At 69.7% G+C, this 56,195-nt stretch carries 54 protein-coding genes and 5 tRNA genes (2 of these 59 cut by a window edge); 18 read left to right on the top strand and 41 right to left on the bottom strand.

What is annotated here, in order from left to right; all coding sequences use genetic code 11:
• Together FCI23_RS10280 and nsdA are read right to left on the bottom strand one after the other, a co-directional pair.
• A protein-coding gene (locus FCI23_RS10280; protein WP_136723171.1) for an ammonium transporter crosses the window boundary here: on the bottom strand, window positions 1-1,124 show its 5' portion. 208 nt of this gene lie to the left of the window's left edge; only the first 1,124 of its 1,332 coding nucleotides appear in the window; its start codon is at window positions 1,122-1,124; the stop codon falls past the left edge of the window.
• A gap of 341 nt (window positions 1,125-1,465) precedes the next feature.
• Complete coding sequence (gene nsdA, locus FCI23_RS10275) at window positions 1,466-2,935, bottom strand: transcriptional repressor NsdA (RefSeq protein WP_211265271.1); 1,470 nt, start codon at window positions 2,933-2,935, stop codon at window positions 1,466-1,468.
• Window positions 2,936-3,249: 314 nt separating this feature from the next.
• Between nsdA and FCI23_RS10270 the strand changes: the two genes are divergently transcribed.
• A complete protein-coding gene (locus tag FCI23_RS10270) occupies window positions 3,250-3,957 on the top strand; it encodes a bifunctional DNA primase/polymerase (RefSeq protein WP_136723169.1) in 708 nt (235 codons plus the stop codon).
• 72 nt (window positions 3,958-4,029) lie between these two features.
• On the opposite strand, the gene ftsY is transcribed toward FCI23_RS10270, so the two are convergent.
• The 5 genes from ftsY to FCI23_RS10245 form a co-directional block, all read right to left on the bottom strand.
• Window positions 4,030-5,235 (bottom strand): signal recognition particle-docking protein FtsY, encoded by a 1,206-nt coding sequence (gene ftsY, locus FCI23_RS10265; protein ID WP_136723168.1) that lies wholly within the window; start codon window positions 5,233-5,235, stop codon window positions 4,030-4,032.
• Between the two features lie 80 nt (window positions 5,236-5,315).
• Window positions 5,316-6,743, bottom strand: coding sequence for a sugar porter family MFS transporter (locus FCI23_RS10260; protein ID WP_136723167.1), 1,428 nt, complete (start codon window positions 6,741-6,743; stop codon window positions 5,316-5,318).
• Between the two features lie 227 nt (window positions 6,744-6,970).
• Complete coding sequence (locus tag FCI23_RS10255; RefSeq protein ID WP_136723166.1) at window positions 6,971-10,906, bottom strand: AAA family ATPase; 3,936 nt, start codon at window positions 10,904-10,906, stop codon at window positions 6,971-6,973.
• Window positions 10,907-11,077: 171 nt separating this feature from the next.
• A complete protein-coding gene (locus FCI23_RS10250) occupies window positions 11,078-11,281 on the bottom strand; it encodes a hypothetical protein (protein WP_136723165.1) in 204 nt (67 codons plus the stop codon).
• Window positions 11,282-11,644: 363 nt separating this feature from the next.
• On the bottom strand, window positions 11,645-11,926 hold the full coding sequence (locus FCI23_RS10245) for an acylphosphatase (RefSeq protein ID WP_136723164.1): 282 nt from the start codon (window positions 11,924-11,926) through the stop codon (window positions 11,645-11,647).
• A gap of 257 nt (window positions 11,927-12,183) precedes the next feature.
• Here FCI23_RS10245 and FCI23_RS10240 point away from each other — a divergent pair, with 257 nt between their 5' ends.
• Window positions 12,184-12,954, top strand: coding sequence for a CAP domain-containing protein (locus FCI23_RS10240; RefSeq protein WP_246143615.1), 771 nt, complete (start codon window positions 12,184-12,186; stop codon window positions 12,952-12,954).
• A 246-nt stretch (window positions 12,955-13,200) separates the two neighbouring features.
• Window positions 13,201-13,575, top strand: coding sequence for a winged helix-turn-helix transcriptional regulator (locus FCI23_RS10235; RefSeq protein WP_136723162.1), 375 nt, complete (start codon window positions 13,201-13,203; stop codon window positions 13,573-13,575).
• 14 nt (window positions 13,576-13,589) lie between these two features.
• On the opposite strand, the gene mutM is transcribed toward FCI23_RS10235, so the two are convergent.
• The 10 genes from mutM to FCI23_RS10185 all read right to left on the bottom strand — a co-directional run bounded on the left by mutM (window position 13,590) and on the right by FCI23_RS10185 (window position 23,986).
• Complete coding sequence (gene mutM, locus FCI23_RS10230) at window positions 13,590-14,456, bottom strand: bifunctional DNA-formamidopyrimidine glycosylase/DNA-(apurinic or apyrimidinic site) lyase (RefSeq protein ID WP_136723161.1); 867 nt, start codon at window positions 14,454-14,456, stop codon at window positions 13,590-13,592.
• An 81-nt stretch (window positions 14,457-14,537) separates the two neighbouring features.
• Window positions 14,538-15,323 carry a ribonuclease III gene (rnc, locus tag FCI23_RS10225; RefSeq protein ID WP_136723160.1) on the bottom strand — a complete coding sequence of 262 codons (786 nt, stop codon included), beginning with the start codon at window positions 15,321-15,323 and terminating at the stop codon, window positions 14,538-14,540.
• A 19-nt stretch (window positions 15,324-15,342) separates the two neighbouring features.
• Complete coding sequence (gene rpmF / locus FCI23_RS10220; RefSeq protein WP_073491177.1) at window positions 15,343-15,516, bottom strand: 50S ribosomal protein L32; 174 nt, start codon at window positions 15,514-15,516, stop codon at window positions 15,343-15,345.
• Between the two features lie 2 nt (window positions 15,517-15,518).
• Window positions 15,519-16,055 carry a YceD family protein gene (locus FCI23_RS10215; protein ID WP_246143614.1) on the bottom strand — a complete coding sequence of 179 codons (537 nt, stop codon included), beginning with the start codon at window positions 16,053-16,055 and terminating at the stop codon, window positions 15,519-15,521.
• Between the two features lie 210 nt (window positions 16,056-16,265).
• Window positions 16,266-17,324 (bottom strand): DivIVA domain-containing protein, encoded by a 1,059-nt coding sequence (locus tag FCI23_RS10210; protein WP_136723158.1) that lies wholly within the window; start codon window positions 17,322-17,324, stop codon window positions 16,266-16,268.
• Window positions 17,325-17,333: 9 nt separating this feature from the next.
• Entirely contained in the window at window positions 17,334-17,813 is a 480-nt protein-coding gene (gene coaD / locus FCI23_RS10205; protein WP_211265269.1) for a pantetheine-phosphate adenylyltransferase, read from the bottom strand.
• A gap of 26 nt (window positions 17,814-17,839) precedes the next feature.
• Window positions 17,840-18,421, bottom strand: a complete 582-nt coding sequence (gene rsmD / locus FCI23_RS10200; RefSeq protein WP_136723279.1) for a 16S rRNA (guanine(966)-N(2))-methyltransferase RsmD — start codon at window positions 18,419-18,421, stop codon at window positions 17,840-17,842.
• Between the two features lie 73 nt (window positions 18,422-18,494).
• On the bottom strand, window positions 18,495-19,013 hold the full coding sequence (locus FCI23_RS10195) for a hypothetical protein (protein WP_136723156.1): 519 nt from the start codon (window positions 19,011-19,013) through the stop codon (window positions 18,495-18,497).
• A gap of 76 nt (window positions 19,014-19,089) precedes the next feature.
• Window positions 19,090-22,320 carry a helicase-related protein gene (locus FCI23_RS10190; RefSeq protein WP_136723155.1) on the bottom strand — a complete coding sequence of 1,077 codons (3,231 nt, stop codon included), beginning with the start codon at window positions 22,318-22,320 and terminating at the stop codon, window positions 19,090-19,092.
• A gap of 37 nt (window positions 22,321-22,357) precedes the next feature.
• A complete protein-coding gene (locus FCI23_RS10185; protein WP_136723154.1) occupies window positions 22,358-23,986 on the bottom strand; it encodes a DAK2 domain-containing protein in 1,629 nt (542 codons plus the stop codon).
• A 379-nt stretch (window positions 23,987-24,365) separates the two neighbouring features.
• Here FCI23_RS10185 and rpmB point away from each other — a divergent pair, with 379 nt between their 5' ends.
• Window positions 24,366-24,551: a 50S ribosomal protein L28 gene (gene rpmB, locus FCI23_RS10180; protein ID WP_082598345.1), complete on the top strand. Its 186-nt coding sequence runs from the start codon at window positions 24,366-24,368 to the stop codon at window positions 24,549-24,551.
• A 142-nt stretch (window positions 24,552-24,693) separates the two neighbouring features.
• Here the strand turns inward: rpmB and thiD are convergent, their stop codons facing one another.
• Together thiD and FCI23_RS10170 are read right to left on the bottom strand one after the other, a co-directional pair.
• The gene (gene thiD, locus FCI23_RS10175) at window positions 24,694-25,491 is read right to left on the bottom strand and encodes a bifunctional hydroxymethylpyrimidine kinase/phosphomethylpyrimidine kinase (protein WP_136723153.1); all 798 of its coding nucleotides are present in this window, start codon (window positions 25,489-25,491) and stop codon (window positions 24,694-24,696) included.
• A 9-nt stretch (window positions 25,492-25,500) separates the two neighbouring features.
• On the bottom strand, window positions 25,501-26,463 hold the full coding sequence (locus tag FCI23_RS10170) for a thiamine-phosphate kinase (protein WP_136723152.1): 963 nt from the start codon (window positions 26,461-26,463) through the stop codon (window positions 25,501-25,503).
• A gap of 142 nt (window positions 26,464-26,605) precedes the next feature.
• Here FCI23_RS10170 and FCI23_RS10165 point away from each other — a divergent pair, with 142 nt between their 5' ends.
• Both FCI23_RS10165 and FCI23_RS10160 read left to right on the top strand, forming a co-directional pair.
• Entirely contained in the window at window positions 26,606-26,839 is a 234-nt protein-coding gene (locus FCI23_RS10165) for an Lrp/AsnC ligand binding domain-containing protein (protein ID WP_136723151.1), read from the top strand.
• Between the two features lie 53 nt (window positions 26,840-26,892).
• Complete coding sequence (locus FCI23_RS10160; protein WP_136723150.1) at window positions 26,893-27,363, top strand: DUF3515 domain-containing protein; 471 nt, start codon at window positions 26,893-26,895, stop codon at window positions 27,361-27,363.
• Between the two features lie 168 nt (window positions 27,364-27,531).
• On the opposite strand, the gene FCI23_RS10155 is transcribed toward FCI23_RS10160, so the two are convergent.
• Genes FCI23_RS10155 through FCI23_RS10145 form a run of 3 tightly spaced genes read right to left on the bottom strand, consistent with a single transcriptional unit; the run spans window position 27,532 to window position 30,416 of the window.
• Window positions 27,532-28,689 carry a D-alanine--D-alanine ligase family protein gene (locus FCI23_RS10155; RefSeq protein ID WP_136723149.1) on the bottom strand — a complete coding sequence of 386 codons (1,158 nt, stop codon included), beginning with the start codon at window positions 28,687-28,689 and terminating at the stop codon, window positions 27,532-27,534.
• 12 nt (window positions 28,690-28,701) lie between these two features.
• Window positions 28,702-29,703, bottom strand: a complete 1,002-nt coding sequence (locus FCI23_RS10150) for an NAD(P)H-dependent glycerol-3-phosphate dehydrogenase (RefSeq protein ID WP_136723148.1) — start codon at window positions 29,701-29,703, stop codon at window positions 28,702-28,704.
• Complete coding sequence (locus FCI23_RS10145) at window positions 29,700-30,416, bottom strand: lysophospholipid acyltransferase family protein (RefSeq protein WP_136723278.1); 717 nt, start codon at window positions 30,414-30,416, stop codon at window positions 29,700-29,702. The genes FCI23_RS10150 and FCI23_RS10145 overlap by 4 nt, the downstream gene beginning before the upstream one ends.
• Window positions 30,417-30,561: 145 nt before the next feature.
• Here FCI23_RS10145 and cofC point away from each other — a divergent pair, with 145 nt between their 5' ends.
• Complete coding sequence (cofC, locus tag FCI23_RS10140) at window positions 30,562-31,218, top strand: 2-phospho-L-lactate guanylyltransferase (protein ID WP_136723277.1); 657 nt, start codon at window positions 30,562-30,564, stop codon at window positions 31,216-31,218.
• A gap of 153 nt (window positions 31,219-31,371) precedes the next feature.
• Window positions 31,372-31,590 (top strand): hypothetical protein, encoded by a 219-nt coding sequence (locus tag FCI23_RS10135; RefSeq protein WP_136723147.1) that lies wholly within the window; start codon window positions 31,372-31,374, stop codon window positions 31,588-31,590.
• A gap of 87 nt (window positions 31,591-31,677) precedes the next feature.
• Here FCI23_RS10135 and FCI23_RS10130 read toward each other — a convergent pair whose 3' ends face one another.
• From FCI23_RS10130 to leuC, 4 genes are all read right to left on the bottom strand, one after another.
• Window positions 31,678-32,286, bottom strand: a complete 609-nt coding sequence (locus FCI23_RS10130; protein ID WP_136723146.1) for an HU family DNA-binding protein — start codon at window positions 32,284-32,286, stop codon at window positions 31,678-31,680.
• Between the two features lie 122 nt (window positions 32,287-32,408).
• A complete protein-coding gene (locus FCI23_RS10125; RefSeq protein ID WP_136723145.1) occupies window positions 32,409-32,642 on the bottom strand; it encodes an SCO5555 family protein in 234 nt (77 codons plus the stop codon).
• A 215-nt stretch (window positions 32,643-32,857) separates the two neighbouring features.
• The gene (gene leuD / locus FCI23_RS10120; RefSeq protein WP_136723144.1) at window positions 32,858-33,451 is read right to left on the bottom strand and encodes a 3-isopropylmalate dehydratase small subunit; all 594 of its coding nucleotides are present in this window, start codon (window positions 33,449-33,451) and stop codon (window positions 32,858-32,860) included.
• A gap of 5 nt (window positions 33,452-33,456) precedes the next feature.
• Window positions 33,457-34,869: a 3-isopropylmalate dehydratase large subunit gene (gene leuC / locus FCI23_RS10115; RefSeq protein ID WP_136723143.1), complete on the bottom strand. Its 1,413-nt coding sequence runs from the start codon at window positions 34,867-34,869 to the stop codon at window positions 33,457-33,459.
• 163 nt (window positions 34,870-35,032) lie between these two features.
• On the opposite strand from leuC, the gene ndgR reads away from it, so the two are divergent.
• On the top strand, window positions 35,033-35,749 hold the full coding sequence (gene ndgR, locus FCI23_RS10110) for an IclR family transcriptional regulator NdgR (RefSeq protein ID WP_136723142.1): 717 nt from the start codon (window positions 35,033-35,035) through the stop codon (window positions 35,747-35,749).
• A gap of 59 nt (window positions 35,750-35,808) precedes the next feature.
• Here the strand turns inward: ndgR and FCI23_RS10105 are convergent.
• The 9 genes from FCI23_RS10105 to FCI23_RS10065 form a co-directional block, all read right to left on the bottom strand.
• Window positions 35,809-35,881 (bottom strand) — tRNA-Glu (locus FCI23_RS10105).
• A 19-nt stretch (window positions 35,882-35,900) separates the two neighbouring features.
• Window positions 35,901-35,972 (bottom strand) — tRNA-Gln (locus tag FCI23_RS10100).
• Window positions 35,973-35,984: 12 nt separating this feature from the next.
• Window positions 35,985-36,057 (bottom strand) — tRNA-Glu (locus tag FCI23_RS10095).
• A gap of 26 nt (window positions 36,058-36,083) precedes the next feature.
• Window positions 36,084-36,156, bottom strand: a tRNA-Glu gene (locus FCI23_RS10090).
• 19 nt (window positions 36,157-36,175) lie between these two features.
• Window positions 36,176-36,247: transfer RNA gene (locus tag FCI23_RS10085), tRNA-Gln, on the bottom strand.
• A 91-nt stretch (window positions 36,248-36,338) separates the two neighbouring features.
• Window positions 36,339-37,064 (bottom strand): HAD family hydrolase, encoded by a 726-nt coding sequence (locus FCI23_RS10080; RefSeq protein ID WP_136723141.1) that lies wholly within the window; start codon window positions 37,062-37,064, stop codon window positions 36,339-36,341.
• A 38-nt stretch (window positions 37,065-37,102) separates the two neighbouring features.
• On the bottom strand, window positions 37,103-38,599 hold the full coding sequence (gene gltX / locus FCI23_RS10075; RefSeq protein WP_136723140.1) for a glutamate--tRNA ligase: 1,497 nt from the start codon (window positions 38,597-38,599) through the stop codon (window positions 37,103-37,105).
• Window positions 38,592-39,362 carry a fumarylacetoacetate hydrolase family protein gene (locus FCI23_RS10070; protein WP_136723139.1) on the bottom strand — a complete coding sequence of 257 codons (771 nt, stop codon included), beginning with the start codon at window positions 39,360-39,362 and terminating at the stop codon, window positions 38,592-38,594. The genes gltX and FCI23_RS10070 overlap by 8 nt, the downstream gene beginning before the upstream one ends.
• 89 nt (window positions 39,363-39,451) lie before the next feature.
• The gene (locus FCI23_RS10065; protein ID WP_136723138.1) at window positions 39,452-39,661 is read right to left on the bottom strand and encodes a hypothetical protein; all 210 of its coding nucleotides are present in this window, start codon (window positions 39,659-39,661) and stop codon (window positions 39,452-39,454) included.
• 761 nt (window positions 39,662-40,422) lie between these two features.
• Here FCI23_RS10065 and FCI23_RS10060 point away from each other — a divergent pair.
• From FCI23_RS10060 to FCI23_RS10025, 8 genes are all read left to right on the top strand, one after another.
• A complete protein-coding gene (locus FCI23_RS10060; RefSeq protein ID WP_322973816.1) occupies window positions 40,423-44,061 on the top strand; it encodes a sensor histidine kinase in 3,639 nt (1,212 codons plus the stop codon).
• 9 nt (window positions 44,062-44,070) lie between these two features.
• Window positions 44,071-44,484, top strand: a complete 414-nt coding sequence (locus tag FCI23_RS10055; protein ID WP_136723276.1) for a roadblock/LC7 domain-containing protein — start codon at window positions 44,071-44,073, stop codon at window positions 44,482-44,484.
• 123 nt (window positions 44,485-44,607) lie between these two features.
• On the top strand, window positions 44,608-45,015 hold the full coding sequence (locus tag FCI23_RS10050; protein ID WP_136723136.1) for a DUF742 domain-containing protein: 408 nt from the start codon (window positions 44,608-44,610) through the stop codon (window positions 45,013-45,015).
• Window positions 44,996-45,604 carry a GTP-binding protein gene (locus tag FCI23_RS10045; RefSeq protein ID WP_136723135.1) on the top strand — a complete coding sequence of 203 codons (609 nt, stop codon included), beginning with the start codon at window positions 44,996-44,998 and terminating at the stop codon, window positions 45,602-45,604. The genes FCI23_RS10050 and FCI23_RS10045 overlap by 20 nt, the downstream gene beginning before the upstream one ends.
• Before the next feature lie 428 nt (window positions 45,605-46,032).
• A complete protein-coding gene (locus FCI23_RS10040) occupies window positions 46,033-49,062 on the top strand; it encodes a sensor histidine kinase (RefSeq protein ID WP_246143613.1) in 3,030 nt (1,009 codons plus the stop codon).
• Window positions 49,063-49,071: 9 nt separating this feature from the next.
• Entirely contained in the window at window positions 49,072-49,485 is a 414-nt protein-coding gene (locus FCI23_RS10035) for a roadblock/LC7 domain-containing protein (RefSeq protein WP_136723274.1), read from the top strand.
• Window positions 49,486-49,556: 71 nt separating this feature from the next.
• Window positions 49,557-50,102: a DUF742 domain-containing protein gene (locus FCI23_RS10030; RefSeq protein WP_136723134.1), complete on the top strand. Its 546-nt coding sequence runs from the start codon at window positions 49,557-49,559 to the stop codon at window positions 50,100-50,102.
• Complete coding sequence (locus FCI23_RS10025; protein ID WP_136723133.1) at window positions 50,083-50,661, top strand: GTP-binding protein; 579 nt, start codon at window positions 50,083-50,085, stop codon at window positions 50,659-50,661. Before FCI23_RS10030 ends, FCI23_RS10025 begins: the two co-directional genes overlap by 20 nt.
• Window positions 50,662-50,837: 176 nt before the next feature.
• Here FCI23_RS10025 and FCI23_RS10020 read toward each other — a convergent pair whose 3' ends face one another.
• From FCI23_RS10020 to FCI23_RS10000, 5 genes are all read right to left on the bottom strand, one after another.
• The gene (locus tag FCI23_RS10020; protein WP_136723273.1) at window positions 50,838-51,056 is read right to left on the bottom strand and encodes an acyl-CoA carboxylase epsilon subunit; all 219 of its coding nucleotides are present in this window, start codon (window positions 51,054-51,056) and stop codon (window positions 50,838-50,840) included.
• 30 nt (window positions 51,057-51,086) lie between these two features.
• On the bottom strand, window positions 51,087-52,679 hold the full coding sequence (locus tag FCI23_RS10015) for an acyl-CoA carboxylase subunit beta (protein ID WP_136723132.1): 1,593 nt from the start codon (window positions 52,677-52,679) through the stop codon (window positions 51,087-51,089).
• Window positions 52,680-52,846: 167 nt separating this feature from the next.
• Window positions 52,847-53,722 (bottom strand): HpcH/HpaI aldolase/citrate lyase family protein, encoded by an 876-nt coding sequence (locus FCI23_RS10010; RefSeq protein WP_136723131.1) that lies wholly within the window; start codon window positions 53,720-53,722, stop codon window positions 52,847-52,849.
• 5 nt (window positions 53,723-53,727) lie between these two features.
• Window positions 53,728-54,789, bottom strand: coding sequence for an HpcH/HpaI aldolase/citrate lyase family protein (locus tag FCI23_RS10005; protein ID WP_136723130.1), 1,062 nt, complete (start codon window positions 54,787-54,789; stop codon window positions 53,728-53,730).
• A gap of 70 nt (window positions 54,790-54,859) precedes the next feature.
• Complete coding sequence (locus tag FCI23_RS10000) at window positions 54,860-55,354, bottom strand: GNAT family N-acetyltransferase (RefSeq protein ID WP_136723129.1); 495 nt, start codon at window positions 55,352-55,354, stop codon at window positions 54,860-54,862.
• A gap of 20 nt (window positions 55,355-55,374) precedes the next feature.
• On the opposite strand from FCI23_RS10000, the gene FCI23_RS09995 reads away from it, so the two are divergent.
• Window positions 55,375-55,659 (top strand): hypothetical protein, encoded by a 285-nt coding sequence (locus tag FCI23_RS09995; RefSeq protein WP_136723128.1) that lies wholly within the window; start codon window positions 55,375-55,377, stop codon window positions 55,657-55,659.
• Between the two features lie 172 nt (window positions 55,660-55,831).
• On the opposite strand, the gene cimA is transcribed toward FCI23_RS09995, so the two are convergent.
• A protein-coding gene (gene cimA, locus FCI23_RS09990; RefSeq protein WP_136723127.1) for a citramalate synthase crosses the window boundary here: on the bottom strand, window positions 55,832-56,195 show its end. The gene runs 1,235 nt beyond the window's last position; 364 of the gene's 1,599 nt are visible here — the last part of the coding sequence; its start codon lies off the right edge, out of view — the gene reads right to left on this strand; its stop codon occupies window positions 55,832-55,834.

Raw genomic sequence — 56,195 nt, 5'->3', positions numbered from 1 at the left:
AGGACCACACCGACACCGAGGAACTGCTTCCACAGCTGGGTGAAGCCGCCACCGTAGAAGACGCCCTTGGCGGTCTGGCCGACACCGCCGGTGGCCAGGAAGCCGATGAGCAGGGAGCCGATGATGCCGCCGACCATGTGGACTCCGACGACGTCCAGGGAGTCGTCGAAGCCGAACTTGTACTTCAGTCCGACCGCGGCGGCGCAGCCGACGCCGGCGACGGCGCCGACCGCGATGGCACCGAGCGGGCTGACCGAGCCACAGGACGGGGTGATGGCGACCAGACCGGCGACCGCGCCGGAGGCGGCGCCCAAGGTGGTGAAGGAGCCGTGCTTGATCTTCTCGTAGGCGAGCCAGCCGAGCATGGCGGCTGCGGTGGCGACCTGGGTGTTGGTGAACGCGACGGCGGCGACGCCGTCCGAGGCGAGCCAGGAACCGGCGTTGAATCCGAACCAGCCGAACCACAGCAGACCGGCGCCCAGCATGACCAGCGGCAGGCTGTGCGGACGGAACGGGTCCTTCTTGAAACCGACTCGCTTACGGATGACGAGGATCACGCCGAGCGCTGCCGCACCGGCGTTGATGTGGACCGCGGTACCACCGGCGAAGTCGATCACGCCGTGCGTGTACAGGAAGCCGTCCGAGCCCCAGACCATGTGCGCGACCGGGAAGTAGACGATCGTGACCCACAGCGCGATGAACAGCGACCAGGCGGTGAACTTCACCCGGTCCGCCAGGGCACCGCTTATCAGGGCGGGCGTGATGATCGCGAACATCAGCTGGAAGACCGCGAAAACGTAAATCGGGATGGTGTAGCCGGGCCACAGCTCCGCGATCCCGATGTTCCGCATGCCGAACCAGCTGAAGTCGCCGATGAACGCGCTGCCGGTGTGGAAGGCGAGCGTGAATCCGTAGAGGGTCCAGAGGATGGTCACAATGCCGATGGCGATGAAGCTCATCATCAGCATGTTCAGCACGCTCTTGACCCGGACCATGCCGCCGTAGAAGAAGGCCAGGCCAGGGGTCATTATCAGCACCAGCGCGGCGCTCAGCAGCATGAACGCCGTGCTTCCGCTGTCGAACTTGGGCGTGTCTGCGGCAAGCGTCAGGAAGCCTGCTGCCATCGGCGTCTCCTCGTCATCCGAACGGCCCGTGCGGGAATTGGGTTCGGTGGGCCGGTTTGCGCCATGAGAATGTCCCGGGCTGGTTTCCATGAAAGCCGCTCGGTGTTTCACCGGCGTGACGAAGAAGTCCGCCGTGTTACGTCAAGGTGAACCGCTGCGCTGGTGGCCCCTGCCGTGACTACTCTGTGACCCCCGGCGGCCTGGGCCCGCTGTATACGTGCAGAGCCGGTGAGAGTCCGCCGAAAAGAGACCGGCCGCGGCAGCCACCCGGTTGACCTGGCGTGAGGGAGCCGAGTCGGGCTGATCGGGATGGCGGCCGCGGCCGGCGTATACGGGGCGGGTCAGGCCGACTCGGCGACTTCGGGCAGGCAGGCAGCCAGCCGTTCGGTGAGTGCGGCGACCGCCGGGACCTCGCCGAAGTCACGCAACGCGGCGTCGGCGGTCTTACGGATACGGGTGTTGACCCGCTCGGAGCGAACCTGCTGGGCAACCTTTATCGCCTGTACGGCACTGCCCGCCGCCTGCTCCGGCTCCTTCTGGAGGAGGTGGACGGTGGCCATGCCGATGAGATTGAGGGCGTAGGCGCGCTGATGATCGGTGTCGCCCTCGAAGAGCTGGACGGCCTTCTCCATGACGGGGTGAGCGAGCGACGCGTAGGTGGGACTGCGGCCGGCCACATAGGCGAGGTCACGGTAGGAGTGGGCGTTCTCCGCGTGGAGCTCGGCCTCGTTGAAGAAACTGATCCAGTCCGGGTCCTCGGACGGGCGGGTCTCGGTGAAGGCGTCCTCGGCCGTCCGGACCGCGCGGTGGCACTTGTTGACCTGACCCATATTGGCGTAGGCGCGGGCCTCCATCGCGTACAGCATCGCCTGAGTGGTGACGGTCGCGGTGTCCCGGCTGCCGTACTGTGCGAGGTGGATGAGCTCCAGCGCGTCGTCAGGACGGTTCAGATGGATCATCTGGCGGCTCATGCTGGAGAGGATGAACGCACCCAGGGGCCGGTCCTCGGCCTCTTTGGCCGCGTGCAGCGCCAGGACCAGGTACTTCTGCGCGGTCGGTTGCAAACCGACGTCGTAGCTCATCCAGCCGGCCAGCGCCGCAAGTTCCCCGGTGACCCGGTACAGCCGGCGCGCCACCCGCTCGGGGTGGGACTCCTGAAGCAGGTCGGTGACCTCATGCAGCTGTCCTACGACGGCCTTGCGGCGCAGGCCACCGCCGCACTGGTTGTCCCACGAGCGGAACATCACGGCCGTGGACTCCAGGAGCGCCAGCTCCTCTTCGGAGACCTTGGACGGCCGGTTCCCGGAGTCCCGGGACGGCACTGCGGCCGCCCCGGCGTGGCCGGCCGGGCCGGCGGGCGGGGTTGGCACCAGCCACCGCTGCATCGGCTCGACAAGGGCCGGTCCGGCAGCCAGCGCCAACGAGGCTCCGAGGAAGCCGCGGCGGCCGAGCATCAGGTCACTGCGGGAGAACTCATTGATCAACTGGGCCGTCTGCGGTCCCGCCCAGGGGAGGTCGACACCCGAGGAGGCGGTCGGCTGGTGCAGGGAACGCAGCCCGAGGTCCTCCACCGGGACGACACAGCCGAACCGCTCCGAGAACAGCTCGGACAGGATCCGCGGGATCGGCTCGCGCGGCTGCTCGCCGTCGAGCCAACGGCGCACCCGGGAGGTGTCGGTGCTGACGTGCAGGGCGCCCATCTGACGGGCCCGCCGGTTGACCTGGCGGGCCAGCTCGCCCTTGGACCAGCCGCTGCGCACGAACCAGGAGTTCAACTGCGCGTTGGGCTGCTTGTCTTGTGTGCCGCCCACTGATACGCCCCCATCCCGAGTCGATCGTCCGGCTCCCAATACGGAAGGTGCCGTTCGACCGTTCAGCCGATCCCCCGAACCGCTCCCCGCTGGATGCCTCCGGCATACCCAACGACGGCCACGGTCCAAGGGCTTGTGCACACAAAGTAATCCTACGATCACGGGTTGCGCGAGCGTGGCTGCCGAATCGCCACCATTCGCCACCCCTTCGAGTTAACTCATCAGCCGCCGCACACGATTCACTTGACACATGCCGATCAGGGTCGGTCAGGTGCGGGCGTAACCATCGGCAACTACGACCCGTTGGGGGTGTCATGGGCTTCACGATCGGGAGTATGCGGGAAATGCGGCATGTCCGCCCCAGCGCGCGGCGCCGCACGCGCGCCTCGGCGTGCGCCACAACTGTCGCGGAGTACACCGGGTTGTGCGGCTGGACGGTCGCCCCGGGTGCGCGCGCCACACGCGGGGGCGCACAGTGCTCCTGCGGCGATCCGGGGTGCGAGGCGCCCGGCGCCCACCCGCTCGCCTTCGCCGAAGAGGTGCCCGCCGGCGCGACACTGGAGCAGGTCACCGCCGCCTGGGAGCAGGTGCCGGGCGCGGCCGTGCTGCTGCCGGTCGGCCGTACCTTCGACGTGATCGATGTGGCGGAACGTTCCGCTGGCCGTGCGCTGGCCCGTCTGGAGCGCATGGGCCTGCGGCTCGGCCCGGTCATCGCCACCCCGGCCGGTCGCGCCTGGTTCTTCGTCGCCCCCGGAGCCGCCGGCGAACTGCCCCACCTGCTCTACCGCATGGGCTGGGACGATGCCGCCCTCGACCTGCACTGCCTGGGCCCCGGCGATTTCGTCACCGCCCCGCCGTCCGATCTGGGCGGCCTCGGGCCGGCCCGCTGGCTCCGCCCGCCGGAGTTCGGCTCCGCGGCGCAGCCGCCCGAGGCCCGGCTGCTGCTCGGCACGCTCGCATACGCGTGCCACCGTGACCGCACACCGGGGCCGTGGCAGCCATCGCCCGCCGGCGGGGGCTGACGTCCTCAAGCGCCGGACGGGCTTGAGGGCAACGCACCGCAAGACCGCCCGGCCGCCCCGGAGAAGGCGAGCTCAGTCGCCGATCAGCGCGTCCACGAACGCGCCCGGCTCGAACGGCGCCAGGTCGTCAGCGCCCTCGCCCAGCCCGACCAATTTCACCGGCACGCCCAGTTCGCGCTGGACCGCGACGACGATGCCGCCCTTGGCGGTGCCGTCCAGCTTGGTCAGCACGATGCCGGTGATGTCGACCACCTCGGCGAAGACGCGGGCCTGCACCAGGCCGTTCTGCCCGGTGGTGGCGTCCAGGACCAGCAGCACCTCGTCCACCGGGCCGTGCTTCTCGATGACGCGCTTGACCTTGCCGAGCTCGTCCATCAGGCCGGTCTTGGTGTGCAGCCGGCCGGCGGTGTCGATGAGTACGACGTCGGCGCCCTCGGAGATACCTTCCTTCACCGCGTCGAAGGCGACCGATGCCGGGTCGCCGCCCTCGGGACCGCGTACCGTGCGCGCCCCGACCCGCTCGCCCCAGGTCTGCAGCTGGTCGGCGGCGGCGGCACGGAAGGTGTCCGCCGCTCCCAGCACCACGCTGCGGCCGTCGGCGACCAGGACGCGGGCGAGCTTGCCGGTGGTCGTGGTCTTGCCGGTGCCGTTCACGCCGACGACCAGTACTACGGCCGGGCGCTCCTCGTGGCTTTCGGTGTGAAGGGTGCGGTCGCTGTCGGTGCCGATGAGGGCGATCAGCTCCTCGCGCAGCAGCTGCCGGAGGTCGGCGGGGGTGCGGGTGCCGAGCACCTTCACCCGCTGGCGCAGCCGCTCCACCAGTTCTTGGGTGGGCGTGACGCCGACGTCCGCGGTGAGGAGGATGTCCTCGATCTCCTCCCAGGTCTCCTCGTCGAGGTGTTCCCGGGAGAGCAGGGACAGCAGTCCCTTGCCGAGCGTGTTCTGGGAGCGGGACAGCCGGGAGCGCAGCCGTACCAGACGGCCCTCGGTCGGCTCGGGGATCTCGAGCTCCGGCGCCTCCGGCAGCTCAAGCGCCTCCGGAGGCGTCCTGGGAAGCGCCTCGGGGAGTTCTACCTCTTCGATGGTCCGGCGGGGCTCGTCCCGCGGGACCTCCGCCTCGTCGCCGATATGAGGTTCGGCGGGGGGCTCGGTGACCGTCGGCGCGGCAGGCGGCGCGGGGGGCAGCCGCTTCTTGCGGCGGCTGCCCACCACCAGTCCGCCACCGACCGCGACGAACGCGACCAAAGCGATGATTACAGCGAGGATGACGGTTTCCATGGTTGCCCAGTATGCGCGACCTGAGGGATGGTCGTTCGTTGCCGGTGCGGGGTGTTCGCTCCTGCGGCTGACGGGCCGCGTCAGCCCATCTCCTCCAGCCGCTTGCCCTTGGTCTCCGGGACGAACTTGATGACGAAGGGAATGGAGAGCGCGGCGAAGGCCGTGTAGATCACGTACGTCGCCGACAGGTCCCAGTCGGAAAGGCTGGGGAAGCTCGCCGTGATCGCCCAGTTGGCGATCCACTGCGCGGACGCGGCCACTCCGAGCGCCGCCGCGCGGATCCGGTTCGGGAACATCTCGCCGAGCATGACCCAGACGACCACGCCCCACGAGAGGGCGAAGAAGAGGACGAAGGAGTGGGCCGCGATCAGCGCGACCACGCCCTCGGTGTTCGGCAGCTTGACGTTGCTGCCGGAGACCGCCCTGGCGGAGAAGGCCCAGGCCACCAGGGCGAGGGAGACGGCCATGCCGATGGAACCGATGAGAGCCAGCGGTTTGCGGCCGATCCGGTCGACGAAGACCATGGCGATGACGGTCCCGATGATGTTGATGATCGACGTGGTGAACGAGTAGAAGAAGGAGGCGCTCGGGTCGATACCGACCGACTGCCACAGCGTCGAGGAGTAGTAGAAGGCGACGTTGATGCCGACCAGCTGCTGGAAGACCGAGAGCCCGATGCCGACCCAGACCACCGGCAGCAGGCCGAAGCGGCCGCCGAGCAGGTCCCTGAAGGACGACTTGTGGTCACTGCGCATCGCGTCCTTGATCTCGGCGATACGGGCGTCGAGGTCGGTGTTCTCGGCCTCGACGTCGGCGAGGACCTTCCTGGCCTGATCGTTGCGGCCGACGGAGAGCAGGAAGCGAGGCGACTCGGGGATGGCGAAGGAGAGCAGTCCGTACAGCGCTGCGGGCACGACCATCACGCCGAGCATCCACTGCCAGGCCTCGATGCCGGCGATCTTGCCGCGCTGCTGGCCGCCTGCGACGTTGAGGATCCCCCAGTTGACCAGCTGGGAGACCGCGATGCCTATGACGATCGCGCCCTGCTGGAAGGAGCCGAGCCGGCCACGGTACGCGGGCGGGGCGACCTCGGCGATGTAGGCCGGGCCGATCACCGAGGCCATGCCGATGGCGATACCGCCGAGGACGCGCCACATCGCGAGATCCCAGAGCGCGAACGGCAGGGCGGAGCCGATCGCGCTGACGGAGAAGAGCGCGGCGGAGATCTGCATCACACGGATGCGGCCGATACGGTCGGCGATCCGGCCGGCGGTGGCGGCCCCGATGGCGCTGCCGAGCAGGGCGATGGCGACGACCTGGGCGAGGGCGGCGGAGCCGACGCCGTACCTGCTCCGGATCGCCTCCACGGCACCGTTGATCACGGAGCTGTCGTAGCCGAAGAGGAAGCCGCCCATGGCGGCGGCCGCGGTGATGAAGATGACATGGCCGAGGTGGTCCGGCTGGGCCTGGCGGCCTCCGGTACCGGTCTTCGATGCGGTGGTGGTCACGGTGTACTCCCTGGGCTCTGCATTGAACCCGCGTGAGGGGGCAGGAACATCGAGTGCCAGTCGATCCCATGATGGCCACCACTCGAACGCTAAAACAACAACGAAGAGCTTATGCCTTCAAATATCGAATCTAATCCCGCCAGAAGGTTGGACTGCTCACAGAGGTGATCAAGCAGCTGGCCACATTCAGTTCACAAGTTGAAGGGAAGTGGTTGCGGGGAAGCGAATCAGGCAGACCGCCGCTTGCCGTCCCTCAGCCGCTGGCTGATCACCTTGGACACGCCGTCGCCCTGCATCGACACGCCGTAGAGGGCATCGGCGACCTCCATCGTGCGCTTCTGATGGGTGATCACGATGAGCTGTGAACTCTCCTGGAGTTCCTCCATGATCCGGATCAGCCGCTGCAGGTTGGTGTCGTCCAGCGCCGCCTCGACCTCGTCCATGACGTAGAAGGGGCTGGGCCGCGCCTTGAAGATCGAGACCAGCAGCGCCACTGCGGTCAGCGACCGCTCGCCGCCCGAGAGGAGGGACAGCCGCTTGACCTTCTTGCCCGGGGGCCGGGCTTCGACATCGACTCCGGTGGTGAGCATGGAGTCGGGATCGGTGAGGATCAGCCGGCCCTCGCCGCCCGGGAAGAGCCGTGAGAAGACGCCCTCGAACTGCCGGGCGGTGTCGTGGTATGCCGCCGTGAAGACCTGCTCGACCCGCTCGTCGACCTCCTTCACGACCTGGAGCAGGTCCGCCCGGGTCTTCCGCAGGTCCTCCAGTTGCTCGGTGAGGAACTTGTGCCGCTCCTCCAGCGCCGCGAACTCCTCCAGAGCGAGCGGGTTGACCTTGCCCAGCTGCTGGTACGCCTTCTCCGCGGTCTTCAGGCGCTTCTCCTGCTCGGCCCGGCGGTAGGGGACCGGCAGGTTGCGCGGGTGCTCCGGGTCCTCCGGCAGCTCCTCCCCCTCGGCGGGCGGCGACGGCGGTACGAGCTGCCCGGGGCCGTACTCCGCGACCAGTCCGGCGGGCTCCATGCCGTGCTCCTCCAGCGCCTTGGTCTCCAGCTGCTCGATCCGCATCCGCTTCTCGGCGCCCAGCACCTCGCCCTTGTGGACGTCGGTGGTGAGCTTGTCCAGCTCACCCTTGAGCTCCCGGCCCTGGCGGCGTTCCTCGGACAGCTCCGCCTCGCGCTCCGCCTTGGCCCGCTCGGCCGCCGACCGCTCCTCCTCCGCTCGGGCCAGCGACACCTCTACGTAGTCCAGCAGCCCGCGAGCGCCCGCCAGCACCGCACGCGCGACCCCCGCCTCGTACTCCAGCCGGGCCTTGCGCCGCGCGGCCCGGGCCCGGGTCTCGCGCTCCATCCGGGCCGCCCGGTCCAGGCCGTCGGCGCGTCCGGCGAGGCCCTTGACCCGCTCCTCGTGGGTACGGACCTGAAGCCGCGCCTCCATCTCCGTCTGCCGGGCGTTGGCTCCGTCGGCGGCCAGCCGGTCCCGAACCGAAGTGTCCGGCTCCGCTTCCGCCCCGGCATCGGCCTCCTGCTCCGCCTCGCCGAGCCGGTACGACAGCTCCTCGACCTCCTCCATCGCGGCAGCCAGCGCCTCCTCGGCCCGGCCGACCGCCGCGGCGGTACGTTCCGCCTCCCCGGCCGCCGCACGGGCCTGACCGCCGAACCGGCCCAGTTGCTGGGCGACCGCGGACTTCTGCTTCTCCGCCGCCCTCCGCCGCTGGCCCAGTTCGTCCACCAGCCGCGCGCACCCGGCCCGCCGCTCCTTGGCCGCGCTCTGCTCCTCCGCGTGGGCTTCGCACCGTACGGCCAGCCGCTCCAGCTCCGCCGCCGTCTCGTCCACCGCCGCCTGCACCTCCAGCAGGCTCGGCGCCCCCGCCGAACCGCCGTGCGCGAAATGCGCGGACAGCACATCGCCCTCGGCGGTGACGGCAGTGAGGTGCGGGTGCCCGGCGACCAGCGCTTCCGCGTCCTCGAGAGTCTCCACGACCACCACGTCGCGCAGCAGCCGTCGCACGGCGGGCAGCAGTGCGTCCGGCCCGGACATCAGTTCGGCAGCGGGCCGCGCCAGGTCCGGCGACGACAGGGCGCCACGTGCCTGCGGCACAGCCGCAGCCGGGACGGAGGAGGTCGCTGCCTGCTCGCCCGCCTGGGCGGGGAACGGTACCGGATCGCCGCCGGCAGCCGGGACCGGTGAACCGCCGGTCGGCGCCGCGGTCCGGGCGGCCCCGGACACGGAGGCGGATCCATGGACGTCCGGCGCCGCCCCCGGGTGCGGGATGGTGGCCGAGGGGTTGTCCCCCACCCCGTCCCTTCCCGGAACCGGGGGCGCCGCCCCCGGGCCCCCTGGTTTCGTCGCCGGGTGCGGCCCGGTGGGCGGTTTGTGCCCACCCTCCCCCATAGCCTCAAGCGCATGGGAGCTGCCCCCGTCGCCTTGCGGAACGCCTGCCCACAAACCTGAGGCGACCAGCAGCGCCGCGCGGCCGGCGTCGTCCTGGCGGAGCAGGCGCAGGGCCTCCGCGGCGGCGCCCGGCCCCGAGACGGCGACGGCATCGGCGGCGGCTCCGAGGGCGGCGGCGAGCTGGACCTCGTGACCGGGGGCGACCGTCAGCAGCTGGGCGGCGGGACCGAGCAGGCCCGCGAGCCGGTCGCCCGCGGCGAGCAGCGCGCCGGTGCCGTCCTTGCGGCGCAGGCCCAGGGCGAGGGCGTCGTGGCGCGCGGAAAGGGCGGCGCGGTCGCGTTCGGCGGAGGTGGCGGCGTCGCGGGCGGCGGAGAAAGCGTCATCGGCATCGGCCTGGTCGCGCTTGGCGGCTTCGAAGCGGGCTTCGAGTTCGGAGTCGTCGGCGTCGAGGCCTTCGACCTGGGCCTTGAGCTCCTCGTACTCCTCCTGGGCGGATTCGGCTCGGTCGCGGGCCTCGTCGCGGGCGGCGGCGAGCCGGCCGATCTCGGCCTCGGCGGACCCGGCCCGGCTGCGGGCGGCGTTGACCTGGCCCTGGAGGCGGGCAAGGCCCTCGCGGCGGTCGGCGATAGCCCGGGCGGCGGCCTTGAGCCGCTGCTCCTCGTCGGCGAGCCGGCGTTCCAGCTCGGCGCGGTGGCCGATGGTGTCGTCGAGGGCCCGCTGGGCGGCGTCGAGGGCCTCGGTGAGTTCGGCCTCCTGCTCGCGGATGCGGGCGGCCTCGCGCTCCATGTCCTCGGGGTCGCGGCCGTGCCGCTCCTCGGCGGGCTGGCTGGTGGCATGGCGCACCCGCTGTTCGGCGAGGCCGATCGTGCCGTGTACCCGCTCCTTGAGCTGCGAGAGCGCGTACCAGGTGCCCTGGGCGTCGGCGAGTCTCGGGGACAGGGCCCTGACCTGCTCCTCCAGGCGCGCCTCGCGCTGGACGGTCTCGGCCAGCACGGCCTCGACCGTGTCGCGGCGTTCCTTCAGTGCGGCCTCGTCGGCGACTTCGGCGCGCAGGGCCTCCCGCAGTGTGACAAGATCGTCAGCGAGCAGCCGCAACCGGGCGTCACGGAGATCGGCCTGGATCACGGCTGCCCGCCTGGCCACTTGGGCCTGCCGTCCGAGCGGTTTGAGCTGCCGCCGGAGCTCACCGGTGAGGTCCTGTACTCGCGCGAGATTCACCTGCATCGCGTCGAGTTTTCGCAGCGCTTTCTCCTTGCGCTTGCGGTGCTTCAGCACGCCCGCAGCCTCTTCGATGAAGGCCCGGCGCCCCATCGGGTCGGCGTGCAGTACGGAGTCGAGCTGGCCCTGACCGACGATCACATGCATCTCACGGCCGATGCCGGAGTCGGACAGGAGTTCCTGGATGTCCAGGAGACGGCAGGTGTCGCCGTTGAGCTGGTACTCACTGCCGCCGTTGCGGAACATGATCCGCGTGATGGTGACCTCGGCATACTCGATGGGCAGCACGCCGTCGCTGTTGTCGATCGTCAGTGACACCTCGGCGCGGCCGAGCGGCGGACGCCCGGTCGTGCCGGCGAAGATGACGTCCTCCATCTTGCCGCCGCGCAGCGATTTGGCACCCTGCTCGCCCATGACCCAGGACAACGCGTCCACGACGTTGGACTTGCCGGAGCCATTGGGACCGACAACACAGGTGATGCCGGGTTCGAAGCGCAGCGTCGTCGCCGAGGCGAAGGACTTGAACCCGCGCAGGGTCAGGCTCTTGAGGTGCACGCCGAAGGACTTTACCCTCCGCTCCCGGTTTCGCCGGGGAGGAGGGAGGGCACATCAGACGGAAAGAGGTGGGGTTCGAACCACGGTAGGCATACGACGAAGGGACGCCGGAGCGTCCCTTGAAAAAATCTCAAACGGTGTCGTTCCCTCTTGGCCGGCAATGACGCCGGATCAAGCGAGCACGGGCTCCGCGTGAGGTACGTCGATGCTGCTGAGCAGCGACTCTGCGTGCGACGCCGCAGCCATCGCGTCGTTCTGGGCCTGGATCCGTACGAGCTCGGATTCCAGGTCCTGAACGCGCTGCTGAAGCCTTCGCATCTCGGAGAGGAGTCGCGGGTCGGGGCCGCCGACGTAACCGAGAAGCGCCTTTGCCATGATGGATGGTCCTCCACAATGAGTGACCGACCGGAGCGGTATGGGTCGTGAGTGAGGGTTTTCGCACCCGCGCCGCTATACGCCGAAGCTGCCGTTTGGTCGCCATACAACTACGGTGCGCGGGGCTTCCAGCGTCTCACCAAATGGTTTTACGGTCAACACGATCACAGCCCGACCGCCGGGCCCACCTAAGAAATCGCGACGCCGAACGGCGCCGGGGTGTCCCTCACTGCTTCGAGGCAGGCTCCGGAAAGATCACTGAATCCTCGATGTCGGCAGCCTTGCACGACGTTCCCGAATTGGCAACCGCCTGTCCAGACCTAGCTTCCGGCAGTTGCCCCGGGTATGCCCCGGAGCGCCGGGTCACCGGAGTTCGAAGCCGCGGTAGCCGCCGCGCGAGACGCCCCAGATTTCGGTGACTCCGTCGACGCGGCCGGGCGTGTCGCCCGTGCGCAGCCAATCCAGCAGTCGCTCGCAGCGCTCGCGGTCGCCCTCGGCGACGATCTGCACCCGGCCGTCCTCCAGATTGCCGGCGTAGCCGCCGAGACCACCGATCTCCAGCGCGGTGGCACGGGTCCACCAGCGGAAGCCCACTCCTTGGACCCGGCCGCGAACCCAGGCGGTGAGCCGGACATTATCGTTCATAACTGCACGCTATCGGGTTACTTTCATTTGATCCTCACACGTCACCCCTTGCATTCGATACAGTCGCGCCACGACAGTACTCACCCGTCCGGACTCATCCGGTCGGGTGAGCTCGACGACCGTAAGGACAGCGCCGGATGGGTCGCCATTCACGTACTGCCCCCCAGCCCATGGTCATGGTGGCTGAGCAAGGCCGTCGGGGTACCACGGGTACCGTCAGCCGCCGGAAGAGGCGCAAACCTGTCAAGACCGGGCTAATGGCCACCGGGGCGGCAGTGGCGGTGAGCGCGGTGGCGGTGTCCGCCGGACTGCTGCCCACGCCCAACGGATCGGGCGGCTTCTCCTTCCAGGACGACGGCAGTATCAGCCAGGCCCAGGCGGGCAACGCGACAAGCGCCAGCCCCACGGGCGGCTCCGATCTGAGCCCCCAGGAACGCACCTCCGCCCCGGCGAGCCAGGGCGAAGCCCCCTCCAGTGCCCCGATTACCACTCCCCCGGCATCCAGGCCGCCCGTGCCCGCGCCCGCGCCCGCGTCGGCGACGCCCTCCGCACCGCCGACAACCGCACCGAGCAGCAGCGCCTCCGCGACGACCACCGCACCCTCCCCCTCCGCAACGCCGTCGGCCAGCGCGTCGCAGCCCGCCACGGCCGACACCTCGCCCGAGGGCCAGGTGCTGACCCTGGTCAACGTGGAGCGCGCCAAGATCGGCTGCTCGCCGCTGGTCATGGACCAGCCTCTCGCCAAGCTGGCCGAGGACTTCACCAAGGACATGGCCCAACGGAACTTCTTCGACCACACCGACCCGGACGGCGACGACCCCTGGGAGCGGGCCAAACTGGCCGGCATAACCAATCTCGGCGGCGAGAACATCGCCCGCGGCCAGGCCGACGCCGCCGCGGTCATGGATGCCTGGATGAACAGCCCTGGCCACCGTGCCAACATCCTCAACTGCGACTTCAAGACACTCGGGGTCGGCGCGTACTTCGGGACCGGCGGCCCCTGGTGGACGCAGGACTTCGGCTACTGAGTAAGAGGCCGCGCGAATAGGTGGGGCGGCGTCGCGTGCCGATGGGCGGCGCCTGGCGGCGTTGTCGTCGGTCAACGACGCTCCGCGTCGCCTCCCTCCTCCGCCTTGCCAGACTTGCCCCTCGCCCCGCTCCTTCACCCGCCCCACCTATTCGCGCGGCCTCTAAGGCCCTTACGATGGCGCGAGCGCTAACTTCTGGACAGCGCACTCTGATGGTTTGTGCTGTCCCGGGGTACGCTCTACCGCATGGAGACCTCTCCCCGCGAGGCGTTCGACGTCTTCACCCGCACATGCCCGTCGCGCTCCACGCTTGAGCACGTCACCGGGCGCTGGGGCAGCCTCGCTCTGGGCGCCCTTCGTGAGAAGCCGCTGCGCTTCAACGAACTGCGCCGTCGCATCGACGGCGTCAGCGAGAAGATGCTCTCCCAGACGCTGCACGCCCTGGAGCGTGACGGCCTCGTCCACCGCGAGGCCCAGCCGACCAATCCGCCCCGGGTCGACTACAGCCTCACTCCGCTCGGCGGGGACACCGCCGAGCGGCTGCTCGCGCTGATCGAGTTTGTCGAGGGCCGTATGCCGGAGGTGCTGGCCGCGCAACAGCGCTATGACCAGCGGCACTGACGACCAGACAGGCCCTAAGGCAAGACGGCCGGGGCATGTGGTGGGCGCTGACAGCGCGGGCAGAAATAGCTCGACCGGTTCATCCACGGGCGGCGCCGGATCGGGGTGCCGCAACGCCGGCACGGCTCGTCGGCGCGACCGTAGGCGTCCAACGAGCGGTCGAAGTAGCCTGATTCGCCGTTGACGTTCACATACAGGCTGTCGAAGCTGGTGCCCCCGGCGGCCAGCGCGTCGCCCATCACCTCGCGGATGTGGGTCACCAGCTCGGCTGTACGGGGCCGGCTCAGGGTGGCCGTCGGGCGCTCGTAGTGCAGCTTCGTCCGCCACAGCGCCTCGTCCGCGTAAATGTTGCCCACCCCGCTGATCAGCGACTGGTCGAGCAGGGCGCGCTTGATCGTCGTACGGCGGCGGCGCAGGGCAGCATGAAACCCGGCTTCGTCGAAGGCCGGGTCGAGGGGGTCCAGTGCGATGTGAGCGAGGGGTATCGGCAACCCGTCGGGGCCGGACTCGTGAACCGACAGTCCGCCGAAGGTCCGCTGGTCCACAAAGCGCAGCTCGGTGCCGAGGTCGTCGGCGAAGCGGACGCGGATCCGCAGGTGGGCCTCATCGGGGGCGGTGCCCGGCTGGACGAGCAGCTGACCGCTCATGCCAAGGTGCCCCAGCAGGGAGCCTGCCGCGTCGAGCGGCAGCCAGAGATACTTGCCGCGACGGCGGGCCGGGCCGATGGTCCGGCCCTTCAGCCGGTCGGCGAAGTCGGCGGCGCCGCCGAGGTGGCGGCGTACCGCCCGCGGGTGCAGTACGTCGACGCTGTCGACGGTGCGGCCGCTGACCCAGCGTTCGAGACCGCGCCGGACGACTTCGACCTCGGGCAGTTCTGGCATGAGGGGGATCCTCCGGGGAAAGCCGACACCTCGTCGCCTACCGCAGATTTCGAACCTGCGGTAGGCGACGAGGTGTCGGGCCTACGCGGCTGGGGGCGGGGCGGAGCCGTTCGCGGACGGCGGCTCATCGCCGGGGCCGGTGCCGTCGCGCTTGTCGCAGATCGCACGCCATGCGGCCTCGGCCGCCTGCTGTTCCGCTTCCTTCTTGCTGCGGCCGGTGCCGGCGCCGTACTCGACACCACCGACGCGGGCAGCAGCCGTGAAGGTCTTCTCGTGATCCGGTCCGGACTCGGCGACCACGTACTCGGGCACGCCCAGGCCCTCGCTGGCGGTCAGTTCCTGGAGGCTGGTCTTCCAGTCCAGGCCCGCACCGAGATTGGAGGACTTCTCGATCAGCGGGTCGAAGAGCCGGTGCACCAGCTGGGACGCGGCGTCCAGACCCTGGTCCAGATAGACCGCACCGATGACCGCTTCGAGAGTGTCCGCGAGGATCGAAGCCTTGTCCCTGCCGCCGGTACCCTCTTCGCCCCGGCCGAGCCGGATGAAGCTGCCGAGGTCGAGACCACGGCTCACCCCGGCCAGCGCACGCGAGTTGACCACCGCGGCCCGCAGCTTGGCGAGCTGGCCCTCCGGAAGATCCGGGTGGGTGCGGTAGAGCGTGTCCGTGACCACCAGGCCCAGTACGGAGTCCCCCAGGAACTCCAGCCGTTCGTTGGTGGGCAGACCGCCGTTTTCGTACGCGTACGAGCGATGGGTCAGCGCACGCACCAGAAGGGCGGGCTCGAGTACATACCCGAGCCGCCCTTCCAGAAGCGTGGAGGATGAGGCTGGATCCGGGGATTCGGCAGACGTGTCGACGTCTGACATGGAGCCTCTCACCCGCCGATCAGACCTCGAGGACCTGACGCTTGTTGTACGTGCCGCAGCTCGGGCACGCGATGTGCTGCAGCTTCGGCTCGTGGCAGCGCTCGCACGCCACCAGGTTGGGGACCGCAGCCTTCCACTGCGACCGGCGGTGGCGCGTGTTGCTGCGCGACATCTTCCGCTTCGGAACAGCCACGGCTACTTCTCCTGGTTCTCGGTGGTGCCGGTCCCGGCACCGCTCTGCTGAAATTCCTGCAGGGCCGCCCAACGGATGTCGGTGGCCTCATGGTGGTGGTCCGGGTCGTCCGCGAGCCGCTCTCCACACTCGGAGCACAGGCCCGGACAGTCGTCCTGGCACACCGGCTGCAACGGCAGTGCGAGCACCACCGCGTCCCGCAGCACGGGTTCGAGGTCGAACAAGTCGCCCTCGAGGTGGAGAGTGTCCTCCTCCTCGGCGTCGTCACCGGCTTCGGCGGCTCGGTGGCCACCGGTCCGGTCGTCGGCGTCAGGGTAGGAGTACATCTCCTGGAAGTCCGTGTCGAGCTTGCGCTCGATCGGCTCCAGACACCTTACGCACTCCCCCGTGAGCGGCGCTCGGGCGGTACCCGAGACGAGTACCCCCTCCATCACCGCCTCCAGGCGGAGGTCCAGCCGGATCTCGGCGCCCTCGGGGACGCCGATCACCTCGATGCCGAGGTCCTTGGGCGCCGGCACAGAGCGGGAGACCTTCCGCATCGAACCAGGACGACGACCCAGCTCATGCGTGTCGAACACGAGCGGGTCGCGGTGGTCGAGGCGGGTGTTCAGGGCTTCCTGCTTTCATCGGTACGGCCTGCGGTCGCCCCTGCGGGGCGGGCACGCCAAAGTGCCGGCAAGTCACACGGCTGAGGAATCAGGATACCGGTCCGCTGCCACTGGCCCAAACCGTGCGCCCCCGGCAGGCGCTCACCGGCCTTGTTCCAGCTCGCGGAGGCGGTCCAGGTCGATCAGGCCGGTGTCGAAGAAGCTGGTCTCGTCGAGGGCACCGGACTGCTGGGCGTAGCCCTGCTGCTGCGGCTGCTGCTGGATCTGCTGCTGATCGTAGCCGGGCTGCTGCTGATAGCCGTAGCCCGGGTCGTAGGCGGGCTGCTCCTGGTAGTAGCCCTGCTGGGCCGCGTACGGGTCCGCGCTGTACTGGGGCTGGGGCTCGGCCTGGGGCTGCTGCTGGTACGGGTCCGGCTGGTAGCCGTAGGCCGGGGCGGAGGCGGGGTCGTACTGGTAGTCCACCGGCTGGGCCGGGGCGGCCAGTCCGGCGAGGTACTCGGCGTCGGTCTGGTCCACGGGGACGGAGAGCGCCACGGCGTCCTGTGCCGCCATGTGCGCGCCCAGCTCGTCGCTGGCGCTGTGGCCGGTGAGCTTGAGACGGCCGCGGCCGACAGCCTCCAGCGTCTTGCTGAGGACGGCCTCGAAGGCGCCGAGCTTGGCGTCGACGTAGGAGTCGGCGCGGCGGCGCAGGGTCTCGGGGTCGGTGGAACGCTCGGGGGCGTCGGCGTCCTCGTAACCCTGCTCGTCGAGACCGGAACCGTGGCCGAGCAGCTTCTCGCGGCCGCGGTCGACGGACCCGATGGTCTTGGTGAGGACGACCTCGAAGTTGGCGAGCTTGGAGTCGACGTAGTCGTCGGCCTCGGCCCGGATCTCCTCGGCCTCGCGCCTGGCCTCGCCGAGGATGCGCTCGGCCTCATCCTGGGACTGCCGGGCGATCTGGGTGTCCGAGATCAGCGAGCCACGCTCGGCGTGGGCGGACTCGATGATGCGGTCCGCCTCGGCACGGGCCTCCTCGACCATCTGGTCACGGCCGCCGAGCAGCGCCTGAGCCTGGGAGAGGGAGTCAGGGAGCGCGGCTCTCACCTCGTCGAGCTTGGCGAGCAGCTCGGCGCGGTTGACCACACAGGAGGCCGACATCGGCATTGACCGGGCGGCCTGTAGGGCGGAGACGATCTCATCGAGCTTCTTCTGGACGTCCACAAGCAGACTCTAGCGCTGCCCGAGCTTGCCATTGAGGGCATCCAGGACCCTTGGCGGCACCAAGTGCGAGATGTCACCGCCCCATTGGGCGACTTCCTTGACCAGGCTGGAGGAGAGGAAGCTGTAGGTGGGGTTGGTCGGGACGAAGAGGGTCTCGACGCCGGAGAGCCCGATGTTCATCTGGGCCATCTGCAACTCGTAGTCGAAGTCGCTGACCGCGCGGAGACCCTTGACGATGGCGGGGATGTCCCGCTGCTTGCAGAAGTCGACCAGCAGACCATGGAAGGCCTCGACCTGCACATTGCCGAACTCGGCGGTGACTTCCTCGATCAGGGCGATGCGCTCCTCGACCGAGAAGAGGCCCTGCTTGGACTTGTTGATCATCACTGCGACATGCACGACGTCGTACAGCCGGGAGGCGCGGGCGATGATGTCGAGATGTCCATTGGTGATGGGGTCGAAGGACCCCGGACAGACTGCGCGGCGCAAGAGTGACTCCTCGCTCTCCGGTCTGGTCATGACGCGTCAGTGACTTGGGCGGCGCGACCGTACCAAAACGTCCCCTCGCCGTAGCGGCGGGCCCTCACTGCTTCGAACCCCCCGGGCCAGCGGAACTCTCCGCCCCGGGTGCTCCGCTCCACCGTCGCAATCGCTTCGGCATGGAGCCACCCCTGCGTCCGGAGTGTGATCAGAATCTCCCGCAGCTCGTCGTCGGAGACAGCGTACGGCGGGTCGAGAAAGACCAGGTCATACGGGAGCGCGGGCGGCGGACCGGCGATGACCTTCTCGGCCTGGCCGGCCCGGACCTCGGCGCCCGGCAGGCCGATCGCCTTCACATTCTCCCGGATGGTGCGGGCGGCGCGCGGCTCCGCCTCGACCAGCAGGACATGCTCCGCGCCGCGCGAGAGCGCCTCCAGGCCGACCGCGCCCGATCCTCCGTACAGGTCAATGACCCGCGCCCCGAGCAGGGTGCCGCGCAGCGACTCCCAGGTGGAGAACAGCCCCTCCTTCGCCCGGCCCGAAGTCGGCCTGGTCCCCTGCCCGGGCGGTACGGCCAGGTGGCGGCCACCGGCGGCTCCGGCGATCACGCGGGTCATCTCTAGGGTCACGTCCTCGGCATCGTGGGGGTGGGGGGGCCCCCCGCGCCGCCCCCCCCCCACGATACGTAGGTCAGTCCTGGCCCGGCTCGTCCACTGCCCCCACCAACGCGGGCGAGACGTAGCGCGACCACGACAGACAGCCGTCGGGCGGGCAGTACTCGGGGCGGCGCGGGTCATGGCCGAGCTCACGGAGCTTGGTGCGTACGGAATCCGGCGTACGGCCGAAGCGGGCGGCTATCCGGGCGATGGTCTCGGAGCCATGGAACCGGCGGAGCAGCTCCTCCTCGTGCTGCGGCACCCAGGGCGCGCCGTGGCCCGGGAACAGCTCGCGCAGCACATCACGGTCGGGGATGGGCTCGGCGACGTCGGCGACGAGGGCGAGGGCGCGCAGCGCGCGGTTGAGTGCGATCCGCAGCGACGGGACATCGGCCATGGGCAGCCGCAGACTGCCCTCGGCGAGGACGGTTTCGGGGTTGGTCTCGCTCCATCCGGAGAGGGACAGGGTCACATGGGTGTCGTCGTCGCTGGCGAGCTCGATCCGGAAGATCTTCTCGCCAAGCGGCAGTTCGTTGATGTGGCGGAACGACATGAATTCAGCCCCCAATGGTCCAACTCGGCTTGGACTGGTTCTTATTCTCCCAGGGGGGTCTGACAATGACGCTCCGTCAGCCCTTGTCGAGATATTCCTCGCGCTCGGCGTCGAGCAGGCTCTCAAGCGCGCTGCGCAGATCCGGGTGCCCGGTCAGCTCGGGATCGGCGGCGACCAGCGCGGTGGCCTCCTCGCGGGCGGCGGTGATCACGTCCTCGTCATCGATCACGGCCAGCATCCGCAGCGACGAGCGCGTGCCGGACTGCGCCTGGCCCAGCACATCGCCCTCCCGGCGCTGCTCCAGGTCGATCCGCGACAGCTCGAAACCGTCCAAGGTCGCCGCCACCGAGGCGAGCCGGGCCCGGGCCTGGCTCGCCTCGGGCATCTCGCTGACGAGCAGGCACAGGCCCGGCGCGGGGCCACGGCCGACCCGGCCGCGCAGCTGGTGCAGCTGCGACACGCCGAACCGGTCCGCGTCCATGATCACCATCGCGGTGGCGTTCGGGACATTGACCCCGACCTCGATCACCGTGGTCGCCACCAGGACGTCCACCTCCCCCGCGCCGAAGCGGCGCATCACATCGTCCTTCGCCTCCGGCGGCATACGGCCGTGCAACACTTCGACGCGCAGGCCGGCCAGCGGCCCCTTCACCAGCTGCTCGGCGATGTCCACGACCGCGAGCGGCGGCCGGCGCTCCGCGTCATCCCCCTCGTCTGCCACGTCTTCCTCCCGCTTCTTCTTTTTCGGGTCCGGCTCCTCGTCGCCGATCCGCGGGCAGACCACATACGCCTGGTGGCCGCCCTCCACCTCCTCGCGCACCCGCTCCCATGCTCTGGACAGGAAGTGCGGCTTGTCCTTCGCCGGGACGACATGCGTGGCGATCGGCGAGCGCCCGGCAGGCAGCTGGTCCAGCACAGAGGTCTCCAGGTCGCCGAAGACCGTCATCGCGACCGTGCGCGGGATCGGCGTCGCCGTCATCACCAGCAGATGCGGCGGCTGCTTGCCCTTGCCCCGCAGTGCGTCCCGCTGTTCCACCCCGAAGCGGTGCTGCTCGTCGACGACGACCAGGCCCAGATCATGGAACCGCACCTTGTCCTCGATCAGCGCATGCGTGCCCACCACGATCCCGGCCTCCCCGGTGACCATGTCGAGCAGCGCCTGACGGCGGGCGGCCGTGCCCATCGACCCCGTGAGCAGCACGACCTTCGTGCCGTGTTCGGCGCCGCCCAGCATCCCGCCCTGGGCCAGCTCGCCCATCATCTCCGTGATCGACCGGTGGTGCTGCTGTGCGAGCACCTCGGTCGGCGCCAGCATCGCCGCCTGGCCGCCCGCGTCGACGACGCCGAGCATCGCCCGCAGGGCGACCATCGTGTTATGCGTCACTGTGAAGTGATCGGTCACATAAGCATGACTCGGGTGGGCCACGCTGATGCACTGGACCGGTTTACGCCCCACGTACTCCACCGCGCGGATACCGCGCCGATAGGTGTTGTACTTCGGTCGATCGCGCAGCCTGACAGCCTTACGTGCCAGCTTAAAGGGCACGTATTCGCCTGGCAGGGCTACGGACACGTTGTAGGCCGCCTTCTTGGGCAACACCCGCGCCCTGCCGCCGAGGGAGCGCACGAGCCAAGCCACGTCCTCTGCCAGCGGGCGCGACGCCGAGCAGAAGGAAATGCTCATGCCATTCGCGTCGACTGTCCCGTCGGTGTCCATCAGTCCCTGCACGAGCGCCAATCGGTCCTTGATGGTCGCGTTCAAGTACATCGTTGGGATGAACTTCCCGTGGGACCCGGCACCCCACAGATCAAGTTCCCGCAGCGCCCGGATGACGGGATTTGTGCGTTTCCCCCCACGAGGCCCGGTCATCCGGATCGTGTAGTCACATCGCGATCCAGGGACCGGAACGATGTCCAGGCCTGGCGGCAGAACGTTCCGCGCCGATTCAACGATCTCCTCATCGGCACTGGACAGACGCAGATTGTGCCTGAATGAACCGTCACCCAGGAGAAGTCCGAACAAGTACGGCTCAATTGGCAGATCGACACCGTCTTCGAGATCAACTGGCGCGGCTGGAGGGATGTACCACTTCGGCGAGCCATTCGCCTTGAACGTGTCCATCCGGATCTCGCGCGTTGTCATTACCTTCGGTGCGTCGCCGCGATGCCACGCGCAACTCGTGGCCACGATCCACAGGTGATCGTCGTCGCACTCCACGGAGGTGCCGTCCGACTGGACAATGCGCCACACATCGCGCTCGCCCTGAGGGAAGACGCCGTCCACGGTCGCCAGCTCGCCCGTGGGAACAACAACTTCGTCGCCGACGGCGATGTCGCCCATACGCCGGAAACCCTGTGGCGTAAGGACCAGGGAATCGAGAGGCTGCGCCTTGCCCGAGCCCACCTCGCCCTGCAGCAGGCGGTGCATCGGATGCTCCGTCGCCAGGTCGCCGAAGATCTCCGCCGACACCTTGAGCTGGCCCTCGGTGAGCGTGAACGGCAGCCTGCCGTCGAAGTCCGCCAGCAGCCCCTCCGGGCTTGGTACGCGAGGCACGGCGGGCAGCGCGGAGTCCGCGGCGCGGCGGCGGGCCAGCGCGACCTGCAGGACGTACGCCTCGTCCCACTTCAGCCGGTCCCGGGCGGCGGCGAGGTCGGCCTTGGTGCGCGGCCGGTGGACCTTCTCCAGTGCCTCGGGAAGGGGAGCGAGCCCGCGGGCCTCGCGCAGCCCGGCGGGCAGCGGCTCGCCGACCCCGACCCAGCTGGTGGCGTTCAGCGAGTCGAGAGCCATCTCCACGCACTGGGCGATCGTCCAGGACGTCACCTGCTTGCACGCCGGATAGAGCGGGATCAGCCGGTTCGCGAACGCGTCGACGGCGTCCGCGCCGTCCTCCGCGTCCAGCAGCTTGTACTCGGGGTGCGCCAGCTGCAGCTTGTGGTTGAACACCCCCACCTTGCCGGCGAACATTCCTCGCCGCCCCGGGATCAGCTGGTTGATGTGGTGGTTCGCGGGCCCGCGCCCGAAGAACACCAGCGTCAGCGAGCCGCTTCCGTCGGTGACGACGGCCTCGACGCGGACGCCGCCGCTCCTGGCCGTGAGCTTGGTCGCCTTCGCGACCTGGGCCACGACGGTCACGTGCTCGTCCAACGGCAGGTCGGCCAGTCGGGTCAGCTCACCGCGTTCCGCGTACCGGCGCGGATAGTGGTGCAGCAGGTCGCCGACCGTGTGCAGGTCAAGGTGGTCGGCGAGCGCTTTCGCGGTGCGGTCGCCGACCACCTTGCGGAGGTTCTCATCCAAGGCAGCAGACATCGCCGTCCATCTTTGCGCACGGCACTGACATGCGGTCCTATTCGACGCCTATGAGGAGGGGGCAGGTCTGTTGGCCGCCGTCGTAGACGACGGTGTCAACCGCGAGGTGGCTGTCGCGGACGTGGGTCTCCAGGCGGTCGGCGAGGTCGGGCGGGGCGCCGGCGCCCAGCACGAGGGTGGCCATTTCGCCGCCGGCGGCGAGCATGCGGTCGAGGACGATGGTGCCGGTCTCGACGAGGTTGCCGCCGATGACGGCGACGTCGCCGTCGATGAGGCCGAGGACGTCGCCGGCCTGGCAGACGCCGGCCATGGTCCAGGACTGGTGCTCAGCCACCACGACCTCGGCGTAACGGGTGGCGCCGGCGGCCGACGTCATGGCGACGACGTCCTCGTCGAAGCGGCGGGAGGGCTCGTGGACGGCGAGGGCGGCGATGCCCTGGACGGCGGAGCGGGTGGGGATGAGGGCCACCCGGACGCCCTCGGCGCGGGCCTGGTCGGCGGCGTCGGCGACCGCGCGGCGGAGCTCGGCGTCGTTGGGGAGGAGGACGACCTCGCGGGCGTGGGCGCGGCGGATGGCCTCGGCGATCTCGGCGGCGGCGGGCGGGTCGCCGGGGCGGACGGTGACGACGGTGGCGCCGGCCTGGGCGCAGAGGGCGGCGAGCCCGTCGCCGCGTACGACGGCGACAACGGCGCGCAGGACGCGTTCGGCCGGGCCGCCGGAGGCAGACGCACGGGCCTGGTCGCCGAAGTGCGTGACCTTGATCCGGTAGGGGCGGCCGGCCTCGACGCCGGCCTCGATGGCGGCGCCGACGTCGTCGACATGGATGTGTACGTTCCACAGACCGTCGCCGCCGACGACGACCAGTGAGTCGCCCAGGCCGTCCAGCCGGGCCCGCAGTGCGGTGACGGCGGAGTCCGCCGCCTCCAGGAGGTAGATCACCTCGTAGCCGGGGCCGCCGGGCACGACGTGCGGGTCGGTGCCGTCGCGGCCGGGCCCGCAGCCGTACGGGACCGGCGGCGCCGTACGGCCGGGGTCGGTGAGCCGGACCGGGGGCACGACTCCGGCGAGGGCGTCGGCGAGGGCGCCGAGGACGGCCACCAGGCCGCGCCCTCCGGCGTCCACGACTCCGGCGTCGCCGAGGACGTCGAGCTGGCCCGGCGTCGCCGCGAGCGCCTTGCGGGCGGCTTCGTAGGCGGACCGGGCGACCGCGGCCGCCTCGCCGCCCGCGGCCGCGTCGGCCGCCGCCCGGGCGACGGTGAGCATGGTGCCCTCCACGGGATGCGCCACCGCCTGGTACGCGGACTCGCAGGCCCGCCGGAACGCCCGGCGCAATTGCCGCGCTTCGTCGGGGCCGGGCGTGTCGGCGAGGATCTCGCTCATGCCGCGCAGCAGCTGCGCCAGGATTGTGCCGGAGTTGCCGCGAGCTCCTATGAGCGCGCCGTGGGCCATCGCCCGCAGGGCCTGCGTTCTGTCGCCGTGAGCGTCGAGGACCGCGTCGACGGACTCGGCGGCGGACTCGACGGTCAGATAGAGGTTGGTGCCGGTGTCCCCGTCCGCGACGGGGTAGACGTTGATCGCGTCGATCTCCTCGCGGGCCCGGCCGAGTGCCTGCAGGGCCAGCCGGCACCAGGCGCGTACCGCGTCGGCGTCCAGCGTTTGCGGCAACTGGGGTTCCTCCTCGGACCGGCGACGATGCGGGAAGGCTATCCCTGGAAGCTCAGCGGTCGGAGGGCGAGCCCGGCCACCCGGCTGGTTTCGTCGATCGGGAGTGGTCGTTGTATGCTTCCCCGGTCGCACGGCACGGAGCCGTGCGCATCTGCTGCCTGAGCCTTAAGGCACGAACCGGTCCGCCGGGGTCACGGTCAGGGTGTGCTGGCAGCGGAGTCGTCGTACTACCGATGGTACGGCGTGGGTACATGTCATCGTGCCCGTACCGGAGGCTCAACCCTCCGGTGGATGCGGTCCATACGTCACGGCCAGTGGCGGGCAGGGGCTGTGATCCAGAAGGTGACCGTAAGAGCATCTGAAGTCTTTGGAGTGACCCGTGGCTGCCAACTGCGACGTATGCGGCAAGGGGCCGGGCTTCGGCAACAGCATTTCGCACTCGCACCGCCGTACCCCCCGTCGTTGGAACCCCAACATCCAGACGGTGCGTGCGACGGTCGGTCGGACGCCGAAGCGCCTCAATGTCTGCACCTCGTGCATCAAGGCCGGCAAGGTCTCGCGCTGACGCGTACGTCGTAGCGCAGCCCTTGCGGCTACTGCTCCTGGCCGCCGGACGGGCGGACAGGTTAAACGCCTGTGAAGCAGGAACCCTTCGGGGGCGTCATTCGAAGCCGGTCCATCTCGCCGTGGGCCGGTTTTGTTTTTCCTCACCGCCACCGCCACGCGTGGTCCACGGGCCCGATTCCGCCGCCCAGCGGGAAACCCGACGCTATAGCGCCGGTTACGTACTCCTTGGCCGCGCCGACCGCCTCGGGGACGTCCAGCCCCATGGCCAGGTGCGAGGCGATGGCACTCGCCAGAGTGCAACCCGTGCCGTGGGTGTGGCGGTTGTCATGGCGGGCGGCGCGGAACCAGTGCTCCGCCGATCCGTCGGTGAGCAGGTCCACGGCGTCGCCCGCCAAGTGACCGCCTTTGATGAGCGCCCAGCGCGGGCCGTGGGTGAGCAGCGCGTCCGCGGCCTCGCGCATCCCGGCCTCGCTGTCCACCACGACGCCGGTGAGCTGGGTGACCTCGTTGAGGTTGGGGGTGGCCACGGTGGCGAGCGGGAGCAGGCTCGCACAAACGGTCTCGACGGCTTCGGCGGCGAGCAGGGGGTCGCCGTGTTTGGAGACACCAACGGGGTCGACGACGACGGGGGCACTGATTCCCGCCAGCAGTTGGGCGACGGTCTCCACCAGTTCGGCGGAGGACAGCATGCCGGTCTTGACCGCCTGTACGCCGATGTCGTCGACGACGCTGCGGAACTGGGCCCGTACCGTCTCTGCGGGCAGATCCCAGGCGCCCTGGACGCCGAGTGAGTTCTGCGCGGTGACGGCGGTGACGACGCTCATGCCGTGCACTCCGAGCGCGAGCATCGTCTTGAGGTCGGCCTGGATGCCCGCGCCGCCGCCGGAGTCGGAACCGGCGATGGTGAGGGCCCGGGGCGGGGCAGGTGGGGCGGTCATACTGGAAATCTAGTCCTGGCCGCCGAAGTGGTCCCAGCCGCCTGCCTTGTCCCAGGGGGCGCCGTCCACGGTGACCTGGGGTGTGCCGGCCGGCTTGAGGACCTCGCCGATGATCCGCCAGCGGGCCGGGAGCTTCGCGTCGGGCGGGAAGGCGGCGACGATGGCGTGGTCCTCGCCACCGGTGAGCACCCAGTGCAGCGGGTCGACGCCGACCGCCTGGCCGATGTCGGCCATCTGGACCGGGACGTCGATGTCGGCGGACTTGAGGTCGATTCGGACGCCGCTGGCGGTCGCGATGTGTCCGAGGTCGGCGACGAGTCCGTCACTGACGTCGGTCATCGCGGTGGCGCCGAGGTCGGCGGCGGCAGGACCGGCATGGTAGGGCGGTTCCGGTCGGCGGTGGGCCTCGACGAAGGCGCGCGGGGAGCGGAACCCCCGGGAGAGCACCGCGAATCCGGCCGCGGACCAGCCGAGCCAGCCGGTGACGGCGATGATGTCGCCGGGCCGGGCGCCGGACCGGGTTACGGGTTCGCGGTTGCGGAGATCCCCCAGCGCGGTGATGGAGACCATGATCGTGTCGCCGCGCACCACGTCCCCGCCGGCCACCGCCGCCCCGGCCACCTGGCACTCGTCGCGGATGCCGTCCATGAGCTCGACCGGCCAGGTCACCGGCAGGTCCGCCGGGACGACCAGGGCGAGCAGCACGGCGGTGGGGACCGCGCCCATCGCGGCGATGTCCGCGAGGTTCTGCGCGGCGGCCTTGCGGCCGACGTCGTAGGCGGTGGACCAGTCGCGGCGGAAGTGCCGTCCCTCGATCAGCGCGTCGACAGTGGCCACCACCCGGCGGTCCGGCGCGGCGACCACAGCGGCGTCGTCGCCTGGTCCGAGCCGCACGGCGGGGTTGGAGGTGAGCCGGGAGGTCAACTCCCTGATGAGCCCGAACTCCCCCAACTCGCCCACGGTCCCCTTCATCGCTTCGTCCCCTTCGCTGCGTTCACCTAGTTTTTCCCGTCATGTGCGTGGTCGGTGCCGCGCGGGTCTCCCCGTGGCGTGCGGCGACGCGGTAACGTTGCGGTCCCTCCCACATGATCCTCGTAGCCGCCCTGGAGGTTCCGTGGTACAGGCGTACATTCTGATCCAGACCGAGGTCGGCAAGGCCTCGGCAGTAGCGGAGGTGGTCTCCAAGATCTCCGGTGTCATCCAGGCCGAAGATGTCACGGGCCCGTACGACGTGATCGTCCGCGCCCAGGCAGACACGGTCGACGACCTCGGCCGCATGGTGGTCGCGAAAGTGCAGCGGGTGGAGGGGATCACCCGCACCCTGACCTGCCCGGTCGTCCATCTGTAGCCCCCGTCTAGGCTGGACCGGTGATACATCGCCGCCGGTCCCTGTTGGTTTCCGTGTCCGCCGCCGCATGCCTTTTCGCGGTGGCGGTCTACGCGTTCGCCTCCGGCGGCGGTGACGGTCCCGTCAAGATCCCCGCGCCGTCCCCTGCCGCGAAGGCGGCCACGCTCTGCCGGTCGCTGCACAAGGCCCTTCCCGGCACCGTCGACGGGCTGTCCCGGCGCACCGTCGAGCCGGACTCCGCCCTCACCGCCGGGTGGGGGGATCCTACGGTGGCGCTGCGCTGCGGAGTACCCCGGCCCGACGTACTGACGCCCGGCAATGCCAAGTACGATCCGACGGCGAACGCCGCGGAGGTCAACGGGGTGAGCTGGCTGGTGCAGCAGCTGACCGACGGGTACCGCTTCACGACGACCGACCGCGACGCGTTTGTCGAGGTGACGGTGCCCGGGAAGTACGCGCCCGAGGTCAATCCGCTCACCGACCTGGCGGCCGCCGTGAAGAAGACGGACCCGACCGGTCTCTAGGGCCTGTCCGGTCGCTGCAGCCGATCTGCCCCTGGCGCGGCGTGGCCGTGGAGGAAGGAACGGTGTCCGGCGCCTGCGATTCGCATGGAGGGGGCGGAGGCGGGGGCACCGCGACGCCACGGAGATCGACCGGACAGGCCCTAGGGCCTGTCCTGGGATGATCGCGCGTCAGCGCAATCCTGTGGAGCGGCGGAGCGCGGCCTGGATCAGCCGGTCGACGAGTTCCGGGTAGCTGACGCCGCTCTCCTGCCACATGCGCGGGTACATGGAGATCGGGGTGAAGCCGGGCATCGTGTTGATCTCGTTGATCACGAATTCGCCGTTGTCCAGCAGGAAGAAGTCCGCGCGGACCAAGCCCTCGCAGGACGCGGCGTCGAACGCCGCCATGGCGAGCCGCTGGACCTCGGCGGTCTCGGCCTCGGTGAGCGGTGCCGGGACGATGCCCTCGGCGGAGTCGATGTACTTGGCCTCGAAGTCGTAGAAGGCATGCGCGGTGACCGGCGGGATCTCGGCGGGGACGCTGGCGCGCGGGCCGTCCTCGAATTCCAGTACGCCGCACTCGATCTCACGGCCGCGCAGCAGCGACTCCACGATGATCTTGGGGTCGTGGCGCCGCGCCTCCTCGATCGCCTCGTCCAGGCCGCCGAGGTCGTCGACCTTGCTGATGCCCATCGAGGAGCCGGCCCGGGCCGGCTTCACGAAGAGCGGCCAGCCGTGGTCGCCCGCGAAGTCGATGATCTTCCTGCGGGCGGAAGAAGGATCCTGCTCCCACTCGCGGGGCCGGATCACCACATAGGGGCCGACGGGGAGTCCGAAGGAGGTGAAGACCCGCTTCATGTACTCCTTGTCCATGCCGACGGCGGACGCGAGCACGCCGGCGCCGACATAGGGCACGCCGGAAAGCTCCAGCAGGCCCTGCAGGGTGCCGTCCTCGCCGTACGGGCCGTGCAGCAGCGGGAAGACGACATCGACCTCGCCGAGCACCTTGGGCACCGAACCCGGTTCGGTGTAGGCAACCTCGCGGCTGGCGGGGTCGACCGGGAGGACAACGGTGCCCTCGTGATCGCTGACCTGCTCCACGCTGGGCATCCGGCGGTCGGTGATGGCCATCCGCTCGGGGTCGTCGGCGGTCAGCGCCCAGCGTCCGTCGGCGGTGATGCCGATGGGCAGCACGTCGTACTTGGTCCGGTCGATGGCGCGCAGGAGGCTCGCCGCGGTCACCACGGACACCCCGTGTTCGGAACTGCGGCCGCCGAAGACGACAGCGACTCGCGGCTTGGGGCCCTTGGGGCCCTCGGGGCTCTGGGAAGAAGGCACAGTGCTCATGTCGCGTTGACCTTACCGTTCGGACTTCGCAGAACGTGACATCAGGTCCTTGACGGCCACGGCGGGCTGTTTGCCGTTGTGCACGATGTCCACGACCGTGTCTGTGATCGGCATGTCGACCCCGTAGCGGCGGGCCAGATCGGCCACCGACTCGCAGGACTTGACGCCCTCGGCGGTCTGCCTGGTGACGGCGATGGTCTGCTCCAGGGTCATGCCGCGGCCGAGGTTCGTACCGAAGGTGTGGTTGCGCGACAGCGGCGACGAACAGGTGGCAACGAGGTCGCCGAGGCCCGCAAGGCCGGAGAAGGTGAGCGGGTCGGCGCCCATGGCGACGCCGAGCCGGGTGGTCTCGGCGAGGCCGCGGGTGATCAGCAAGGCCTTGGTGTTGTCGCCGAGGCCCATGCCGTCGGCGATGCCGACGGCGAGCCCGATCACATTCTTGACCGCGCCGCCGAGCTCGCAGCCGATCACATCGGTGTTGGTGTACGGGCGGAAGTACCCGGTGTGGCAGGTGGCCTGCAGCCTACGGGCCACCGCTTCGTCATGGCAGGCGACAACCGAGGCGGCGGGCTGGCGGGCCGCTATCTCCTTGGCGAGGTTGGGTCCGGAGAGAACCGCGATCCGGTCCGGGCCGGCCTTGGCGACCTCCTCGATGACCTCGCTCATCCGCTTGGCCGTGCCGAGTTCGATCCCCTTCATCAGGCTGACCAGCACAGAGTCCGGGGGCAGCAACGGCGCCCACTGCGCAAGGTTGCCGCGCAGCGTCTGGGACGGTACGGAGAGGAACACGAACTCGGCGTCACGGGCGGCCGCCGCCGGGTCGGTGGTGGCCCGTACGGTGTCGGGGAGTTCGACGCCGGGGAAGTAGTCCGGGTTGGTACGGCCGGTGTTGATCGCGTCCACCACATCAGGGCGACGGCCCCACATGGTCACCTGGGCGCCGGCGTCGGCGAGCACCATCGCGAAGGCGGTGCCCCAGGAGCCGGTTCCGTAGACCGCGCAACGAGTTGTCACTTGAGGCCCTTCTTCGCCCTGCGGAGGTCGTAACGCTCGGTGGGCGCGGGCTCGCCGCGCAATTCGGCGAGGTGCTCGGTCACCGCGTCCATGATGACGTCGGTGGCTTCGCGCAGCACTTCGGCGGTGGGTTCGAGACCGTAGAAGGCGGAGAGGTCCACCGGAGGTCCGGCGAGCACCCTGAGGGTCTTGCGGGGGAAGAGATGCAGCTTCTCGTACGGCGGCATCGCCTCATGGGCGCCCCACTGCGCGACCGGGATCACCGGTGCCTTGCTGAGCAGCGCGAGCCGGGCGACGCCGGTCTTGCCGGTCATCGGCCACAGGTCCGGGTCACGGGTGAGGGTGCCCTCGGGGTAGAAGACGACGCACTCGCCGGAGTTGAGGGCGTCGACCGCGGCGCGGAAGGCGTTGGCGGCGTCGCTGGACTCCCGGTACACGGGGATCTGGCCGGTGCCGCGCAGCATCATGCCGATGAACGGGATCTTGAAGAGGCCGGCCTTGGCGAGAAGACGCGGGACGCGTCCGGTGTTGTACTGGAAATGCCCGTACGACAAGGGGTCGAGGTGGGAGTTGTGGTTCACCGCGGTGATGAATCCGCCGTCGGCAGGAATGTTCTCCATTCCGCGCCAGTCCCGCTTGAAGAACACAAGGAGCGGCGGTTTCGCGATGACGGCCGCCAGGCGGTACCAGAAGCCGATTCTGCGGCGGGACACCAGGACATCCTCCTCGTAGCTGTGGCGCGGCACGCGCGTACCCGTGCGGCGGCACAAGTGTCGCCGGTACGCCCACCGTAACGCCAGGGCGTAGAGCGGTACCTCAGGCGGGGGCAAGCACAATGGAGCAGTGCTGCCAATCGTGATGTGGTCCCTCGTCGTGCCGCTCAAACCGCTCGCCCTCGCCAAGAGCCGTCTGGCCAGCGCGGCCGGGCCGGTGCTGCCCGGGCTCGCGCTGGCGTTCGCCAAGGACACGGTGACCGCCGCGTTGAACTGCCGGGCGGTCGGAAGTGTGACTGTGGTCACCGACGACCCGCTCGCCGGGGCGCAGCTCGCCGCGCTCGGCGCCCGTGTCGTCGCCGACACCCCGGCCGCCGGGCTCAACGCGGCGCTCGCGCACGGCGCCCTGTGGGTGCGCCGCGATCGCCCTGACACCCCCGTGGCGGCCCTGAACGCCGATCTCCCGGCGCTGCGGCCCGCCGAATTGACGCGCGTGCTGGACGCCGCCTCGGCGGGCCCCGGGCGGGCGTTCCTGGCCGACGCCGCGGACCTGGGCACCACGCTGCTCTGCGCCGCCCCCGGAACCGCCCTCGCCCCGGCCTTCGGCGGCCCCTCCCGGGCCCGCCATCGTGCCTCGGGCGCGCGGGAGATCACGCTGACCGGCGTGGACTCCGCACGGCGTGACGTCGACACCGCCGACGACCTACGCGCGGCCCTGGCACTCGGCGTGGGCCGGTACACAGCGGCGCTGATGCCGCTGCCATCGATCGCCGGGCATTCCCAGGCCCTGTCCGACAAATAGCGCCGGCCGGCCGGCGGGCGGGCCCCCGCGGTGCAGGCAGGATTTGCCGGACAGGGCCTGGGGCGGCCTGCCGACGGCGCCGGGCGAGCCGCTCGGCCCTCCTTGGCAGGACGGACGGGATCGTGCCTGCCGCAGCCCTACTACGCTGGCCGTATGCAGGCGACCTCGTACACCTACGATCCCGAGACCCGTGGCGGCAGTGTGCTGCTCGACGACGGGACCCCACTGCCGTTCGACGCGGCGGCCTTCGACGCGGGGGGCTTGCGGCTGCTGCGGCCGGGGCAGCGGGTGCGGATCCGCACCGAGGGGTCGGGGCCGGGGCGCAGGGTGGTGTTCGTGACGCTGCAGACGTTCCCGGACCCGGGGGCGTAAGGGCGAAGCCTCCTGGTCTCCGGACGCAATGGCGCGGGCCGGGCTCCCCGGAGGGAACCCGGCCCGTCGCGGCCTCTGGTAGGCGGGTTACCTACTGGCGGCGGCCCGTTTGGGGGTGGTCTTGCGCCCGGCTGTCTTGCCAGGCGCCTTCTTGGCCGGCGAGGTCTTCCTCGCGGCGGCCTTCTTGGTGGTGGTCTTCTTCGCGGCCGCGGTCTTCTTGACCGCGGAGGTCTTCTTGGCGGCCGTGGTCTGCTTCGCGGCGGTCTGCTTTGCCGGAGTGGCCTTCTTGGCGGCGGTCTTCCTGGCCGCCGTGGTCTTCTTCGCGGCCGCCTTCTTGGTCGTGGCCTTGGCGGTAACGCCGCCGGTGAGGCTGCCCTTGGGGGCCTTCTTCACCGAGACCTCGCCGCCCCTGGGGAGCTTCTTTGTCCCGCTGACCAGGTCTTTGAAGCCCTGGCCGGCACGGAATCGCGGCACGGAGGTCTTCTTGACCCGGACCCGCTCCCCGGTCTGGGGGTTGCGGGCGTAGCGGGCGGGACGCTCCACCTTCTCGAACGATCCGAAACCTGTGACCGAGACCCGGTCACCGCCGACAACCGCACGGACGATGGCGTCCAGAACCGCGTCCACCGCTTCTGCGGCGTTCTGGCGGCCGCCGAGCTTGTCGGCAATCGCTTCAACGAGCTGCGCCTTGTTCACGTCTTCCCCTTCGGAACTTGCCCGGCGAATGAGTTCGGGCTTTTTCGCACGTTAGGCGGATATATACCGCAAATCAAATACGAAACGGGCGAATCACCCTTGTGCCGCAACGAACTCGGCTCTCAGGGACTTCCTTCGTCGGGGAGCCGGCCTTCCTCCAGGTCCTTCATCAGAGCGTCCAGACGCCTTGCCGCAGCCGGGAGATCACGTTTCGCGGCCGCCGTGATGACGAGCAGTCTGCGGCTCAACTGGACCCGGACTTCATCGGTCACTTGCAGACCCGCCACTCGGGTGTGTGCCTGCTTCAGCCGGGCGGCGAGGAGCCCGTACAGCTCGAGCCCCTCATCGCGTTCCATCTCTCTCCTCCACAAGGGAATCCTGCCCTTCAGGTCAGAGGGAATGCGATCCTGGTGCGCGTACGAAGCGTAGCGGCCCAGCACAGTCAGTCACCTGTTCCGGGGGCGGTCACCAAGCCGGTGGCGAACTGCCCGGACCGGGCAGGCGCAAACGCGACGTAGCGCCCCACGCCATAGGGCGGGGGCGCTACGAGGACGTGCGGGCCGGAAGACCCTCAGGCCTGCACCGTCTGTGGCTTGTACGCCGGACGCTTGGCCTCGTACGCGGCGATGTCGGGCTCGTATCCCAGCGTGAGGCTGATGTCGTCCAGGCCTTCCAGAAGCCGCCAGCGGGCGTTGTCGTCCAGTTCGAACGGGGCGGTGATGCCCTCGGCACGGACCTCGCGGGCGACGAGGTCGACGGTGATCTCGGCGGCCGGGTCGCCTTCCGTGATCTTCCAGAGCTGTTCGACGGTCTCCTGCGGGAGGATCACCGTGAGCAGGCCGTTCTTCAGTGAATTGCCACGGAAGATGTCGGCGAAGCGGGACGAGATCACGGCCTTGAAGCCGTAGTTCTGCAGCGCCCACACCGCGTGCTCGCGGGAGGAGCCGGTGCCGAAGTCGGGGCCGGCGATCAGCACGGTGGCGCCCGCGCGCTCGGGCTGGTTGAGGATGAAGGCCGGGTCCTTGCGCCAGGCCTCGAAGAGGCCGTCCTCGAAGCCGTTGCGGGTGACCTTCTTCAGCCAGTGGGCCGGGATGATCTGGTCGGTGTCGGCGTTGCTGCGGCGCAGGGGTACAACCCGGCCGGTGTGTGTGGTGAAAGCTTCCATGACGCTCAGGCCTCCACGGAGTCGAGGTCGGCGGGGGACGAGAGGCGGCCGGTGACCGCGGTGGCGGCGGCGACCTGGGGCGACACCAGGTGGGTGCGGCCGCCCTTGCCCTGCCGTCCCTCGAAGTTACGGTTCGAGGTGGACGCGGAGCGCTCGCCGGGGGCGAGTTGGTCGGGGTTCATGCCCAGACACATCGAGCAGCCCGCGTGCCGCCACTCGGCGCCGGCCGCGGTGAAGACCTTGTCCAGGCCCTCTTCGACGGCCTGGAGAGCGACCCGTACGGAACCGGGCACGACCAGCATCCGTACGCCGTCGGCGACCTGGCGGCCCTCGACGACGGCGGCGGCGGCGCGCAGGTCCTCGATCCGGCCGTTGGTGCAGGAGCCGAGGAAGACGGTGTCGACCTTGACCTCCCGCAGCGGGGTGCCGGCCTCAAGGGCCATGTACTCCAGGGCCTTCTCGGCGGCGAACCGGTCGCTGGGGTCCGCGAAGGAGGCCGGGTCCGGGATCCTGGCGCTCAGCGGGGCGCCCTGGCCCGGGTTGGTGCCCCAGGTGACGAACGGCGACAGCGAGGCAGCGTCGATGCGCACCTCGTGGTCGAAGACGGCGTCCTCGTCGGTCCTGAGGGTCTTCCAGTACGCGAGCGCCGCGTCCCAGTCCTCGCCCTCGGGGGCGTGCGGACGGCCCTGCAGGTAGTCGAAGGTGGTCTGGTCCGGGGCGATCATGCCTGCCCGGGCGCCCGCCTCGATCGACATGTTGCAGATGGTCATCCGGGCTTCCATCGAGAGCTTCTCGATGGCCGGGCCGCGGTACTCGATCACATAGCCCTGGCCGCCGCCGGTGCCGATCTTGGTGATGATGGTCAGGATCAGGTCCTTGGCGGTGACCCCGGGAGGCAGTTCGCCGTCAACCGTGATCGCCATGGTTTTGAACGGGGCGAGCGGCAGCGTCTGGGTGGCCAGCACATGCTCGACCTGCGAGGTGCCGATGCCGAACGCCAGCGCGCCGAAGGCGCCGTGGGTGGAGGTGTGACTGTCGCCGCAAACCACCGTGGTACCGGGCTGGGTCAGACCCAGCTGCGGGCCGACGACATGCACGACACCCTGCTCGACGTCGCCCAGCGGGTGCAGCCGCACCCCGAACTCCGCGCAGTTCTTCCGCAGCGTCTCCAGCTGGGTGCGGGAGACCGGGTCGGCGATCGGCTTGTCGATGTCGAGGGTCGGGGTGTTGTGGTCCTCCGTCGCGATGGTGAGGTCCAGACGGCGCACTTGGCGGCCGTTGAGCCGGAGGCCGTCGAAGGCCTGGGGGCTGGTGACCTCGTGGAGGAGGTGCAGATCGATGTAGAGGAGGTCGGGTTCGCCCTCGACGTGCCGGACGACGTGGTCGTCCCAGACCTTTTCCGCGAGTGTCCTGCCCATCGCTGTCCCTCCGACCGGCCGCACTGCCGGCCAACTCGTACGGTGCCGCGGCGGGCCGGTCCCCTCGTAAGGGAGGCCACTGCGACCTTGTCGCCTACCAGCCTGACGCGTTACCCGGAAAATTGGACTTGCGTTTCACAGAGTGAGACGCGAGTATCGTTGCATGGACAACTCTAGTGGCGTCGGCGTTCTCGACAAGGCGGCTCTGGTGCTCAGCGCACTGGAGTCCGGCCCGGCCACCCTGGCCGGACTCGTAGGCGCCACGGGCCTCGCCCGGCCGACCGCCCACCGCCTCGCGGTTGCCCTGGAGCACCACCGCATGGTCGCCCGCGACATGCAGGGCCGCTTCATCCTCGGCCCCCGGCTCTCCGAACTCGCCGCGGCGGCCGGCGAGGACCGGCTGCTCGCCACCGCCGGGCCGGTACTTACCCATTTGCGTGACGTTACCGGAGAAAGCGCCCAGCTCTACCGGCGCCAAGGGGACATGCGGATCTGCGTCGCCGCGGCGGAGCGGTTGTCCGGGCTGCGGGACACGGTGCCCGTCGGCTCCACCCTTCCGATGAAGGCCGGGTCCGCCGCCCAGGTCCTGCTCGCCTGGGAGGAGCCGGAGCGGTTGCACCGCGGGCTCCAGGGCGCCCGTTTCACGGCTACGGCTCTTTCCGGCGTACGGCGACGGGGCTGGGCCCAGTCCATCGGCGAGCGCGAGCCGGGCGTGGCGTCGGTGTCGGCGCCCGTGCGCGGGCCCTCCAACCGCGTTGTCGCCGCTGTGTCCGTCTCCGGGCCCATCGAGCGCCTCACCCGGCACCCCGGGCGTATGCACGCCCAGGCGATCATCGACGCGGCCGGCCGGCTCAGCGAAGCGCTTCGCCGCAACGGCTGAGCCTGAGCCCGTACAAAGCACAATGGCCCGGCGCCTTCGCGCCGGGCCATTCGCTTACGTACCCCCGACCGGATTCGAACCGGCGCTACCGCCTTGAGAGGGCGGCGTGCTAGGCCGCTACACAACGGGGGCTTGCTCTGTACGAAATACGCTGGGGTACCAGGACTCGAACCTAGAACAACTGAACCAGAATCAGCCGTGTTGCCAATTACACCATACCCCATGGCATGTCAAGTACCCCCGACCGGATTCGAACCGGCGCTACCGCCTTGAGAGGGCGGCGTGCTAGGCCGCTACACAACGGGGGCCCTAGCGAAGTCCCTTACGGGACCAGTACCCCCGACCGGATTCGAACCGGCGCTACTGCCTTGAGAGGGCAGCGTGCTAGGCCGCTACACAACGGGGGCTTGCTCTGTACGAAATACGCTGGGGTACCAGGACTCGAACCTAGAACAACTGAACCAGAATCAGCCGTGTTGCCAATTACACCATACCCCACCAAAATCCAACCCCTGATATTGTGGGGTTTTGTTTGGTTAGCGCTTCCCGGCCCGGCCCTGCGGCCCGCCCGAGCGGCGCAGGAAGAACATTACCCGATGCGTGACGGCGCTCCAAAACGGGTATCGCCCGCCAGCAGCGCTGGCAGCTGCCCCAGACCGGTGATCATCCGCAGGCCGGGCAGGCCGGCGCCGGTGCGGGCCCGGTCCAGCCAGATGCCGGTGAGCCCGGCCTCGTCCGCGCCGCGCGCGTCGATGTCCGGCTTGTCGCCGACGTACGCCACCTCGCGGGGCGGCAGGCGGAGTGCGTCGCAGGCCGCGAGGAACGCCTCCGGCGCGGGTTTGGCGTGGCCGAGTTCCGCGGAGCAGAGCAGCACCTCGAAGCGGTCACGCAGCCCCAGGGCCCGGAGCTTGGGGTCCTGCTGGAGGACGCTGGAGTTCGACAGCACCCCGTGCCGGTACGCGGGCGTAAGGGCGTCCAGAGCCGGTACGACATCCGGGAAGGCGGACCAGTCGGCGCCCTCGTAATGCACCCGGTAGCCCTCGAACCAGGCATCCGCCTCGGCGTCGGCCAGTGGCCGTCCCAGAAACGCGCGGACGCGTTCGCGGCGCTGTTCCGGGAATGTCAGCTCGCCGGCCAGGAAACGGTCGTAGTGGATCTCCATCACCGCGCGCCAATGACCGAGGGCCTGCTCCGCGCTTTCGTACGCGCGCAACAGGCCCTCGGCCTCGAAGTACCGCAGTGCGCCGGTGCGTTCGGCCCCCGAGTAGTCGAAGAGGGTGTCATCGATGTCCCAGAGGACAGCGCGGATCGGCATGCCGCCGACCCTACAGACCAGCGGACCTCTGCGGCCGGTCAGCCACCGAGCTTGGCCAGGGCGGCGTCGAGGCGGGCGAGGGTGCGGTCGCGGCCGAGGACTTCGAGCGACTCGAAGAGCGGCAGGCCCACGGTGCGGCCGGTGACCGCGACGCGGACCGGGGCCTGGGCCTTGCCGAGCTTCAGGCCGTGCTCCTCGCCTGCGGCCAGGACGGCCTCCTTGAGGGTCCCGGCGTTCCATTCGGCCTCGGCGAATTTGCCGCGGACGGAGCGCAGGAGCGCGTCCGAGCCCTCCTTCATCGCCTTCTGCCAGGACACCTCGTCCTCCACCGGCTCGTCGAGGAAGAGGAAGTCGACGCCTGCGGTGATCTCGGACAGGACCGTGAGCCGGGTCTGGGCGTGCGGGGCGAGCGCCTCGAAGGCCTCCTGGTCGAACGCCTCCGGGGACCAGGGGGCGAAGGGCGCCTTCAGCCAGGGGGCGCAGGCCGTGATGAAGTCCTTGACGTCCAGCAGGCGGATGTGGGCGGCGTTGATCGCCTCGCACTTCTTCAGGTCGAAGCGCGCCGGGTTGGCGACGACATCCTTGATGTCGAAGGCGGCGACCATCTCGTCCATGGAGAAGATGTCCCGGTCCTCGGAGAGCGACCAGCCGAGCAGCGAGAGGTAGTTGAGCAGGCCCTCGGGCAGGAAGCCGCGCTCCCGGTAGAGGTTCAGGGAGGACTGCGGGTCGCGCTTGGAGAGCTTCTTGTTGCCCTCACCCATGACATAGGGCAGGTGCCCGAATTCCGGCGTGGTGCCATTGCCGACGCCGATCTCGGCCAGGGCGGCGTAGAGCGCGATCTGGCGCGGGGTGGAGGAGAGCAGGTCCTCGCCGCGCAGGACGTGGGTGATCTCCATCAGCGCGTCGTCGACCGGGTTGACCAGGGTGTAGAGCGGGGCGCCGTTGGCCCGGACGATGCCGTAGTCGGGCACGTTCTCCGGGGTGACGGTGATGTCTCCGCGTACGAGGTCGGTGAAGGTGATCGGGTGGTCGGGCATCCGGAAACGGACGATCGCCGTGCGGCCCTCCCGGCGGTACGCCTCGATCTGCTCGGCGGTCAGGTCGCGGCAGTGGCCGTCGTAGCCGGACGGCTTGCCGGCGGCACGGGCGGCGTCGCGGCGGGCGTCCAGCTCCTCGGTGGTGCAGAAGCACTCGTAGGCGTAGCCGGCCTCCTGGAGCCGGCGCGCGACGTCCGCGTAGATGTCCATCCGCTGGGACTGACGGTACGGAGCGTGCGGGCCCCCGACCTCCGGGCCCTCGTCCCAGTCGAAGCCCAGCCAGCGCATGGCGTCCAGGAGCTGCTCGTAGGACTCCTCGGAGTCGCGCGCGGCGTCGGTGTCCTCGATACGGAAAACCAATGTGCCGCTGCGGCCCTTGTTGTGCCGGGCGAAGGCCCAGTTGAACAGGGCTGTGCGGACCAGGCCCACGTGGGGGTTGCCGGTCGGCGAGGGACAGAACCGTACACGTACGGGTCGTGCGGGAGCTGCGCTAGTCACGCTTGATCACCTTGTTGGTGAGAGTGCCGATGCCTTCGATGGTGACGGCGACCTCGTCGCCGACATGGAGCGGTCCGACCCCGGCCGGGGTGCCGGTGAGGATGACATCACCCGGAAGGAGCGTCATCGCCTCGGTGATGTTGACGATCAGGTCCTCAATGGAGTTGATCATCTGGCTGGTGCGGCCTGCCTGCCTCAGCTCGCCGTTGACGGTCGCGGTGATCGCGAGGTCCGAGGCGGCGGCGAGGTCTAGACCGGTCTCGATCCAGGGGCCGAGCGGGCACGAGGAGTCGAAGCCCTTGGCACGGGCCCACTGCTTCTCGGCCTTCTGGGTGTCGCGGGCGGTGACGTCGTTGGCACAGGTGTAGCCGAGGATGACGTCCTTGACGCGCTCGCGCGGCACCTCCCGGCACAGCCGGCCGATGACCACGGCGAGTTCGGCCTCGTGGTGGACCTCGCGGGAGAACGTGGGGTACACGATCGGGTCACCGGGGCCGACCACGGAGGTGGAGGGCTTGAAAAAGGCCCAGGGGGCGGCGGGCACCTCATTGCCGAGCTCCGCCGCGTGCTCCGCGTAGTTGCGGCCTATCGCGACGACCTTGTTCGGCAGCACCGGCGGGAGCAGCCGGACCTTGTCCAACGGGATCCTGGTCCCGGAGAGTTCGAAGTCGGCGAACGGGATGCCCTTGATGATGTCGATGGCCTCGCCCTCGACCGCGCCGAAGGCGACATTGCCGTCGATGGAGAACCTGGCGATGCGCACGGGAAGCAGCTGCCCCTCACTGGGTACCGGAAGTGGGACTCCAGCTTATTTGACACTGCGGGGGGGCGCCTCGCTGCTCCGCGCTACGGCTACTGCGCGCCGGGGAGCTTCGAAAGCACTGTGCGGCGCGGATTCGCCGTCTGCCGCGGCAGCTGGGGGGCCTCGGTGACCTCTGCGTCCGTCAGGTCTGCCGCCGCGTCCTCGGTGACTGTGGTCTGCGGTTCCTCGGCATCCTTGAGGTGCGCGAGGGTGGTGCGCCGGGGGTTGGCTATGGGACGGAACATCATGGTCGTCTTCATGGGCCGGTATGGACCTCTTGGATCGGGGCGCCGGGCAGCAGACGCCGGTTGACGGTCTGGGCGTGTATGTAAACGATCAGGCTAGTGGCGTCAATTCCCAAAACTCCGTGGCCGAGACACCCATTGCGCTGTGATATTGCTCACCAAGTGATGGACAAAGTAGGCGAATCCCACATTTGATCTTGACAAGTGAAAGCGACATAGCGTACTTCACCGGATGATTCACCCTGCCGATCGGTCAACGGGGACCACTGAAGGCCTTGGAATACATAGAAGAAATGTCCATTAGCGCCAGTTATTCAGGGGATAGTCACCGACAACCGGTGACCCACTGGGCGCAGGGAGTCACACGTTTCAAACACTGAGGCCCGGCCCTTGTTGGAGGTCCGTCACTGTGCTGGAATTCCCCGGACCCGCCGTATCCATCGAGCCGGCGCGCAGGGGGCGCGTTCGAGCGCCGAGCGGCGGCTTATACGAGCATCTCGCCGGGGAGGGCGAGGCTCCCAGACTCGACAACCGTCCTGCCGCCCGCGCGGAGGACGCCTGGTCCAGAGGTTGCGACGCTAGTGCAGGGACGTTTCAAGAGGGATGGCGGCGCTGCGGGCGACCCGGAGCAGCGCGGCGGAGCCGACCATGGCTCCGCGCCACGCCGGCCGGACGAGACCGTAGCGGCCGGAACTACGAGCACGCCGAAAAGCAGCGCCGCGACGGGCCGCAGTATGGGGTCCGCCGGCAGAACAGGGCCAGGTCCCCGCGTAGCTATGCGCAACTGGCGCATCAGCACGCGTCTGGTGTCCCTGCTCGCGCTGCCTGTGGTCGCCGCGACGTCGCTGGGTGCGCTGCGCATCCAGAGCTCGCTGGATAACTTCGACCAGCTCGGCAACATGAAGTCGCTCACGGACATCACAGAGAGCTCCACCGAGCTGGCCGCCGCGCTGCAGAACGAGCGCGACGTCGCGGCCGGCCCGCTCTCGTCCAAGCCCCGGGAGGACAAGAACGACGCTGTAGTCGCGGCACGGGAGCAGACCACGCGGGCGAAGCAAGCCTTCGACTCGGTCAGCGGCAATGTCCCGGGCAATCTCACAGGTGTCCGGTCCACGGTGCTCGCGATCAACCGGCAGCTGAGCAAGCTCACCTCGATCCGCGACAACGCGTACACCAACGCTGACTTCATCTCGCAGACCGTCAACGACTACGACGGTCTCATCCAGTCGCTGCTCGCGCTCTCCCAGGACATGGCCCAGGCGACCAACAACCCGGACATGATCACCCAGACCCGTACGCTGGCGGCCTTCTCGTCCGCCAAGGAGTTCGACTCCATCCAGCGTGCCGTGATCAGTGCCGCACTCGCCGACAACAGGCAGCTCGCGACCAACGACTGGCAGTACCTGCAGAGTTCGGCCAGCTCCGAGACTTCCGCCTTGCAGCAGTTCAAGCAGATCTACGGCACCGGTGCGGATGCCCTGCTCAAGGGCATCACCGGCGGCAACGACACGATCAACACGGTCAACGACGAACAGGCGCGGATCGCGGCCTCCGAGACCGGTATCCGCAGTCAGGGCGGCTCGTACCGCGACTGGGACGACGACGCCCAGGTCAAGATCGACGAGATGACCCGGATCGAGCAGTCGCTGCTGAAGGACATGCAGCAGAAGGCGCTGCAGCTGCGCTCCGAAGCCCAGCAGCAGGCGCTCCTCGACGGCGCACTCATCCTGCTGGTGCTCGGCATCTCGGTGGTCGGCGCGTTCGTCGTCGCCCGTTCCATGATCCGCAGCCTGCGCCGTCTCCAGGACACCGCGCAGGAAGTCGCCCAGAAGCGGCTGCCCGAGCTGGTCAGGCACCTCTCGGAGTCCGACCCGCAGGATGTGGACACCTCGGTCGAGTCGATCGGCATCCACAGCCGCGACGAGATCGGCCAGGTGGCCCGGGCCTTCGACGAGGTCCACCGCGAGGCGGTCCGGCTCGCCACCCAGCAGGCGCTGCTGCGGGGCAACGTCAACGCGATGTTCACCAACCTCTCCCGCCGCAGCCAGGGCCTCATCCAGCGGCAGCTGAGCCTGATCTCCGAACTGGAGAGCCGCGAGGCCGACCCGGACCAGTTGTCCAGCCTCTTCAAGCTCGACCACCTCGCGACCCGTATGCGCCGTAACGGCGAGAACCTCCTCGTCCTCGCGGGCGAGGAGCCCGGCCGCCGCTGGACCAAGCCGGTCCCGCTGGTCGACGTGCTTCGTGCCGCCGCTTCCGAGGTGGAGCAGTACGAGCGCATCGAACTCACCTCTGTGCCGGCCGCCGAGGTCACCGGGCGTGTCGTCAACGACCTCGTGCACCTTCTGGCCGAGCTGCTCGAGAACGCCACCTCGTTCTCGTCCCCGCAGACCAAGGTGCGGGTCACCGGCCACGCGCTGCCGGACGGCCGGGTGCTCATCGAGATCCACGACACCGGTATCGGCCTGTCGCCGGAGGACCTCGCCGACATCAACGAGCGGCTGGCCAACCCGCCGACGGTGGACGTGTCCGTCTCCCGACGGATGGGCCTGTTCGTGGTCGGCCGGCTGTCCTTGCGGCACGGCATCCGGATCCAGCTCCGCCCGTCCGACTCCGGCGGTACGACAGCACTCGTCATGCTGCCGGTGGACGTCACCCAGGGCGGCAAGCCGAGGCCGGGTGCGCCGGGCCCCGGCCAGCAGAGCGGCGCGGCCATCGGTCCGATGGGTACCACCGGCGCCGGTGCCGGCGGCGGCGGGCCGCTCGGGCGGCAGCCGCAGCGCAACCAGGTTCCGGCCGCCGAGCAGCGTCCGGCGCTCAACCCCTCCGGCCCCGCCGATGTCGGTGCCCCGCCGAACGGGCGTCCCGGAGGCCCGGCCTGGGCCCAGGACCAGGAGCAGGGCAACCAGGGCCGGGGCCACCGCCGTGGCGGCAGTCGCGGTCAGCAGCCCAAGCGCGGTCAGAACGCCCCGCAGCCGGTCTCCGCGGACCGCGGTCCCATGCAGGACACCGCACGCGGCCACGAGGACGTGGAGGCCACAGCCGCACTGCCGCGCATGGACTTCGACGCGCCGCCCGCCGGCACGTTCCCGCCGGCGGGCACCTTCCCGCCCGCCGGCAACTTCCCGCACACCGGCCCGCAGCACGAATCCACCGGCCAGTTCCCCCGCCCCACCCCGCTCGACTGGCAGCAGCGCCCCGCCGACCCGGAGTCCACCGGGCAAATGCCGCGCGCCGACTTCAACGCCTCGGCACCCGGCGCGATCCCGCACACCGGCCCGCAGCGCGGCCCGGGGAACCCGGAATCCACCGGCCAGTTCCCCCGTTCCACCCCGGCCGGCCGGGACCAGCGCCCCGCCGACCCGGTGCCCACCGGGCAATCCCCGCGCGCCGACTTCAACGCCCCGGCACCCGGCGCCCGTACGTTCCCGCCCTCCGGCGCCGGTCAGCGCCCGCAGCCCGACACCGGTCAGGTCGGCCGGCCCTTCACCCGTAGCGATGTCTTCCAGCCCCCGGCCGACCGGCGTCCCGGCAACCCGGCACGCCCGGGCGGCCCGCAGGCTCCCGGAAACGGCAACCTGCCCGCGCCGCGGCAGGGCAGCGGCGCCCCCGGCAACGGCCTGCCGGAGCAGTACCCGCCCGGCACCGGCCGGGGCAACCCGCAACGTCCGGCTCAGCAGCCGGGCGGCCCGGGCGGTACCCCCTTCGCACCCGGCCGTGACCAGGGCGGCGACCGCCGTCCGCTGCCGCCGGCCGCCGAGCCGATGGCGCTGCCGCCGGCACCGGTCCGCGACGACGAACGCAGCCCGATCTTCGAAGCACTGGAGTCGGACTGGTTCCGCACCGGACAGGCCGAGCGGATGCAGCAGGTCCACGTCGAGAGCGGCCCCGTCGGCCCCACCCGGCAGGCACCCGCCGCACCCAACGGGCAGAACGGTCACAATGGCCACAACGGACAGGGCGCGTACAACGGCCAGGGCGGCGGGTACAACGGGCAGAGTGGCCAGCCCGTCGGCCGCCCGGCAGGGCCCCAGCGGACCCGCGCCGCCCACTCGGCCCCGGCCCCGGCGCCGTCGCCGGTCCCCTCGGCCCAGTCCGCCCAGCACCAGCCCACGCAGCCACCGCGCCGTGAGCCCTCGTCCTGGCGCCCCACCCCGAACGACGAGGTGTGGCGGCAGGCGGAGCAGGTGCGTGAGCCGTCGGCCGGCGGGATCACCCCGTCCGGACTGCCTCGCCGGGTACCGCGGGCGAACCTCGTCCCGGGTGGCGCGGCCCCCCAACAAGCCCCCCAGGGCGGCCCGCAGGTCTCGCGTGCCCCCGACGACGTGCGCGGACGCCTGACGAACCTCCGTCGCGGTATCCAGCAGGGCCGCCAAGCCGGTACCGGCGGCCCCACTCACCAGCAGGAGCGTTAGTTGAGCGCGATGAGCCAGGCGGCACAGAATCTGAACTGGTTGATCACCAATTTCGTGGACAACACCCCAGGGGTGTCCCACACGGTGGTCGTCTCCGCTGACGGCCTGCTGCTGGCGATGTCCGAGGGATTCCCCCGGGACCGCGCCGATCAGCTGGCGGCCGTCGCCTCCGGCCTGACCTCGCTGACCGCCGGAGCCTCCCGGATCTTCGAGGGCGGCGATGTCAACCAGACGGTCGTGGAGATGGAACGCGGATTCCTGCTCCTCATGACGATCTTCGACGGTTCCTCACTGGCCGTCCTCGCACACCCCGAGTGCGACATCGGTCTGGTGGGCTACGAGATGGCCCTGCTGGTCGATCGTGCGGGCGGCGTCCTCACCCCGGACCTGCGTGCCGAACTGCAAGGCAGCCTGATGCACTGAGCTCCATCCAAAGGCCGTACGACCTACGGCATACAGCGGTAGAAAGACAACACATCGCGACCGCAGAACCGCAGAAGCTCGCCAAAGCTCCAGTAGCTCGCTCGGACCCGGAGGACCTGACACATGACCCCGCCACCCGCCTCGCCGGGCCCGTACGGCGCGTCGCACCATGCGCCGTACGAGGGCGAAGGCGACCAGCCGCTGGTGCGGCCGTACGCCATGACCGGTGGCCGCACCCGGCCGCGCTACCAGCTCGCTATTGAGGCACTGGTCAGCACCAGTGCCGACCCGAGCGCTTACCAAGGGCTGCTCCCCGAGCACCAGCGCATCTGCCACCTGTGCCGCGAGATCAAGTCGGTCGCCGAAATCTCCGCCCTGCTGGCGATCCCGCTCGGTGTGGCCCGGATCCTGGTGGCCGACCTGGCCGAGGCCGGGATGGTCGCCATCCACCAGCCGAGCAGCGGTGAGGCCGGCGGACAGCCAGACGTGACACTGCTCGAAAGGGTGCTCAGTGGACTTCGCAAGCTCTAGGCCGGGTCAGCAGGCGGCGTACGGCAGCCCGCCTGCGGCCCGCTCCACCACCTCGGCGAAAATAGTGGTGGCGGGCGGCTTCGGCGTGGGCAAGACCACGTTCGTCGGCGCGGTCTCGGAGATCAACCCGCTGCGCACGGAGGCCGTTATGACCTCCGCGTCGGCCGGAATCGACGACTTGAGCCATGTCGCGGACAAGACCACCACTACAGTGGCGATGGACTTCGGTCGTATCACGCTCGATGACGACCTGATCCTTTACCTTTTCGGTACCCCGGGCCAGGATCGTTTCTGGTTCATGTGGGACGACCTCGTGCGTGGCGCCATCGGCGCGGTCGTGCTGGTCGACACCCGCAGGCTGGCCGACTGCTTCCCGGCGGTCGACTACTTCGAGAACAGCGGGCTGCCCTTCGTCGTAGCGCTCAACGGCTTCGACGGCCAGCAGCCCTACCGTCCCGAAGAGGTCCGCGAGGCCCTCCAGATCGGCCCCGAGGCTCCCATCATCGTCACCGACGCCCGGCACCGCGCCGAGGCGAAGAGCGCGCTGATCACACTCGTCGAGCACGCACTGCTCGCTCGCCTCAAGTAAATCTTCCAGTTTGCCAGTTGTGGCACGGACCGGCTGTGTCTTTGGACATGGCCGGTCTCTGTGTTCATAACGTTTCGACAGAGAATCAGCGCACACCGAACACCGGCTGCTCCCAATCGGCTGCATAGAGCACACATAACTACCGTATTTTGCCACCGCATTACACTTATGCCCGTTATATCCAGGGCGTTTCGGTCACCCGGCCGGATTTGTCCGACGTTTGAAGAGCACCCCCATGACGTGCTGGAATTCGCAGAACCCGAGAGTAGTAACGGCACTTCCGGTGCCGTCTCCGAGAGGTTGTTGGTCGAGTGAGGAACACGAGGCGAGCAGAGTCGGGCCCCGCGGACCAACCGCGGGGCAACTTCACACCGCCTGCGCGACACGGGGCGGCCGGCACCCCCGCGGCCGCCCCCGAACCTGTGGCGATGGAGCCGGTGGCCGGCCCCGGCAACCGCTTCGCCATGCGCAACTGGCGGGTGGCCACCCGTCTGAACGCGATCCTCCTCATCCCGGTGCTGGTCGCGCTCGTCTTCGGCGGCTTCCGGGTGCAGAGCTCGGTGCGGACCTGGCGGGACGCCGATGACGCGGTCCGGATCGCCCAGCTGGTGCGAGCGGCCGTCACGTACGCCACCACGGCGAGCGACGAACGCGATGTCGCCGTGATCCCGCTGCTGAAGGGCGACACCAAGAGCGCCCAGGTGCTGACCGCCCGGGCAGCCACCGACAAGGCCAAGAGCGCCTTCGACACGGCGGTCAGCCGGATGCCGCAGACCACGGGCCTGCAAAAGCGCGTCCAACTGGTCCGCGACGGTGAGAAGAAGCTCGCCTCGCTGCGCGCCGCCGCCTTCACCCGCAAGCTCCCCGGTGTGCAGACCGAAGAGGGCTACCTCGCCGTCACACACCCGCTGATAGAGCTGTCCAACGAACTCGGCTTCGGCAGCGCCAACCAGGCCAGCTTCGGCCGCACGCTCTACGCCATCTCCCTCACCCAGGCAGCCGAGTCGCTGACCCGGTCCATCGGCACCCACATCCTGGCCGAGAACCGCAACAAGCTCGCGACCGGTGAACTCGACACGCAGCTCACCGCCTTGTCCTCGTACGCCTACCTCCAGGGGATCGCGATCGAGGAGTTCAAGGGCGGCGGCACGGACCAGGACGTGGCCGAGCTGCAGAAAGAGCTGACGGCTGCCGCGGCGAAGGGCAAGCAGCAGGTCACCGCCGCCGCCCAGCAGGCCGCCGCGGCGGGCCAGACCTTTGTGGCCCCGCCCGAGACGATCGCGATGATCAAGGAGATCGCCTCCGGCAAGTCGGCCACCCAGCTCGCGGCCGAGGGCATCACTACCACCTCCTGGTTCGCCGCCTCGGCCCTCGGCTTCGACGCCTACCGCAACGTCGGGGTGTACCTCTCCGACAGCGCCCTCTCGGACGCCCAGCACGTCGCCTCCAGCGCCAGGACCGACGCCATCGTCAACTCGGCCATCGTGCTGGTCGCCCTGATCGTCGCCTTCATCGTCGCCGCCCTGATGGCCCGCGCGATGAGCCGCTCGATGCGCCGGCTCCGCAACGCCGCTTTCGACGTCGCCGAGCAGCGACTGCCGGCTCTGGTCGACCAGCTCTCCCGGACCGACCCCGGCCGGGTCGACACCCGGATCCAGACGATCCCGATCACCAGCAAGGACGAGATCGGCGAGGTCGCCCGCGCCTTCGACCAGGTGCACCGCGAGGCAGTCCGGCTCGCCGCCGAACAGGCGCTGCTGCGGGGGAATGTCAACGCGATCTTCACCAACCTCTCGCGCCGCAACCAGGGCCTCATCCAGCGGCAGCTCTCCCTGATCACCGAGCTGGAGAACAACGAGGCGGACCCGGACCAGCTCGAGAACCTCTTCAAGATGGACCACCTGGCCACCCGTATGCGCCGCAACGGCGAGAACCTGCTGGTCCTCGCGGGCGAGGAGCCCGGCCGCCGGTGGAACCAGCCGGTCCCGCTGGTCGACGTGCTGCGCGCCGCCGCCTCCGAGGTCGAGAGTTACGAGCGCATCGAGCTGATCGGCATCCCGGAGACCGAGATCCACGGCACCGCCGTGACCGACATGGTGCACCTGCTGGCCGAGCTGCTGGAGAACGCCACCACGTTCTCCTCCCCGCAGACCAAGGTCCGGGTCACCGCGACCCGGCTCCCCGACGGCCGCGTCATGATCGAGATCCACGACAAGGGCATCGGCCTCACCGCCGAGGACTTCGCGGACATCAACCACAAGCTGGCCGAGCCGCCGACCGTGGACGCCTCGATCTCCAAGCGCATGGGCCTGTTCGTGGTCGGCCGGCTCGCCGACCGGCACAGCATCCGGGTCCAGCTGCGCCCCTCGGGCGAGCAGGCCGGTACCACCTCGCTGGTCATGCTGCCGGAGCCGATCACTCACGGTGGCGGCGGCGAGGAGGAGATCCCGGAGGACGACAACGACTTCACCGTCTCCCGGATCGTCCCCGAGCACGACACCGCCGACTACGCCTACCGGCCCTCGGCGGCCGATCTCGGATTCGACGACTCGCGGTACGAGCAGATCCAGGTGCCCGACGACGCCCGTGCCCTCGACCCCGTGGGCCGCTCGCTGATGCGCAAGGAACGCCGGGCCCAGCTGGAGGCCTCCACCGGCGAGCGGACGGGCGAGCAGCCGCTGCCGGCGTTCCTCGACGAGGCCCCCGTGCAGCACCCCTACGAGTCGTTCGAGGGCGGTTACCAGGAGCAGGGCTACGTCGAGCCCGTGGCCTACCAGGAGCCGCAGTACGAGCAGACCCCGCAACCGGACGGCTTTCCGGCCCAGGACGGCTACGGGGCCCAGGACGAGTGGCAGCAGCAGGGCTACCCGGTCCCCGCCCAGGACGAGTGGGCCGCCCCGGCGCCCGCCCGGCCGGCGCAGCCCGAGCACCAGGAGTGGACCGCTGCGGCCGGGACTGCCCCGTACCAGCCGCAACAGCTCCAGCAGCCGCAGCAGGCCGAATCCGCTCCGGGAGGCGCTTTCGAAGCGCCGGAGCGCGTAGGCTTCCAACGACCGGGCCCCGCCCCGGGCGCCACCCACTCGCTGACCGGCTCCGGCCTTCCGCGCCGGGACCGCAACGGGTCGGAGCAGCCCGAGGAGGCGGCTCAGGCGGCTCCGGAGCAGGAAGAGTCCACCCAATGGCGTTCAGCGAACGACGACAACTGGCAGCGGGCCGAGCAGGCCCGCGAGCCCAAGGCAGGCGGAGTGACCCCCTCCGGCCTGCCGCGGCGCGTCCCCAAGGCCAACCTGGTCGCGGGCGCCGCCCAGCAGACTCCCCAGAGCGGCCCACAGGTCTCTCGCGCACCTGAGGAAATCCGCGGCCGGCTGAGTAATCTGCGGCGCGGCGTCCAACAGGGGCGCAATGCGGGAACTGACACGAACGGCCAGGGCTTCGGCCCCAATCACCAGGAGCGTTAGTTGAGTCCGATGAGCCAGGCGGCACAGAACCTGAACTGGTTGATCACCAACTTTGTGGACAACACCCCCGGGGTGTCGCACACCGTTGTGGTCTCTGCCGACGGCCTGCTCCTCGCCATGTCCGAAGGCTTCCCCCGGGACCGCGCGGACCAGCTGGCGGCTGTCGCCTCCGGTCTGACCTCGCTGACCGCCGGAGCCTCGCGGATCTTCGAGGGCGGGAGCGTCAACCAGACCGTCGTGGAGATGGAACGCGGTTTCCTCTTCATCATGTCCGTATCGGACGGTTCCTCACTGGCCGTACTGGCGCACCCCGAGTGCGACATCGGCCTGGTGGGCTACGAGATGGCCCTGCTCGTCGACCGAGCAGGGACTGTTCTCACCCCCGACCTACGTGCGGAACTGCAAGGCAGCCTGCTCACCTAACGGACAGGCGTGCGGGCGCGTCTGAGTACCCGTAAGGTGCTCAGACGCGCCGACGAGCTGGAGGAGGAACCGTGGCAACGCCCCCAGGCGGAGATGAGTACGGCAATCCGCATCAGCAACCGCCGTTCAAGCGGTTCAACTTCCCGTCTGCCCCAAGCCAGGACCCAGGTCCACAGGCCCCCAGGCAGCACCGGGTCCAGCCGTACGCGCCTCCCCAGGCCCCGCCACCACGCTCTCCTGCCCGCGGCAGCCGCCCGACTCCGATGGGGTCGGACCATCAACCTCTGGTCCGACCGTACGCGATGACGGGTGGCCGCACCCGGCCGCGCTACCAGCTCGCCATTGAGGCGCTGGTCAGCACCACGGCCGAACCGACGCAACTGCGGGGGCAGTTGCCGGAGCACCAGCGGATCTGCATCCTTTGCAGGGAGATCAAGTCGGTCGCGGAAATCTCCGCGCTCCTCTCCATCCCCCTCGGCGTTGCCCGAATCCTCGTCGCCGACCTGGCCGAGGCGGGTCTCGTCGCCATCCACCAGCCCGGTGGCGACGAAGCCGCGGGCGGTCAGCCAGACGTGACATTGCTCGAAAGGGTGCTCAGTGGACTACGGAAGCTCTAGCGGTCCAGCTCGCTCGACCACATCTGCGAAGATTGTGGTAGCGGGCGGCTTCGGCGTGGGCAAGACCACGTTCGTCGGTGCCGTATCGGAGATCAACCCGCTGCGTACCGAAGCCGTGATGACCTCCGCCTCGGCCGGGATCGACGACCTCACACACGCGCCGGACAAGACCACCACCACGGTGGCGATGGACTTCGGTCGTATCACGCTCGACGAGGACCTGATCCTCTATCTCTTCGGTACGCCCGGCCAGGACCGTTTCTGGTTCATGTGGGACGACTTGGTGCGCGGCGCCATCGGTGCGGTCGTGCTCGTCGACACGCGGCGTCTCGCGGACTGCTTCCCGGCGGTCGACTACTTCGAGAACAGCGGCCTGCCCTTCGTCATCGCCCTCAACGGCTTCGACGGCCAGCAGCCCTACCGCCCCGAAGAGGTCCGCGAGGCCCTCCAGATCGGCCCCGAGGCCCCCATCATCACCACCGACGCGCGGCACCGCGGCGAGGCGAAGAGCGCGCTCATCACACTCGTCGAGCACGCGCTCATGGCGCGCCTGCGCTAGGACGGGTACGGGGCGCCTCCCGGCCGATGGCCGGTGGGCGCCCCGTACCCGCTACAGCGTCCAGGACGCCGTCCGTGACGTCAGAAGGCCGTCTCACCCCCCCGCGGGAGGGTGAGACGGCCTTCTGACGTCACGGATCCTCGGCCCTGGCCGTACGTCCGGATAAGCGCGGGAGGTCAGCCCTGCCAGCTGTGCGCGCTGCGGAAGCCCGGCGTGCGCTCCAGACGGCGCCAGCCCGCAGTCGTGCGCGGCCGGCGGACGTTGGCGCCGGTGTCCTGCCCGGCGGCCGCGGCGCGGGCCAGCAGGACGGCGGTGAGGGCGGCGAGCTCCTCCGGCTCGGCATGGCCCTTCTCCACGCGGACAAGGGTCGCGGTATCGGCAGGCGGCGTGCTCACGGTGCTCACGGGGGGCTCTCCTTGCGAGGGCTACTGGGGCGGGTTGCCGTGCTTGCGGGACGGCAGATCGGCGTGCTTGGTGCGGAGCATCGCGAGGGAGCGGATGAGCACCTCGCGGGTCTCGGCGGGGTCGATGACGTCGTCCACCAGGCCGCGTTCGGCGGCGTAGTAGGGGTGCATCAGCTCGGCCTTGTACTCCTTGACCATGCGGGCGCGCGTGGCGTCGGGGTCGTCGGCCTCGGCGATCTGCTTGCGGAAGATGACATTGGCGGCACCTTCGGCGCCCATCACGGCGATTTCGTTGGTGGGCCAGGCATAGGTGAGGTCCGCGCCGATCGACTGACTGTCCATGACGATGTACGCACCTCCGTAGGCCTTCCGCAGGATCAGCGAGATCCGGGGCACGGTGGCGTTGCAGTAGGCGTACAACAGCTTTGCGCCGTGGCGGATGATTCCACCGTGCTCCTGGTCCACCCCGGGCAGAAAGCCGGGGACGTCCAGAAGAGTGACGAGCGGGACATTGAAGGCGTCGCACATCTGCACGAATCGGGCCGCCTTCTCGCTCGCCTCGATGTCCAGCACCCCGGCGAGCGAGGCGGGCTGGTTGGCGACGATGCCGACGACCTGGCCGTCGAGCCGGGCCAGCGCGACGATGATGTTGGTGGCCCAGCGTTCGTGGATCTCCAGGTACTCGCCCTCGTCGACGATCTCCTCGATCACCTTGCGCATGTCGTACGAGCGGTTGCCGTCGGCCGGCACCAGGTCCAGGAGCACATCCCCGCGCCGGTCGGCCGGGTCGGTGCTTTCGACCGGCGGCGGGTTCTCGCGGTTGTTCTGCGGCAGGAGGGAGAGCAGGTAGCGGACCTCTTCGATGCAGGTCTGCTCGTCGTCGTACGCGAAGTGCGAGACACCGGAGACCTCGGAGTGGACATCGGCGCCGCCGAGCCCGTTCTGGGAGATCTTCTCGCCGGTGACCGCCTGGACGACGTCCGGGCCGGTGATGAACATCTGCGAGGTCTCGCGGACCATGAACACGAAGTCCGTCAGCGCCGGGGAGTAGGCGGCGCCGCCCGCGCACGGGCCGAGCATCACGCTGATCTGCGGGATCACACCCGAGGCGCGGGTGTTGCGCTGAAAGATGCCGCCGTATCCGGCCAGCGCCGAGACGCCCTCCTGGATGCGGGCGCCGGCGCCGTCGTTCAGCGACACCAGCGGGGCACCGGCCGAGATGGCCATGTCCATGATTTTGTGGATCTTCGTGGCGTGGGCCTCGCCGAGCGCCCCGCCGAAGATCCGGAAGTCATGCGCGTACACAAAGACGGTCCGGCCGTGGACGGTGCCCCAGCCGGTGATCACGCCATCGGTGTACGGCCGCTTCGCCTCCAGGCCGAAACCGGTCGCACGGTGCCGGCGCAGCGGTTCGACCTCGCTGAACGAGCCCTCGTCGAGCAACAGGTCGATCCGCTCACGAGCGGTCAGCTTCCCCTTGGCCTTCTGGGCCTCGGTCGCCCGGTCGCTCGGACCGCGCCGGACCTGCTCACGAATCTCGTGCAGCTCGGCGACGCGCCCACGGGCGTCATTCACCGCGGTCGGCTCGGTCGGCACCTCGTCCAAAACGGTCATGCCAACGACGATACGAGTGACCACCTTCGAAAATCGGCGTCCACTTCGTACAGTGTCCTGGCCCGCTTCATGGAGCATCTGGACAGAAGCAACACAAGAATGGCCCCGCGCGCACCGCGCAGGGCCATTTCTTTGTATCGTCCGTCCAGCGGTCCTCCGGCGTCCCGCTAGCGTCCCGCGACCGCCTCCGCGAGGGAAAGCACCCGGCGGGCGTCCTCCACATGGAGGTTCTCGATCATCCGGCCGTCGACGGTGACAACGCCCCGGCCCTCCGCCGCTGCCGCCTCGAAGGCCTCGATGATGCGCCGGGAGCGCTCGATCTCCGCCTGGGACGGCGCGAACGCGCTGTTGCAGGGCTCCACCTGCTTAGGGTGGATCAGCGTCTTGCCGTCGAACCCGAACTGACGGCCCTGCACACACTCCGCCTCGAAGCCCGCCAGGTCCTGGACGTCGTTGTAGACACCGTCCAGGATCACCTTCCCGGCAGCCCTCGCACCGAGCAGGGCGAGCGACAGCCCGGTGAGCAACGGCGCCCGGCCCGGGACGAATTCGGCGTGCAGCTCCTTCGCCAGGTCGTTGGTGCCCATGACCAGGACGGTGAGGCGCTCGCTCGCCGCCGCGACAGCGCCGGCGTCCAGCATCGCCTGCGGAGTCTCCACCATCGCCCAGATCGCGGTCCGGTCCGGCGCGCCGGCGGCCTCCAGAGCCCGCTCGACGGCGTGCACCGTCTCCGGCGAGTCCACCTTGGGCACCACCACCGCGTCCGGGCCCGCCTCGGCCGCCGCCCGCAGGTCCTCGGCGTGCCACGGGGTGCCGGGCGCGTTGACCCGGATGGTGACCTCCCGGTACCCGTACTCGCCCGAGGCAACGGCGGCGGCGACCCGCTTGCGGGCGTCGGCCTTGGCATCGGGCGCGACGGAGTCCTCCAGGTCGAGGATGAGCGCGTCCGTGGGGAGGGTCTTGGCCTTCTCCAGCGCGCGCTCGTTGGCCCCGGGCATGTAGAGCACGGAGCGGCGGGGCCGCAGGATCGCGTCGTCGGTCATGGTCGTCATTCCTTCTCTGCGGCGGCGTACGCCTTGGCCAGCTCGGGATCGCGTGCCGCCAGCGCCTCGGCCAGCTCCACGACCACATGACACTGCTTCACGGTCGCGTCGTCCTGCATCTTCCCGTCGATCATCACCGCACCGGTGCCGTCGCCCATCGCGTCGATCACCTTCCGCGCCCACGCGACATCGGCGGGCTCCGGCGAGAAGACCCGCTTCGCGATGTCGATCTGCACCGGGTGCAGGCTCCACGCCCCCACGCAGCCCAGCAGAAAGGCATTGCGGAACTGGTCCTCGCATGCCGTCGTGTCCCTGATGTCCCCGAACGGCCCGTAATACGGCAGGATGCCGTAGGCGGCACAGGCATCCACCATCCGGGCGATCGTGTAGTGCCACAGATCCTGCTGGTACGTGGCCCTCGGCAGCTCGTCACCCTCCGGGTTCGGGTCCTGCCGGACCAGATAGCCCGGGTGCCCGCCGCCGACCCTTGTGGTCTTCATCCGCCGGCTCGCCGCCAGATCGGCCGGCCCGAGCGACATCCCCTGCATCCGGGGGCTCGCCCCGGCGATCTCCTCGACGTTCGCCACCCCTGTGGCCGTCTCGAGGATGGCGTGCACCAGGACCGGCCGGGTGAGACCTGCCTTCGCCTCCAGTTGCGCCAGCAGCCGGTCCACGTAGTGGATGTCCGCCGCGTCCTCCACCTTGGGCACCATCACCACGTCCAGCTTGTGGCCGATCTCGGTGACCAGGGTGAGAAGGTCGTCCAGGGCCCAGGGCGAGTCCAGGCTGTTGATCCGCGTCCACAGCTGCGTCTCGCCGAAGTCCGTGGCCTTCGCGATCCGCACCAGCCCGGCCCGCGCGGCCTCCTTGCGGTCCGCCTGGACCGCGTCCTCCAGATTGCCGAGCAGGACGTCCGCCTTCGGGGCGAGTGACGGCACCTTCGCCGCCATCTTCTCGTTGCCCGGATCAAAGAAGTGGATCATCCGCGACGGCCTGAAAGGCACCTCCCGTACGGGGTCCGGGGCCCCCACGGCCAGCGGGCGGAAGAAGTCCTTCGCGGAACGCATGCAATCTCCCAGGTCGTATCGAGGGTGGGGAGCTTTCCGGCGCTCACTTTAGAGCCGCCCCGCAGTTACGCTACTGGGCAGTACCTGTGCTGTTGCTCACCGCCGGGTCCCAGCGGAGCGTCATGTCCGGCTCGTTCTCCATGTTGCGGCTGCCGTCATTGGTGTCCATGACGGTGAAGCCGTGCCGCTCGTAGAACGCGCGGGCGTCGGTGTTGCGCTGGAAGACATGCAGCGAGAGCCCGCCCGGGCTGTGCCGCCTGACCTGGTCGAGCAGCAGCGTTCCGATACCCCGTCGGCGTACGTCGGGGCGAAGGTAGAGATGCTCCAGCATGTCCCCTTCGAGTGCGGCGTACCCCAGGACTTCTTCCGCGCCGTCCACCGCCACCCAGGTGCGGCACTCCGCCAGAACGATGTCCCGCACCCACCGGACCACCTCCTCGTCGCTGCGCCGGCGCGGCGGGAGGTACGGCATGGCCGCTTCCCTCGAGTTCACATGAATCCGCATGATCGCCTTCGCGTCCGCCGCGACCGCGGGCCGGACGATCACCTTGTTGTTGTCTGTCATGCGCGCACCCTACGGCGACAATGCCCGGTTCAGGTGGCTGGACGACGGCAAACGGCCGGCCCTCGGCGCAGTGGTTCTCCGACGCCCTCCGCGCGCCCTCACGGCTGGTGCGCGGGCCGCCCGGCTTCGACCGTGACGGCTGGGGCGAGCGCATCACCACCGGCGGCGCCGGCTTCGGCTACGCGACACGCTGCATACGGTGCGCCGTCCCCATGTTCGACCGGCGCACCGGTCTCACGGCCGCCCCGAGCCCATCCGCACCCTGGCCGACTACCGCCGCGAGCCCGAGTACGACAAGGGCGTGAGCTTCGGTATCAAGGCCGCCGTCCTGCGGACCGAAACCATCGGCGTCGGCGACCGAAGTGCGGGTGGACGCCTGGGCGCGCTGAGCGGCGGGACGCCGGGCGGCCTCGGCCGGCCTGGAGGACGCCGACGAGCTGATCGCCGGCCTCGGCCAGGCCCCTGGCACCGTAGCCCCTACTCCTGCGGGTCGATCCCCGCCCGCAACAACCCGTACGCGTACGCGTCGTCGAGGGCCTGCCAGGAGGCGGCGATGACATTTTCGGCGACGCCGACGGTGGCCCAGTCGCCGGTGCCGTCCGAGGTGGTGATGAGGACACGGGTGGTGGATTCGGTGCCGTGCTTGCCTTCGAGGATGCGGACCTTGTAGTCGACGAGTTCGAGCTTGGCGAGCTGGGGGTAGATCTTTTCCAGGCCGACACGGAGCGCGCGGTCGAGGGCGTTGACCGGGCCGTTGCCTTCGGCGGTGGCGACGATGCGCTCGCCCTTGGCCCAGAGCTTGACGGTGGCCTCGTTGGCATGGGTGCCGTCGGGGCGGTCC

The organism is Actinacidiphila oryziradicis (assembly GCF_005047355.1).
GTDB lineage: Bacteria > Actinomycetota > Actinomycetes > Streptomycetales > Streptomycetaceae > Actinacidiphila > Actinacidiphila oryziradicis.
Note: the sequence above shows the minus strand (reverse complement) of the source record. Positions and strands in the feature narration are given on the sequence as shown.

Coding starts and splice junctions, on each gene's coding strand:
- FCI23_RS10270 (WP_136723169.1), top strand. CDS start 3,250: ATGGGCTTCACGATCGGGAGTATGCGGGAAATGCGGCATGTCCGCCCC.
- ftsY (WP_136723168.1), bottom strand. CDS start 5,235: ATGGAAACCGTCATCCTCGCTGTAATCATCGCTTTGGTCGCGTTCGTC.
- FCI23_RS10250 (WP_136723165.1), bottom strand. CDS start 11,281: ATGGCAAAGGCGCTTCTCGGTTACGTCGGCGGCCCCGACCCGCGACTC.
- FCI23_RS10245 (WP_136723164.1), bottom strand. CDS start 11,926: ATGAACGATAATGTCCGGCTCACCGCCTGGGTTCGCGGCCGGGTCCAA.
- FCI23_RS10240 (WP_246143615.1), top strand. CDS start 12,184: ATGGCCACCGGGGCGGCAGTGGCGGTGAGCGCGGTGGCGGTGTCCGCC.
- FCI23_RS10235 (WP_136723162.1), top strand. CDS start 13,201: ATGGAGACCTCTCCCCGCGAGGCGTTCGACGTCTTCACCCGCACATGC.
- mutM (WP_136723161.1), bottom strand. CDS start 14,456: ATGCCAGAACTGCCCGAGGTCGAAGTCGTCCGGCGCGGTCTCGAACGC.
- rnc (WP_136723160.1), bottom strand. CDS start 15,323: ATGTCAGACGTCGACACGTCTGCCGAATCCCCGGATCCAGCCTCATCC.
- FCI23_RS10215 (WP_246143614.1), bottom strand. CDS start 16,055: ATGCGGAAGGTCTCCCGCTCTGTGCCGGCGCCCAAGGACCTCGGCATC.
- rsmD (WP_136723279.1), bottom strand. CDS start 18,421: ATGACCCGCGTGATCGCCGGAGCCGCCGGTGGCCGCCACCTGGCCGTA.
- FCI23_RS10195 (WP_136723156.1), bottom strand. CDS start 19,013: ATGTCGTTCCGCCACATCAACGAACTGCCGCTTGGCGAGAAGATCTTC.
- FCI23_RS10190 (WP_136723155.1), bottom strand. CDS start 22,320: ATGTCTGCTGCCTTGGATGAGAACCTCCGCAAGGTGGTCGGCGACCGC.
- thiD (WP_136723153.1), bottom strand. CDS start 25,491: ATGACCGCCCCACCTGCCCCGCCCCGGGCCCTCACCATCGCCGGTTCC.
- FCI23_RS10170 (WP_136723152.1), bottom strand. CDS start 26,463: ATGAAGGGGACCGTGGGCGAGTTGGGGGAGTTCGGGCTCATCAGGGAG.
- FCI23_RS10155 (WP_136723149.1), bottom strand. CDS start 28,689: ATGAGCACTGTGCCTTCTTCCCAGAGCCCCGAGGGCCCCAAGGGCCCC.
- cofC (WP_136723277.1), top strand. CDS start 30,562: ATGTGGTCCCTCGTCGTGCCGCTCAAACCGCTCGCCCTCGCCAAGAGC.
- FCI23_RS10135 (WP_136723147.1), top strand. CDS start 31,372: ATGCAGGCGACCTCGTACACCTACGATCCCGAGACCCGTGGCGGCAGT.
- FCI23_RS10125 (WP_136723145.1), bottom strand. CDS start 32,642: ATGGAACGCGATGAGGGGCTCGAGCTGTACGGGCTCCTCGCCGCCCGG.
- leuD (WP_136723144.1), bottom strand. CDS start 33,451: ATGGAAGCTTTCACCACACACACCGGCCGGGTTGTACCCCTGCGCCGC.
- leuC (WP_136723143.1), bottom strand. CDS start 34,869: ATGGGCAGGACACTCGCGGAAAAGGTCTGGGACGACCACGTCGTCCGG.
- ndgR (WP_136723142.1), top strand. CDS start 35,033: ATGGACAACTCTAGTGGCGTCGGCGTTCTCGACAAGGCGGCTCTGGTG.
- FCI23_RS10080 (WP_136723141.1), bottom strand. CDS start 37,064: ATGCCGATCCGCGCTGTCCTCTGGGACATCGATGACACCCTCTTCGAC.
- FCI23_RS10065 (WP_136723138.1), bottom strand. CDS start 39,661: ATGAAGACGACCATGATGTTCCGTCCCATAGCCAACCCCCGGCGCACC.
- FCI23_RS10060 (WP_322973816.1), top strand. CDS start 40,423: ATGCGCAACTGGCGCATCAGCACGCGTCTGGTGTCCCTGCTCGCGCTG.
- FCI23_RS10055 (WP_136723276.1), top strand. CDS start 44,071: ATGAGCCAGGCGGCACAGAATCTGAACTGGTTGATCACCAATTTCGTG.
- FCI23_RS10050 (WP_136723136.1), top strand. CDS start 44,608: ATGACCCCGCCACCCGCCTCGCCGGGCCCGTACGGCGCGTCGCACCAT.
- FCI23_RS10040 (WP_246143613.1), top strand. CDS start 46,033: ATGGAGCCGGTGGCCGGCCCCGGCAACCGCTTCGCCATGCGCAACTGG.
- FCI23_RS10035 (WP_136723274.1), top strand. CDS start 49,072: ATGAGCCAGGCGGCACAGAACCTGAACTGGTTGATCACCAACTTTGTG.
- FCI23_RS10015 (WP_136723132.1), bottom strand. CDS start 52,679: ATGACCGTTTTGGACGAGGTGCCGACCGAGCCGACCGCGGTGAATGAC.
- FCI23_RS10010 (WP_136723131.1), bottom strand. CDS start 53,722: ATGACCGACGACGCGATCCTGCGGCCCCGCCGCTCCGTGCTCTACATG.
- FCI23_RS10005 (WP_136723130.1), bottom strand. CDS start 54,789: ATGCGTTCCGCGAAGGACTTCTTCCGCCCGCTGGCCGTGGGGGCCCCG.
- FCI23_RS10000 (WP_136723129.1), bottom strand. CDS start 55,354: ATGACAGACAACAACAAGGTGATCGTCCGGCCCGCGGTCGCGGCGGAC.
- FCI23_RS09995 (WP_136723128.1), top strand. CDS start 55,375: ATGCCCGGTTCAGGTGGCTGGACGACGGCAAACGGCCGGCCCTCGGCG.